Here is a 57,671-nt window from a genome sequence, read left to right on the forward strand (position 1 = left end):
AAGCCGGCGGGCGTTACTGCATCAACACACAGAATGTGAATTAATTACTCGATGATAATTTAGGATTCACACTTTCAAGTAGACCTGGATGGAGTTTTATTCACCTGAACTTTAAAAATGACTTCGGAGTACACAGTCATTATTCGCAGCCTCAATGTATATACAAGATGAGGCAATTGCTGTGCCAAGTACTAAAAATGATCGAAAACCAATTTCTGATAACCTAACTTTAAATTTCTGTTTCATTGTTAGTTGACCCAAAATGAGGCTTTTATTAAAATAAAATTTTTAGTTGAAATTTAGGATGTGGATTGATGATAGAATTAAGATATATAGATAGTAGAATGACTATTCTTTGCCCGACTGGCCTGCGACTTTTTCTGTAGATGCTCGATTTGATCCTGGTCAGTTGTCAGTTTGCGCGCCCATTTTACCGGCCGCGCTTGCGGCTTTGCCGCTGAATTTCGGACGGGCCTGATGAGTAGATTATCAAAAACATTTGCCTGGATCGGTCTTACATAGATGACTTTTTTCTCTTGCTCAAACCAATCTGTAACCGGCTTAAAAATCAGACGTTGACGATGTACGTACTCTATTTCGGGGTATGCATAACCAGCCAATTGAACGGTTCGGTCATTTATTACGTCGAACGATATACTGAATACGTTACTGCCTGTACATGACCCTGTATTTTCAGTATAGCAACTTACCCTAGGTATATACGTTGTTGTTAATTGGGAAGGGATCCGGTCGATGTTGTTGAAACTGTTGATGTCAAGTATAGGAACAACGCCGGCTGAATGATTTGGACAATGCCATAAGGTAGAAGCCTGAACAGATAACTTACAGAAAAAACCAAGCGCGACAAGTAAGGCTCTAGTTAAATTTTTTCGAGTGATTTTTTGTAAAGGTTTTCTGATCATAACGGTGTCAGCTTTATGATTTGTTACACTTCAAATTCAATAGCATTTCAGATTAGCTCTTCTTCTGCTTATAACGTATTTATGTGCTGATTCTGGAATCACTCCATTTGGACTTTCTACTGGCCTATCTCCGCTGAATAACCATCTATTCTCAACTAATGTATTGACATCAAATCTTTTAGACCTTTGTTACAAGTAAGCCCGTACCTTGTTTGTTCAGTTGTTAAGCCTAGCAGGTAAGAAAGCCTATTTAAGATTTAAACCGTTGAGTGATTGGAACTGAAAATGCCAACTGTGATTCAGGCCGGCATTATGATCGATATAGACGAAGCCTTGTCTTCCAGACCTAGATTAAAACGGAATTAAAAACAAATTAAAAAGTTCTTAGAAGAATTTGCAACATAATTCTGTATTAAATTTAAAACTAAACGATTGAAACCCTGATTACTTTAAGAGTATTTACTTATTCTACAACTACTTATAAAAAAAGCAAATCCTAGGCTCCGAGAGTGAGTATGATGTGGGCGGCTACTGGAATTAAAAACTTATTAGAAGCAAATTAAAAAATAATAAGAAAAAAACCGCAAAATAATTTTCAAGAGAGGACAAATTCAGGCGAAAAACAGCTGGATTATGCTTCTACTGATTAAAAACCAGTTCTTTAGAAACGAAAAAAAATCCGTAGCAAGTCAACCATTTACTAGAATTATGGCATTCATGTTTACATTTCAAAGCATTCGGTAACTAAGCTAACGCTCAATACAATCATTGGATTTACCAACTGTTTTCAAAATTAAGCAGTTGGTATTTTAGGTAATAATTCACTAGTCCAATTTATCAGGTATTTTTAAACGACCGAGCTGACAATCTTACATCCGTTGGCAATTTTAAGATAAGATCACCTCTACCTGGATGCTAAGCGACAAACCGCATTCAGCAACGACTACCTTGTTGGAAACAGTCTCAACCACAACTAAGCCTACTGGATGGTATGAAACCAGCATATATAAGAACGGTCCTGAAGAAATTCAGGACCGTTCTTATGGCTTTTTATAAATGATTATTGCGTTTTTATGATTCGGTAACGCCTGGCCGTCTTACCAACACCTAGTTGTAAGAGATAAACACCCGGAACGTATTCTTTTCCCATATGAATGGTTTGTTCGGGCTGCGCATCCTCCAGTCTCAAGCTTTCCCTGCCGTACATATCATAAATAACGATGGGCAAGCTTTCGTTTCCTTTACCTTGTACCTTTAACGTAAAATACTGATAGAAAGGATTGGGAGAATACGTCACCTTAATCTCCGCTGTTTCTGAATCTCGATCAGTCAGTATACGTGCTCCGGATGCCTGATCGATGACCGTGAAGCTGATCGTCAGCGGAGTGCCCGCCGTGCCCCCGGCTGCCGTAGCCGTGTATGGCGTGGCCGTCAGTGTGTAACTGCCCACCGCTGGTGCCCAGTTGTTGAAGTTGCCGTTGCTGTCGCCAAACAGGGCGTAGGGTGCCCCGTTGTCAACCTGGTTACGGCTCTGCTTGCCACTCAACACCATCCGCACCGAACCCACCGTACCAGGGTTAGTGTTGGCCCGGATGTTGATGCTGCGCGAAGCCAGCGTGGCCAGGTTGACCGTCTCCCCATCACTCATCACCTTAATCTCCTGATCACTGGTGGCGTTGATCAAACTGAAGCTGACCAGCGACTGAGCAGCCGCACTGACCGTCACGCTGAAGACCTTTTGATCCGACAGAGCGGGTGAGCCGTTGTCGGCTGCTTTGATGGTCAGGCTAAAGGTGCCGGTCGTTGTCGGCGTCCAGCTGAAGGCCCCCGTGCTGGCGTTGATGCTGGCACCCGATGGACCCGACACACTGTAAGTCAGCGTCTGAGCCGGCACGTCGCTATCCGTCGCTTGAGCCGTGAAGCTTAGCGTTTGACCCAGCGTGATGGTTTTGTCGCCAACGCTGGCCAGCACCGGGGCGCTGTTGGCCGGGCTGATGCTGATCACAAAACTGCTGCTGACACTGCCGCCTTTGCCATCATTGGCCGTCACCTTCACACTCAGACTGGCCGGTGTACTGCTGGTCGGTGTACCGCTGAAGGTGCGACTGCTGGCGTTGAAGCTCAGCCAGGCCGGCAGGGCCGCATTGTTCTCCAGGCTGGCCGTGTAGGTCAAGGCATCCCCATCGGCATCTGTGAAGCTGCCCGCGCTGAACTGGTAGCTGAAGGCCGTACCCACCTTGGCGCTTTGATTCACCAACGCCGTGGCTACCACCGGGGGCTGGTTGGTGGGGGCGGCCGTGTTGACCGTCACCGTGATGACTTCCTGCGCCGACAGAGCGGGCGAACCGCTGTCGGTCACCTTGATGGTCAAACTCACCGTACCCGTTGTGGTGGGCGTCCAGTTGAAGGCCCCCGTGCTGGCGTTGATGCTGGCCGATGCCGGGCCCGTCAGGCTGTAGGTCAGCGTTTGAGCCGGCACGTCGCTATCGGTGGCCTGAGCTGTGAAGCTCAGCGGCTGACCCAGCGTAACGATTTTATTGCCGATGGATGCCAGCACCGGGGCCGTGTTGGTGACAGGGGCCTGATCGATAACCGTGAAGCTGATCGTTAGCGGAGTACCCGCCGTCCCCCCGGCGGCTGTGGCCGTGTATGGCGTGGCCGTCAGCGTGTAACTGCCCACCGCTGGTGTCCAGCTGGTGTAATCGCTGCCAGAGTTGCCAAACAGGGCATAAGGTGCCCCGTTGTCAACCTGGGTGCGGTTAAGTGGTCCACTCAACACCATCCGCACCGAGCCCACCGTGGCCGGACTGGTGTTGGCCCGGATGCTGATGCTGCGCGAAGCCAGCGTAGCCAGGTTGACCGTCTCCCCATCACTCATCACCTTAATCTCCTGATCACTGGTGGCGTTGATCAAACTGAAGCTGACCAGCGACTGAGCAGCCGCACTGACCGTCACGCTGAAGACCTTTTGATCCGACAGTGCGGGTGAGCCGTTGTCGGTTGCTTTGATGCTCAGGCTGAAGGTGCCGGTGGTTGTCGGCGTCCAATTGAAGGCCCCCGTACTGGCGTTGATGCTGGCACCCGATGGACCCGACACACTGTAGGTCAGCGTCTGAGCCGGCACATCACTATCGGTGGCCTGAGCTGTGAAGCTTAGCGGCTGACCCAGCGTAACGATTTTATTGCCGATGGATGCCAGCACCGGGGCCGTGTTGGTGACAGGGGCCTGATCGATAACCGTGAAGCTGATCGTTAGCGGAGTACCCGCCGTGCCCCCGGCGGCCGTAGCCGTGTATGGCGTGGCCGTCAGTGTGTAACTGCCCACCGCTGGTGCCCAGTTGTTGAAGTTGCCGTTGCTGTCGCCAAACAGGGCGTAGGGTGCCCCGTTGTCAACCTGGTTACGGCTCTGCTTGCCACTCAACACCATCCGCACCGAACCCACCGTACCAGGGTTAGTGTTGGCCCGGATGTTGATGCTGCGCGAAGCCAGCGTGGCCAGGTTGACCGTCTCCCCATCACTCATCACCTTAATCTCCTGATCACTGGTGGCGTTGATCAAACTGAAGCTGACCAGCGACTGAGCAGCCGCACTGACCGTCACGCTGAAGACCTTTTGATCCGACAGTGCGGGTGAGCCGTTGTCGGCTGCTTTGATGGTCAGGCTAAAGGTGCCGGTCGTTGTCGGCGTCCAGCTGAAGGCCCCCGTGCTGGCGTTGATGCTGGCACCCGATGGACCCGACACACTGTAGGTCAGCGTCTGAGCCGGCACGTCACTATCGGTGGCCTGAGCTGTGAAGCTTAGCGGCTGACCCAGCGTAACGATTTTATTGCCGATGGATGCCAGCACCGGGGCCGTGTTGGTGACAGGGGCCTGATCGATAACCGTGAAGCTGATCGTCAGCGGAGTACCCGCCGTGCCCCCGGCGGCTGTGGCCGTGTATGGCGTGGCCGTCAGCGTGTAACTGCCCACCGCTGGCGTCCAGCCGGTGTAATCGCTGCCAGAGTTGCCAAACAGGGCATAAGGTGCCCCGTTGTCAACCTGGGTGCGGTTAAGTGGTCCACTCAACACCATCCGCACCGAGCCCACCGTGGCCGGACTGGTGTTGGCCCGGATGTTGATGCTGCGCGAAGCCAGCGTAGCCAGGTTGACCGTCTCCCCATCACTCATCACCTTAATCTCCTGATCACTGGTGGCGTTGATCAAACTGAAGCTGACCAGCGACTGAGCAGCCGCACTGACCGTCACGCTGAAGACCTTTTGATCCGACAGTGCGGGTGAGCCGTTGTCGGTTGCTTTGATGCTCAGGCTGAAGGTGCCGGTGGTTGTCGGCGTCCAATTGAAGGCCCCCGTACTGGCGTTGATGCTGGCACCCGATGGACCCGACACACTGTAGGTCAGCGTTTGAACAGGGAAGTCAGGGTCGGTGGCTTGGGCTGTCAGACTCAGTGTCTGGCCGGCCGTCAGCGTCTGGTTGCTGATCGCCGTTAAAACCGGTGCCTGATTGGCCGGAGCAGTAGCTGGTACAATCTCAATGGCATTGACTTTGGGGCTCTGCGAGCTGCCCGTACTGAAGGCAACATTTAACGTCCCATCCGTAACATTCACCCCTAACGTTTCCTGCATGGCCTTGAGCGTGCCCCCCGCTTTCTGAGCAATGTCATACTCAGTCAGTCGACGAACCCCTTCCACATCCACATGAAACTTACGGGTAGTTGACCCGCTGATCACCCCCGAGAAGGTTTCGGCGAAGTGCAGGATTAGGTTATAATAGCCGTTGCTGACGGGAACGGCATAGCTAAAGTCACCAAAGCGTTCGGTTTGGTATAGCGCGTCATCGACGGTATTATCGATGGGTACATTGCCGGCGTTGGCCGTGCTGCCTCCGCTAAAGTATGCATCAGCCGCGAATTGCCGGCTTCCGCTGGCCGCAAAGGAAGGTCCCCCGGCATTGATCCGTATGGCAGGCAAAATTACCGTGACTGTAAAAACTTTCTGATCCGACAAGGCCGGAGAACCGTTATCGGTCACCTTGACGGTGAAACTGCTGGTTCCCGTCCTAGTGGGCGTCCAGCTGATCACCCCCGTGTTGGCGTTGATGCTGGCACCACTCGGTCCGGTCAGGCTGTAGGTCAGCGTCTGAGCCGGCACATTGGCATCGGTAGCCTGCGCCGTCACATTCAGCGTCTCTCCTGTTGCTATCGTCTGGTTGCTAAGCGCCGTTAAGACCGGGGCCTGGTTGGGGACATTGATCGTTATTACAAAGTCATCGCTGCTCGTGCCGCCTTTGCCATCACGGGCCGTCACCTTAACGGTGATGCTGCCCGCGCTGCCCGAAGGCGGAGTGCCGCTAAATCGGCGGGTACTGGCAGTAAAGCTTAGCCAGCTTGGCAGATTTGCATTATTTGCCAGCGTAGCCGTATAGGTCATGGCATCCCCATTCGGATCGGCGAAGCTGTTTGCAGCAAACTGATACGCAAAGCTGGTGCCCACGGTTGCGGTCTGATCTAGCAGGGGATTGGCGACAACCGGGGGCTGGTTCGCGGGAGGAGTTGTCGGGGTAACCTCAATGGCATTGACCTTGGGGCTTTGCGACGAACCCTGACTAAAGGAAATGTTGAGCGTGCCATCCGTCACACTAATCCCGAATGTCTCCTGAACTGCCGTCCTTCCTCCACCAGCTTTTTGAAACACATCATACTCGGTGAGCTTCCGTATTCCTTCCATGTCTACGTTGAATTTTCGGCTCACTGTGCCGTTGATCACCCCGGAGTAGGTTTCGGCAAAGTGCAGAATGACGTTGTAGTAACCGCTGTTGAGGGGAATATTATAGCTAAAATTTCCGTACCGCTCGGCCTGGTATAATGCATCATCCTCGGTATTGTCGATAGGCACATTTCCAACGGTCGCCGTAAGACCTCCGTCAAAATAGGTATCGGTTACAAAAACCCGATTACCCGAAGCAAAGTAGGCAGACCCGGCTGCATTAATCCGCACCACCGAGTTGCCGGTCTGGGCGGCTGTGACGGTAACCGTGATGACTTCCTGAGCCGATAAAACCGGTGAGCCGTTGTCGGTTGCTTTGATGGTCAGGCTGAAGGTGCCGGTGGTAGCCGGTGTCCAGCTAAAATCTCCCGTAGTCGGATTCATCGTAGCCGATGCCGGTCCCGCAACGCTGTACGTAATGGTCTGAGCGGGCAGGTTGCTATCAGTGGCCCGAACCCGGAAATTCAGCGGCTGGCCTACGGTAGCGGTTTTGTTACCAATCGGGGCCAACATGGGCGGAACATTCTCGGTGGGGGTAATTACCGTAAGCCAAAAAATGTCACTGGCGCTCCCCCCCTGGCTGTCCGTGGCGGTCACTTTTATCGCTAGGTTAGGACAATTTTTCGGGGGTGTTCCGCTAAACACCCGGGTTGTGGTATTGAAACTTAACCAGGACGGCAAGGAAGAATTGTCCTCCAATCCGGCCGTCAGTGTGATGGGCTGCCCTTCCGGATCGGTGAAAGCCGTCGCACTGTAGGTATAACTGAATGCCTCATCAGCAACAGAAGACTGGTCGATAAAGGGCGTCGTGACAATTGGCGGTTCGTTGGCAGGAGCACTGGCGGGTACAATTTCAAAAGCCGAAATCGTGGGACTTTGTGAGGTACCCTTGATGAAACTAATGTTCAATACGCCATCCGTGACGGTAACTCCGATGGTTTCCTGAATGGCTTTCAGCACACCGCCTGCCCGCTGCGCAATATCGTAATTAGTCAATTTCCGGACGCCCTCAATATCCAGGTGAAAGTCGCGGGTAGTTGAACCGTCGACAACGAGCGGGAAGGTTTCGGCAAAGTGCAGAATGACTTTGTAGTAGCCATTCGTGACGGGCACGTTGTACGTAAATGTACCGTAATGATCGTTTTGGTACAAGGCATCATCCTCGGTGTTGGCAATGGCCGTTGCCGCCGACACCGACGAGTTCGTACCACCCGAGAAATAGGTATCTGCACTAAAAACCCGCCCACCGGATGCCGTGAAAGCCGGTCCACCCGAGTTAATTCGAATGGCACCATCTGCTACGTTGACGGTAATGATTTCTTCATCCGATAGCACCGGTGAACCGTTGTCGGACACTTTCACCGTCAGACTATACACCCCGCTTGCCGTCGGCGTCCAGGTAAACACCCCGGTAGCGGCCCCGATCTTGGCTCCCGACGGACCGGCTACACTGAACGTCAGCGTTTGTCCGGGCACGTCCGCATCGGTGGCCTGGGCCGTAAAAGTCATTGCCTGATTTACCGTTCCGGCCTTGTTTCCAATTGCAGCCAGCACCGGGGCAATGTTTGTCGGGGCGTCCAGAGTCACGCGCATAAAATCCCAGGTAGCCGTAAACGGCGTGGACCCACGCGCGGTTGAAATAATTCCCACCGCCAGAGCCGTTTGCCCTTTGATGGATTGCAGCAGCGGGCCACTCACCTGAATGGCCGGGCCTGCGTTAGTAATCTGCCCTCCGTCTTTGGAGTATTTCGGCTGAACTTTACCCGTTGCCGGATCAACCGACAAAAACAGATCAAGCGTTCCGGCCGGCATACCGCCGGGCAATGAATACGAGTTGCTCGTAGCAACACCGTTATTCTCATACACCACCTGCAGACTCGGTACCGTACCATTTGCCCCCAAAACAATTTTCAGGTAGTTTTCCTGATCACCCACCCCGATAAACAAGCCCTCCGATTGGTTAGCCTTGGGAATCTGGCTGTTGAAGAAAGCCCCCAGCAACCGGGTCTGGGCGGTATATGGTCCTGCGCTGGCGCTGGTATTGACCCCAAACTGGAAACCGTTCTCCTGCGTATTGAGTCCCTGAAACGCATCGCCGGGTGATGTTTCTTCGATCCCTAACGCCCCCACGGCCCCGCCAGCAATCAAATTCTCGTCGTCGAACAAATCCAGGTAATCTATTCCGGTTTGTTTGGGCAGCATCAGCCCCGTAAAACCCAGCCCAAACAAACCCGTTCCCGGATCGTTGTTAAACATCTCATAATGCACCGGCAGGCGCGTGGTCATCCCGTTATTTGGATCGAGAGCGAAATAATCTACATCGTCGTTCAAGCCATCGTTATCGTCATCGGGATCATTGAAATCGGACAGGAAATCACCGTCGGCGTCGCTGGGCCGGCTGGCCGAGGTACACGGGTTGGTGCCGTTATCGATTTCATCGGCATTGCTGTAGCCATCACCGTCATCATCAAAACTGGTGCTGTAAGCCGCTACGCAATTTTCCGGATCTTCGCGCGGTTCGAAAACATAGATCGAGTTCTGCAGGTAGCACACGACCCACACCGTGCCGGGAAAAATATCGTTGTCGCCCTGGGCCGTAATATCCAGCGGTTGTGCCGGGTCCGGCGCAAAATTGGAAGCAAAGGGGTTTTTCAGGTTCCTCCGCTTGGCGCCCCGGCTGTTGAGCACATCCGTCCCGTCGGCCGTCAGCTCAATATCCTGAATCGTACCATCGAAGGAAGCGGCCAGCAAGTGGCCTTTCAAGCCGTTGTTAAAATTGGAAGCCGTATATTCGGCGATCCCGTTTGTTGAACTGTTAAAGGTCAGCAGGGCGTTGTTGGTCTCACCCGGATTCTGAAAATCAGACTCGATTGGGTTCGCCATACTGACCGGCACGGGTGGCCAGTCGGCTGGCAGCGGGTCCAGACCAGATTTTGTGGTACGCCACACCCCCAATTGCCCATCGTGCGTGTAGAGTCCGGCTCCGGCGGGATTGGCCCGAATTGGGTTGGGGTGTCCGGCGTAATAACTTCCCGACACATAATTCCTAAGATCGCCTACGTAGTGAAAATGGTCGAGGTTATTCACCCGGGGGTCGTTCGGACCAGCGGTTGTCGAACCGGGCTCGCCGGAAACATAATTATTATTGACATTGGGGGTCCCTTCATTTTGCGGGTGTCCGCCCCAACCGGGATTGGCTCCGTTGTCTGTAACGTACATTTTCCGGGCTTTGGTGATCACCAGGTCATAGGCATTTCGGAAACCGGTAGCAAAGACCTGCACCGGGCCACCCGGTACAATTTTGGCCTGGTTCAACCCATCGTTTCCACCGAAAGGATCATTGGCATCCGGGTTACCCGGGCGGGTCGGATCGTCGAGCGTTGGAATGTCGTATTTGTATTTATTAGGCCCTGTTCCTTTCGTTGACATGGCTTCGATGGCCGCCAGGTCAATGGACAGCACAGCCGCCGACAAGGCGTATTCGGGCGTATAGGCAAACGTTGTTGAGGGCGAACCGGCGTTGGTATGGCCACCAATTGCCAGGTAGAGCATATTTCCGTCTTTGGCCATGCCCTCCACCGAGTGGTTCTCTTCCGAACGGGGCAATCCCCGAACCAAATCGATCTTGTCCCAGCCGGTGGAAGTTTTCGTCAGCTTTGAAATAATACCGGAATTGGTATCCAGATTCAAATCGCCGGCAGGCCCCCCCATGCGACTATCGCTCGAACTGACATAGATGATAGGCACGGAAGCCGACCCCGTGACCACCAGCCCGGTGACCTGCCGGACGGTAATGCTGGGGGCTAACGAACCGTCGTCGTTGTGGTTCGGAATTTCGTTGATTAGGTTGATAACCTCCTGATTGGCGATGGAATAATTGTTCGGGCCGTTTTTGACAATGGTAAAAACCTTGATCAGCCCATTCAACTGAGTAACGTAGAGCCTACCGTCCGGTCCAAACTGCAACGAGGTGGGATTTTGCAAGGAGGCTGAAATGTTTAAACGCCCCTGTTTGTCACCCTTTAACTGACTGGAGATAAAGTTGAAACCCGCTTTCTTCAACTCTTCCTCCGTCGGTTTCTTCGGTTGTTTTTTCTTGAGCGTGTAGGCTTGCGGCACTTGCTCGGGATTAAGACCGCCTGTTTGGCTTAATGCGCTTAATGCACTTAAAATAGAGAAGGTAAATAGTAAGGCACTGCGCATTACTGAATTGAATTCAGTAAACGTATTTTTCATGCGATTGTATAAGTTAGGTGGATAAGTGATGCAAAAAGAAAATTTTAAATGATTATACTTACATACGAAATTTTAATCTAAGGATAGTCCTTAGATTAAAACACTCCCTTACGAAATTTCTATGGCTGGATTTAAGCTATACACAAGGCAATGTTGCCTACTACTAAATATGTACAACTGACTTTACGCTTCCGAATCGCAAATAAATTAGATCACTGGAGAAGAGTTTCTAACTCTACTGTTAGAAACTCATTATTGAATCTAATGCTAGATAGGTCCACAAAATTAACAAAACCAAAAACTGTTTTTGCTCAGATAATACAGTTTTTTTTTAAACGGCCTTTGCAGAAGTTATAAACTATTTAAAACAAAATAATAACCGAACAAACACTCATCTTACCTTAGAGATAGTAATCTATACGCTAACTATTTACGTTTCAAATTATCAGACTAAACGTATATACGGGCTAATATAATTGCAGGCACAATCAAATAAAACAGTTATATTCTCTCAAAAAACCACACTACTATTGCGGTACTGAAATTCAAATTATGAAGTATCAAATTAGCTTAGCCTGATGAAAAAAGAAAGTCGTTATTTAGTAAAGATTAAGATATCCGCAAATTACAATCTTCGCTAAATTACTTTTAATCTATTTAAATAGTATACGCTATTTATTTACCAATTATGATCATATCGGTTCAGCTAATTGCTTTTAAATTTTTTAATTACTGATGAATGGGAATATCATATAAAAATATGATGGATTTTATCAGGTAAGATTATCGTATCATTTATATTATTTATATTATTCGTTATAATTTTTAAACCAAACCAACTATTGGAATAACTTAACCTGATAACGACAATAAACAACAACGCCTTGACCATACATACCGATAAAAAACCGGGTAATCCAGCGCCCATTTGACAAGATTAGATTCCAAACAAACAGCCGGAAAAAGAAGCGCCCCGATAAGCCATTAGCTTACCGGGGCGCAGATGCATGACCGAAACGGCGTTACTCGCTTCGCAAAGATTTAACCGGATTTAACAAGGCGGCTTTGATGCTCTGAAAACTGACGGTTAACAGCGCAATTCCCAGAGCCAGTATGCCCCCGACCGCAAAATACCACCATTGAATGGGAAACTGGTAAGCGAAATAACTCAGCATCTTCTCCCCAACCCACCAGGCGATGGGCGACCCAATCAGTAGCGCCAGCAAAACAAGCTTTAAAAAATCCGTGGATAGCAACGTAGCGATTGAAAAAACGCTAGCCCCCAGCACTTTGCGAATACCGATTTCTTTTGTTCGCCGTTTTGTCACCAGCGAAATAAGACCGAAAATACCCGCACAGGCCGTAATAATGGCAACCAGCGTGACAAAGCCGACCATACGCCAGATGTTGTCGATAGAACGGTACGCCTTGTCAACCTGGTCGCTCAGATAATAATAACTCAGCGGGCGACGGGCGGGTAATTTCTTAAATTCCGCTTCCAGATGCCGGATCAGCTCCGGTGCCTTGGCCTCGTCGGTCAACCGGACGGTCAGGTAACTCGCCAGCCTCTGCCGACCGCCGTACCAGTGCAGCAGTGGCTCGATGTGCTCTTTCAGACTCTGGTAATGATAGTTTTTGCTGACGCCGATTACGGTATAAACCCGGTCGTTGTTCTGCTGCCGAATCCGTTTGCCCACGGCGGTGGTCCAGCCCAGAGCTTTCATAGCGGCTTCGTTGATAATCACGGCATTGCTGACCGAGTCAGCAGGGGTTGCATCTGAGAACGCACGGCCCTCAATTATTGGAATACCGTACGTTTCGAAGTACCGAACCGCCCCCGCCACATGCCGGAACTTCACTTTTTGTCCTTCCTTTCCTTCGGGATAATACTCGTTGTAATTGCTCCAATACCGTTCGGGAGTAACATCGGATGTGGTAAATTCCTGAACCGCACTGCTCTGGTACAGCGCGTCCAGAATGCGCTGCCCCTGCGACAGAGCCAGTTGCTCGTCGCGGTAGGCCAGATCGGTATTAAAAACCAGTATGTTCTGTTTGGTGTAGCCCAGATTTGCTTTTTTCATGAACTGAATCTGCTGGCGCATCCCGATTGTTCCGATGATGAAGACAACGGCCAGCGTAAATTGCAGGACAATCAGTGCGTTCTGGCGGATTCGGCCCCGGTTTGGATCAGCGGAGATTTTGCCTTTTACGGCCTCTGTGGTTTTCAGGCTCAACAGATACAGCGCCGGATACGTCCCCGAAACCGTCGCTACTGCCAGGGCAATTCCCAGCACCACCGTAATTGTCGGGTAATCGCTGGCCCAGGAAATGTTGAGCTGCATGTGCCCGGAGCGGAGTTCATTAAATCCCGGAATCAGGTAAGAATAAGCAAACAGCGCGGACAGCCCCAGCGACAGAAGGACCACCAGCCCCGATTCAATCCAGAATTGCTTCAAAACAATCAGCCGCGTGGCCCCAACCACCTGCCGCATGGCGACCTCTTTGGTCCTCGGTAAGGCCGATGCCGTTGTCAGATTTATCAGATTAATGCTGATTATCAACAGCAGAAATGCCGCCATCGTGATGGCTCCGTAAATCAGGCCCGAAAACGTCGGGTTCTGGTCGTGAACGAAATTCCGGTACTCGTTGAGCAAAACCGCCCGATTCTGGCCTTCCGGCGTGAAATGCGCTTTGACCATCGCCGGAAACTTTGCTTCCAGTCTGCGCTTGTCGACCCCTTCCTTCAGCAGAACATAAACCTGGGCAAACGTATTGTACCAGTCCGCATTCTCCTTAAAATAAGGCAGTTCGAGCAGCGTAGCGGTAGGCAGAATGGCCTGAAACTGCTGCGAGGAATTCTCCGGTATTTTTGCCAGAACCCCGGTCACGGTATATTGCAAAGAGTCGTTTAGCGTCAGGCTTTTGCCAACGGGATTGATTGCTCCAAACAGATTCTGGGCGGTTTCTTCACTTAGCACAATCGAACGTTTGCCGCGCAGGGCGGTGCCGCGATCCCCAAATTTCAACGGAAAGCTAAACACCCGGAAAAAAGTCGTATCCACGTACACCGTTGCAGGCTGTAGGTCTTTCTGACCATACCGAATCCAGGGGTTACTCCAGGTCTGAATGTGCGTTCCGGCTTCTATTTCGGCATATTCTTTAACCAGTTGGTCCAGAATGGGGTAAACCGTCTGGTTGTAGGTTTGCCCGTTCGTCTGCGTCTGTACGTAATACAACCGGTCAATGTTCGCGTGAAAACCGTCCCATGTCAGGCACTTTTGCGCAAACAGAATCAGCACAACCACGCACGCCAGCCCGACAGACAGGCCCAGCACATTGATGGTGGTAAACAATCGGTTTTTCCAGAGATTACGGACGGCAATCTTTAAGTAGTTGTACAACATGGCGGTAAGGGTTATGTGCCGGTAAAGCAGCCTTTGGCCGGGGAGGCAAGGGTGAAGTAAATCCGGGAAGCTTCGCCCAATAATCATACCACGCGATTAAAACCGGCTTGATACATCTGCAAAGGCGATTTTTACGTTAAACAACTGTACGATTTCGGACACTTTTGTCCGAATGACCGGACCGCCCGGACCGTATTCTCTTATTAGAAACTTTACCATATTTAGGTGGTTCTGATACTTAGCACCCCAGGTGACGGTTTTTCCTGAGCGTAAGATTGGCTGCCAGCTTTGTCGACTACATATTATGGCAATTTATGCTGAACATCAGGGCGATTTATCTTCCCACTCCTTCGCCAAGCGGGCTGCGGATGATATGCCGTCGGGTGAGGAACTCAGCACCCTGATGGGATCTTTCACGCAGGCATACTGGGAAACCAATGCCGAAGGAATGATCGTGACTGATTCCCCCAGCTGGCGGGCTTACACCGGCCAGACCGTCGGGGAATGGCTGAATGAGGGCTGGCAGAAAGCTCTTCACCCCGACGATCGCGATTACGCCGGGCAACAATGGCAGGAAGCCGTTCAGCAACACACCCCCGTCAATGCCGAGTTCCGATTAGCCCACCCGGATGGCAACTGGCGCTGGACCAACCTGCGGGCTACACCCATTCTGAATCCGGATGGCTCGGTAAAAAAATGGCTGTGTCTGCTCATGGATGTTCCGCCCCGCAGACAAACGGAAGATAAACTGCGCAAACGCGAAGAGGAACTGGCGCGCGTGCAGCGAATTGGTGGAATCGCCGGTATCGACGTTACGGTAGGTGATGGTATCGAAGAATCGACAGGCGGGCGGTCGCCGGAATACCGTAACCTCCACGGTTTATTACCCGATACGGTTTATGAAACACATGCCGACTGGCTGCAACGGCTTCATCCGGACGACCGCGAACGGGCTGAGCGTGTCCTGAAAGACGCACTGGCCGGCACCGACGATAGGTACGAGAACGAATACCGCATCATCCGGCCCATCGACGGGCAGGAACGTTGGCTGAATGCCAAACTGGCCATTGAGCGCGACCCGGCCGGAAAACCCGTTCGTCTGATCGGGGCGCACATTGATATTACCGCCCTTAAACAGACCGAAGCCGCCCTGCGCAGTTCCGAGGAGCGATTTCGCCTGGCGGCCCAGGCTTCTCAATTGTATGCCTGGGAAGTTGATCTGGTCCGACGAACAGTCTGGTTTTCGGAAGCCGCCCCGTCCGTGTTGGGCTATACGGATTTTCCACCGGAATGGGGTGACCCGAGCACGGTCATCAACGCCATCCATCCCGATGACCAGGAGCGGGTGCGCGGAGCCATCCTGACCGCCATTGTGGGCAACGGCGAGTTGACGGTGACCTTTCGAAACCTGACAGCTTCCGGTGCCTACCTATGGGTGGAGTCACGGGCGCAGGTTCAGCGCAACGATACGGGTCAGCCGCTCCGGATGCACGGCGTGGTGATCAACGTCGACGCCCGCATCCGGGCCGAAGAAGCCCTAAGCCAGGCGCATAGCCTAACGCGTGAAATCCTGGAAAGCATTGACGATATTTTTTTCACCGTTGATCGAAATTTCGTTTTTAAATACCTGAATCACAAGGCCGAACTGACCTGGGGGCGGCAACGGGACGAACTGCTGGGCAAATCGATATGGGAGATCTTTCCGCAGGCAATTGGGAGCGAAGCCTACCGGATGCAGCTGAAAGTGATGAAGGATCGGCAGCCCGTCCATTTCGAAACTTTTTCGCCTATTATTAGCCGCTGGATTGCCGTCAGCGTCTTTCCCTCGGTCATGGGCGGACTATCGGTTTACTTTCACGACATCACCGAGGTCCGGCAGGCGCAGGATGCCTTGCGGGAAAGCGAGGAACGGTTTCGCACACTGGTCCAGAATCTGCCGGATTACGCCATTTTCAGTATTGATACCCAGGGCTGCATTACCGATTGGACCGAAGGCGCCCAACGCGTGAAAGGCTACACCGCCGAAGAAGCCATCGGGCAGCATATTTCCATCTTTTTTACCCCCGAAGACCAGACGGCTGGCAAAATAGAAGAGGAAATGACCCAGGCAGCCGAAACCGGCCGGGCCGAGCGCGAAGGCGTGTGCGTTCGAAAAGGCGGAAAACGGCTTTGGGTCAACGAAATCACGACGGCCATCCGCGCCCCGAACGGGCAGCTCGTGGGTTTTACGCAAATCAGCCGCGACATTACAACCCGCAAACAATCGGAGGAATCCCTGCGCGAGTCGCAGGAAAGTCTCCAGCTTATTCTGTCCAGCATCGCCGACCACGGCATCATCACCACCGACATCCGCAACATCATTACCGGCTGGAATCCGGGGGCTCAGCACCTGTTTGGTTATTCCGCCGAAGAAGCCATTGGGCAGCCGGGCGCGCTCATCTACACCCCCGAAGACCGGGCCAAGGGCGAGCCGCAAAAAGAAACCGATACCGCCCGCCGACACGGCCGGGCCGCCGATGAACGGTATCATATCCGGAAAGATGGCTCCCGGCTGTACATCTCGGGCGTGATGTCTCCGCTCTACAACAATGCAGGACAGCTGCTGGGTTACGTCAAAGTAACACGGGATCTGACCGAACGCCAGCAGATGATGGAAGCCCTGCGCGAAGCCGACCGCCGGAAAGACGAGTTTTTGGCCATGCTGGGCCATGAGCTGCGCAATCCGCTGGCTCCGGTACGCAACGGGCTGCAGATCCTGTCATTGACGGCCCGGGAAGACGAGGTCACTAGCCTGGTTTCAATGATGAACCGCCAGATCGATCATCTGGTGCGGCTCGTGGATGATCTGCTTGATGTAAGCCGCATTAGCCGGGGTAAGATCGAGCTGCATCGGGAGCGCCTGAACCTAACGGCGCTGGTGAGCCAGGCGGCCGAAACCATCCGCCCGCTTTACCAATCCCACGGTCGGCAGCTCCATGTCACCCTGCCCGCTTCCCCGATATATCTCCATGGCGACACCACCCGGCTGACGCAGGTTGTAAACAACTTGTTGACAAACGGCGTTCGCTATACTGAGCAGGACGGAGAGGTGTGGCTGACGCTCGAAAAGGCGGGAACAGACGCCGTCCTGCGCGTACGGGACAACGGCATCGGATTAACCTCCGATCAGGTAACGGTTATTTTTGATCTGTTTGTGCAGGTCGATCACTCTCTGGCCCGCGCACAGGGCGGCCTGGGTATGGGCCTGACCCTGGTTAAGCGATTGGTTGAGATGCACGGTGGCCGGGTGGAAGCCACCAGTGCTGGATTAGGTCAAGGCAGTGAGTTCATTGTCCAGCTGCCAATAGTAGAAAAATCAGAAACGTTAATGAATACGGAAAATAAGAATACTACCGCGAAAGCGCCGGGCTACCGGATTTTAGTTGTGGATGATAACCAGGATTCGGCCACCACGCTGACCATGCTGCTGAAACTGAAGGGCCACGAGGTGCAAACCCGTTATGGAGGTCGGGCAGGACTGGAAGCGGCCGGAAACGTGAAGCCGCAGGTGATTATCCTCGATATTGGTATGCCCGAAATGGATGGATACGAGACGTGTCGGCAGATTCGTCAGCACGACTGGGGAAAAGAGATGGTGATTGTCGCCCTGACGGGGTATGGTCAGGAAGATGACAAACGAAAAGCCCAGGAAGCCGGTTTCGACGGCCACCTGATTAAACCGGTTGATCTGACGTCACTGACCCAACTGCTGGATACTTTATTTTCGAATGAGCGAACGGCCTGATACCGCTCTGGTTGCCGGAAAATTTACGAGTCGGCACTGGCTGCCGGCTCCGACACGGGCAGGTAGATTTCAAACGTAGCACCCCGACCCGGTTGGCTGGTGGCCGTGATGGCGCCACCGTGATTGGCGACCACTCGGGCACAAATGGCCAGTCCGATTCCCGTACCGGCGTACTGGCTCTTGCCGTGTAGTCGCTGAAATACCTGGAAAATTCGCTCGGCGTATTTCTGCTCGAACCCGATCCCGTTGTCGGCAACCTGAATGCGATAATACTGCGCCGTTAGCCGGGTTGGCCTGACGCTAGCGGGCAACTGACCACTCGCCAGGGTTCGGCAGGTTACCTGAATCCGGGGCGCGGTGTCGGCCTGTCGAAACTTGATGGCGTTGCTGAACAGGTTCATAAAGAGCTGCCCGATCAGCGAGGCATCCCCCCGAATGATGGGCAACTGAGCCACTTCGATTTGCGCATTCGTTTCGCTGATGCCCACTTCCAGATCGAGCAGCACCGTTTGGATGACATCGTTGAGCGGAACCCAGGCATTTAATTCGCGTTGGGTTGAGATGCGTGAAAAAGCCAGCAGATCTTTGATGAGCACCGACAGCCGGTTGGCTGCCGACTGCATGCGCTGGAGGTAATCAACACCGCCCGCCAACTGAGGTCCGTATTGGGCCATCAGCACGTCCCCAAACGCCTGAATCTTGCGCAGCGGCTCCTGCAAATCGTGCGAAGCTACGTACGCAAACTGCTCTAGATTCGCATTGCTGCGTTGCAGGTCGGCCAGCGTGGCTTTGACCTGCAATTCGGCCCGTTTCCGCTCGGAAATATCCAGCGCGGTCAGCGTCAGGCCATCCTCGCGCCGGACGGCCGTAATGGCGAACCACCCCTGAATGCTGGACTCTTTGAGTTCCATCTCGGTATGGAAGGCAACGCCTGTTTTCACGACGTCAACGTAGCGATCAAATAACGCCATCGATTCTACGTAAGGCGCCACTTCGAGCATACGACGCCCGATCAGTTCCTCGGCTGATCGGTGGTACAACTCCTCCGCGGTCTTGTTCAGGTTGACCCACACAAAATCCACAATGCGCCCGGCTTCCCGAAGGGGTGAAAAGAACATAATCGCCATGGGGGCGCTGTCCATGATGCTTTGCAGGTTGTTTTTGGCTTCCAACAACGCCTGGGTGCGTTGTTCCACCTGAAAAGCCAATTCCTGCTGAAGCTGGCGTTGCTGGGTAACATCCTGCGACATGCCCACTAGGCGAATGGGCTTCCCCTGCTCATTAAAGTAGGTTCGGCCCTGGCTGTGCAGAATCCGCTCCTGCCCCGTATGCTGGTTAACAACCGTGTATTCGGCCCGGTACATTCCACCCGACTCAGGCGTCAGGGCGCGGGCGATAGCGGTCTGAATTCGCGCCTGGTCCTTTTCGTGAACCGGGTCAAAAGCCGAGTTCCGATTATTCTCATTATCAACGCCAAACCAGCCGTGCAGCCGGTCGGAGTACTGCGTCTGGCCGGTAGTTGGGTTGAAGCTCCAGGTACCCAGCTCAGCCAGCTCGATGGCGCTCCGAAGCGATTCCTGGGCTTCTTCGAGTTGCTGGCGGACCAGCACCTGCTGGGTGACATCCGTGGCCGTTACCATAATGCCGTAAATCCCACCCGCCGTGTTATACAGGGCTTTATACGTATAATTGTAGTAGCCGGTAAAAGGCTGACCGCAGCGGAGAGATGTCACTTTTTCTTCCGGCCGGTAAGAGGTTTCCCCCGTTTCGAGCACCTGCCGGAGCTGATCCAGCAACGAAGCCGACACCGATCCGGGCAAAAATTCGGCGTACGGTCGGCCAATTACGGACGCGTCACAGCCCAGAATTTCAAGCATTTTCTCGTTGATCGTTCGAATCTGGAAGTCCGTTCCGACCAGAACGACTTTGGCGACCGGCGAGTTAAAAAATACGTTTTGCGAGAACAATTCGCTTTCTTCCAGTTTTTCCTGCGCCACTATCGTCTGCGTGACGTCCTGCACAATACCACTGAAACGCGTCAGCCGCCCCTGCTCATCCCGGATGGTTTTCCCGCGAGCCTGAACCCACCGGAGTGTTCCCTCCTGATTCAGCGTCCGGAAAATGATATTGTGTTCCTTGTAGTTGAGTGGGTTGAGTGCCAGAGCGTTGGCCTTTTGTACCCGCTCCCGGTCGTCAATATGAACCTGCGACATCAGGATGGCCGCCGACACCTCCGCATCCGGTGCCAGCCCAAACAATTGCTTACAAATTCCCGACCATTCTGCCTGACTGGTGACCAGATTAAAATCCCAGGTGCCTACCCCGGCCGCTTGCAGGGCAAACCGGAGCCGTTCGTTCTCCACAATCATATCACGCTCCACAGAATTGGTCAGCTCGTTCATGGACAAATGGGAAAGGATATTAACAGCACGCGAACGTGGAAACCGTCTGGTAGGGTTTCGTAAGTAAAGATAGATGCGGGTTTTTATTGGCGCAAGGGCGTTTCAAAAAACGTCCAGCGGCCTTCTGCCCCCCGCTTCCCTGTACCGGGTCCGGCGGGGGTGTCAGCCGGATGTTTATAAATTCGTAATGATCAGGTAACAGTTAGGTAAAGTAGACACGCTCTCTTTGCAGCGACAAAATTTTATCGCCTATTGCATGAATAAGTATCTACTTTCTACCCTTCTGGGGTTGCTGCTGATTTGTCTTGGTTTTGACAAAGTAGCGGCTCAAACCACCCAGGCTTCCATCGCCGGGGTCATTACCGATAATCAGAAAGCTCCCCTACCCGGCGCCACCGTTCAGGTTCGGAACGAATCGACCGGTTTTACGACCGGAACCGTCACCAACGCGCAGGGCGAATACTCGTTTAAGGAATTGCCGCTGGGCGGACCTTACACCGTCCGGACGACTTTTATTGGCTACGGCGAACAGAAACGAACCGGCTACCTGCTCAACCAGGGCGACGCCGTCCGCCTGAGCCTGAGCATGCAGGAAGACGCCCAATCCCTGGAGGTGGTGCAGGTGGTAGCGTCGGGGTTAAAAAACAAGACGGAAGACCTGGGCGCGGCCACCGCCGTTTCGGCCCGCTCCATTGCCACACTGCCGGTCAACGGTCGGAACTTCACATCACTGATGGACCTCTCCCCCCTGAGCCGGGGCGGTAATATCTCCGGCCAGTTGGGTTCCTCGACTAACTACACCATCGACGGGATGAGCGCCAAAAACCCTACCTCGGCCGGAGCAACCACCAGCCGCAGCGGGGCCCCTTATTCGATTTCCATCGAAGCCGTTCGGGAGTTCAAGGTTGTTACCAACCAGTATGACGTAACCTTCGGACGCAGCGGAGGAGGTACGGTGAGCGCCGTCACCAAAGCCGGTACCAACAAATTGAGCGGGAGCGCCTTCAACTACACCCGGACGGGCTGGTTGTCGAGCCCCTACGACATCCGCGGCAACCGGCGCACGAACGACTTTTCCACCTACCAGTACGGCTTTTCGCTGGGCGGCCCCATTATCAAAGACAAACTACACTTCTTCGTGGTGTGGGATCACCAGCGCGACGCCCGCCCGCTGATCATTGCCGACGTGCAGTCGCAGGCGGACGAGAACCGGTTTAACGTTACCCGTACAACCCTGGACCGCTTCGTTAGCATCGCCCGCAGCAAGTACGGCGTTGCCAACACGCCCCAGTACGGTACGTTCGACAAAACCCGCGGATCGGATGCGGCTTTCGCCCGGATCGACTGGCAGATTAACTCCAACAACCTGCTGACGGTTCGGAACAACTTCACCAGCGACCGCAACAAGCTGGGCCTGGCCGACAACACGGCGATTAACATTTACGAGTCGTACGGAAACGACTACAACAGGGATAACAGCCTACTGGCAACGTTACGGACGACGGTAAACCCGCGGATAACGAACGAACTGAAACTGCAACACCTGTACACCTACCAGAAAAGTAGCCCGGGTGATCAGCTACCGGGGGCCAACATTCCCCGCGCCATCGTAGAGAACATTTCTTCCACGTTGAGTGACGGAGCCACCCGCGCAACCAGCATCCAGATGGGCGGTCACCGCTTTGCGCAGGAAGGCTTTACCAACAACGTACTGCAACTGGTGAATAACCTGTACTACAACACCGACAAGATTCAGTATACGTTTGGTCTGGACGTGATGTACACGCACGCCAAGTCATTGTACGGTAGCGAGGTAAACGGCCGCTTCCATTTTATCGGCGACGGCAGCATGTCGTCGCTGGAAAAATTCGAGCAGTTGCAGCCTTACCGGTATTACCGCGAGGTGCCGCTCGTGGCCGACCCGACGGTGCGGGGCAGCTACCTGAACGCCGGTCTGTATGGCCAGATGAGCACGCGACTGGCGCCGGGCCTGGACATGACCGCCGGTTTGCGGTTCGACTACGCCCACTACCCGTCAACCTCGCTCAACGAAGTGGTGTTCGAAGATCTGGGACTGCGCACCAACAACAAGCTGAAGTCTTTTGTGGCGCAGCCGCGTCTGCAACTCAACTGGGATGTGAACGAACGGCACACGGACTTTATCCGCTTCGGGGCCGGTATTTTTGCCTCTGACATCAACAACTACGTGATCATCAACAACCTCACGTTTGACGGAAAACACCTGGCCACAGTCGATGTCCGCAACCCAATTGTACCGACGCCGGATTTTGCGGCTTACCGCAACAACTACAACAGCATTCCGTCGCTGGACGCCTATCAGCTGCCGACCATCAACATGACGGGCAACGATGCGCGCGTGCCGGTGATGTACAAAATGAACCTGTCGTACAGCCGCTTCCTGACCGATCGGTTAAAAGTGGGTATTGCCGGATTCGCGACGCTGGGCCGTAACAACTACATGTACGTGGATCGTAACATGGTGGCCGAGCCGTTCTTCCGTCTGGCAAACGAAGACAACCGCGGAGTTTACGTACCACTCAGCACCATGCCCACCAACGGCGCGGGCGACTGGCTCCAGGGCCGGATCAGCAGACGGCTGGGCCGGGTTCTGGAACTAAACAGCGAAGGCAAAGTAAACCAGTTTGCGGTAGTCGCCGACGCCACCTACCAGTACTTCAAGGACGGCGAGCTTTCACTCAGCTATACCTGGAACGACACCCGCGACAACACATCATTTAACGGAAACGTGGCCAACACCGCCACCCTGTCGCTGCCCGTGAAAGATGATCCGCGCAACCTGAGCCGCATGACGTATTCAGACAACCACTTCCGCAGTAAAGTTGTCTTCTACGGTACGCTGCCCAGCTTCTACGGTATTACGGTTGGCGTTCGGTACTCCGGAATCGGCGGCACCCGGTATTCGTTACTGTCCGGCGTCAACAGCAACGCCGACTTTGTTTCGGGCACCAACGACCTGGCGTTCATCTTCGATCGCACCAACGAAAGCGTTCCGGCGGGCGTCAGAACGGGGTTACAGGCGGTTCTCGACAACCCGAATGCCAGCCAGAGCATCAAGGATTACATTCAGAAATACTCGGGCCGGATCGCCGAACGCAACGGTGGTATCAACGGCTTCTACGGCGTGTTCGACGTGCGGGCCAGCAAGAAGTTCCGGCTGTATAAAAACCACAACCTGGAAGTATCGGCGGATGTCTTCAACTTCGCCAACCTGCTGAAAAGAAGCTGGGGCGTCAACGAATCGCTGGGCAACCAGGCGCTGTACGCACTGGCGACGTCGGCCACAGTACCCGGTTTCGATCAGGCAGCGCAACGGTTTAACTACCGGGTCAACACCGCCGGGATTGTGGCACCGTCGGGCAACCCCTACCAGATTCAATTGGGGGCCCGGTATAATTTCTAAGCATTCAAAAACCAGTATCCTTCTCATACTCCGACAAATCCCGCCTTTCGGTGGGATTTTGTTTTTTCACTGATTCCGGTCGTCAACCTTATTTTTACTCCTTTAATTTCACAGTAACTTAACAACCGGGGGAGGAAGGATTACACAGGGGTAACATAGGAACTGTAGGTTTGCTTTTCAATGCGTCTGCCCGTCTTTATCCGTATGAAAAAACCGCTGTGCTCCGTCTGCCGAGCGGCATTTAGTCCGGCCAACGGCTCGCTGCTGGCCGGAATCGACCCGGCAGGCCGGTAGTTACCATCGTATTTCAGCTTTCTCTTTTCATTCATCCATACAACTTTTATACATTATGGGCTTTGTTCATTCCTTCCGTTTATGCCTGCTGGGCTCGCTGGTCATTGGCGCGGGTTCACTCCGGGCCCAGGTAGCGCAGGGATTTGTTTTTGAGGACCGCAACGGCAACGGGAAGAAAGACCGTCAGGAAGCGGGTCTGGCGCAAGTGGCGGTTTCGAACGGACGCGAAGTGGTGCTGACCGACGCCAAAGGCCGCTATGAACTCCCGGCGGGGAACGATCAGATTCTGTTCGTGATTAAACCCAGTGGTTACAAATTGCCGGTCAACTCCCAGAACCTGCCGCAGTTTTTTTACCGCCACAAACCGCAGGGATCGCCCCAGGCCAAATTTGCGGGTGTTTCGCCGACGGGGCCGCTGCCTAAGTCGGTTGATTTTGGCCTGACGAAACAGGAAGAACCGGATCAGTACCAGATTCTGGTCTTCGGCGACCCGCAGGTGTACAACACCGATCAGGTTGGCTACTTCGACCGCGGGGTGGTTTCCGAGTTGCAGGGCAAAACAGACAAGTTTCGGTTTGGCATCAGTCTGGGCGATCTGGTGGGTGACAATCCACCCCTCTTCAGCGCCTACAACGATGTCATCCGGAAACTGAACCTGCCCTGGTTTCAGGTGATGGGCAACCACGACATGAACCACGACGCCAAACAGGATAGTCTGTCGGACGAGAGTTTCGAGGCCATGTACGGCCCCAACAACTACGCCTTTACGCAGGGAAAAGTCCATTTCATTGTTCTGGACGACATCCTCTCCCCCGATCCGCGCGACGGGGCTGGCTACCAGGGCGGTCTGCGTGCGGATCAGCTGGCATTCATCGAAAATGATTTGAAGCACGTTCCGAAAGATCAGCTGGTGGTGTTGTGCCACCACATCCCCCTGTTTAGCGAGGGCGACGGCGAATCATTCCGCAAGGCCGACCGCCAACGGCTTTTCGACCTGCTGAAGGATTTTCCCTATACCCTATCGCTTTCGGCCCATACGCACATTCAGCAGCATTATTTCCACGGCAAGGCCGACGGTCTGGCCCGCGAAACACCCCACCACGAATACAACGTCGGTACAACCTCGGGCGACTGGTATTCCGGCGAGAACAACGCGCAGGGCGTTCCGGTTTCTACCATGCGCGACGGCACACCCAAGGGCTACCTGTTTCTGACGTTCAACGGCAATCAGTACGCCTTCGACTACCGCATTGCCGGGCAGCCCGAAACCTACAAGATTGGCTTGTATGCTCCGAAAGCCATTGAAAAAGGGCAGGTGGGTAAAAACGATCTGTACGCCAACTTCTTCCAGGGCAGCCACCGCGACTCGCTGGAATACCGGATTGGCGAAGGAAACTGGAAACCGATGCTGCGGGTGGAGGAAGCCGACCCCACCATGCTGGGCGTGCGGTACCGCTGGGATTCGGCCGAACAGCCGCTCGCGGGCAGCAAACCGTCGGCACCGGTTCAGTCCAAACACCTGTGGAGGGCGCGTCTGAGTGGTAATCTGCCCGTTGGCGAGCACAAGGTCGAAGTCCGAGCTAAGGACGCCTACGGCCGCACCTTCACCGGCTCGACGGCGTTCCGGATCACGGAGAAATCGGCGGCTTCGGCCAAATAACGGCGGGGCCGTCTAATTTATAAAACCCCTGCACGGTCTTTGAGTTGTATCTCTGTTGCACCTAATCAATCTCCTATATGAAAGCCAAAAAAAAGGCACTGATCACCGACATTACCAACTCCGTGGAAGCTAAAATCAGCGAAGCGGGCGAGGTGTCGAAAAAAGTAAAAAAAGTAATTGAGAAGTCGGCCGAGAAGCTGGCGACGAAATTAGTGAAGGTCTACCACAAAGAAGAAAAGAAAAAAGAAAAGGCGCAGAAGAAAACCACCGGAAAAGCGCCGAAAGTTAAGAAAGTCGCGGTAAAATTACCCGTGGCGCCCGCGCCCACAGCGATTCAAACCGAAACTGTCAGCGAATAAACGGCTTCTGGCCAGTAATACAGGAGCCCGAAAGTTTCTACTTTCGGGCTCTCATTAGTTAGAAACGGCACCATCGGCTCCACGGTTCGGCCAAACCGCTAATTGATCCGAATCAAGTCGATTTTAAAGACCAGAATGGAGTTGGCCGGAATGCCGGGTTGCGCCTGTGCACCGTACGCCAGCGTGGGCGGCAGGTAAAGAGTGATGCTCCCACCGGGGGCAATCAGCGGAATACCCTCCTGCCAGCCGAAGATCAGCTGGTTTAACCCGAAACTCACGTTGTTGCCACTGTCAAACTCCTCGCCGTTGGTCAACTGACCTTTGTAGTTGACGGTCACGTTGGAGCAAACGGTGGGTTTGGTACCCGAGCCGGGCGACTGAATCGTGTAGTAAAAACCACGCTCGTCGGCCGTGGCGGCAATCCGGTTTGAATCCAGGTATTGTTTCAGCGCGGCCACCTCCGCCTGCGGTGCTTTAAGGTTCACCGGCGTCGGGTCGCAGGGCGTTTGGTCGGTATTCTGCTGGCACCCCGCCAGCAGCAACGCTCCGATCAGAAAGGCAAATCCGTATTTTTTCATCAACGATCTGTGTAGGTTTGGTTGCCGAAAACTCTTCCGGCCAATTCGCCGGTGCGAACCTACACCAACCGGCTGTAAACCGCAACTTTACCCGACCGCGATTTTAACCAACCAACCCTAAATCAGGGATTGGCGGGCGTAAACGTCCAGCCCGCCAGCCAGTTTTCTTCCATCCGGTTGCGCTGCCCAAACAATTGCGGGGTCTGCGTGATACCGGGGTGGCCCGGCAGAATATCCGAAGTAATCTTCTGGGCCACCTTCTGCCGGACCTGATCCGCGACAGCGTGGTAGCTAGCCTCAAAATTGCTCTGGTTGACCAGCTCCAGCAAACTCTGGGTGAAAATCATGTGGTTGTACTTCGCCGTGATCCACGATACTTCGTCAAACCGGCACGACGACAGCAGCGTAGATTTGCAGGACGCCACCAGCGTCTTGTCCAGGTCCGGATCCAGATCGATGGTATGGTCCGACGTTACCCGAACGTTCGATACGTTGTTGCTCATCTCACCGGGCGACGTCAGGCAGAGGCCGCAGGGAATCAGCGTTTTCATAAAAGTGCTGATGGCTTCCAGCAGATCGGTTGCCAGCGGTAACGACGGGCATTTGACGGTAGTGTCCGCCACGTGCAACCCGCCCGAAAAACAAGAGTCGGTGATGACGGTAAAATTGACCGCATCCGGGTACAGATTTGCCGTCAGATCCGACAGATCGCGGTCGGTGATGACGCCCTCCGCTGCGGGAACGAGTGCTTCGTAGTACAGATCACAGTCGGGCTGGGAAAAATCGGCCCGCTGCCGGGTGCCGTGTCCGGCGTAGTAAAAACAAACCGAGTCACCGGCTTCCGAAATCGAGAGAACGTGCCGCAACGCCAGCAGGATGCGGCTCCGGGTAGCTTGGAGGTCCTCATAATAATAGATTTCCGTAAAGCCAAACACGTCTTTCAGAAGGTGGTACATACTCCGGGCGCTGTTTACGCAATTAAACAGGTTGTTGTTGCCCGAAGGATCGAATATCAGGTAGTTGTCAATACCAACTACCACTGCTCGTTTAGCCATTTCTTAGTCTTGCATTAAGGTTAACTGATGTGTTAGTCCGGTATCGAGGTCGTCCACCCGTCCAGAAAATTCTCTCCCGAGCGGCCAAGCTGGCCGAGCAGTTGGGGCGTCTGGGTATTGCCCGACAGTGTCTGCACCCGCGCCACCAGCCGTTCGATCAGGCTTTGGTACGTGATCCGGTACGGGCAACTGTCGACGGTATCCAGCAGAGCCTGAGTCAGGTAACCGTGGCTGGAATTTTCGCCCGCCGTTTCGTCATACCGGCAGGCAGCAACCAGCGTTGCTTTGGCCGAAGCAATCAGCGTCTTGTTCGGGTCAATGTCGAGATCGACCAGCTGCCCATTTTCAATCACGGGGTTGCTGACGTTGGGAAACAATTCGTTCGAACCGCTGGGCAAACAGACGCCAAACGGCCAATAGGTTTGCATGTGCTTGATGTTGGCGGCAATGTCGGGCCGGAACGGCACCGTGCGCGGTGTGCCGTGAACAATGGAATCCGCCGTATGCAAACCACCCGAATGGCATGAATCCATGATCAGGGTAAAATTGACGTTGTGGGGATTGAAACCGGCCGCCGTGGCGATGGCATCCAACTGAAAATCGTAAATCCAGTCGCCCTCATACGGGATAATCGACTCGTAAAAGCGGTTGTTGTTCGCATCCGTAGTGGCCGGTAGCAGCCCGCCGTGGCCCGCGTAGAAAAAGGCAATCACGTCGCCAGCCGCCGAGTTGGCATGCAGGTACGTCAAGGCGCTGAGAATGTTCCGGCGGGTGGCCTGGGCATCCTTCAGCAGAATCACGTTCTCACGTTCAAACCCAAACGCTTCGATAAACAGGTGGTATACACTGTCGGCGTCGCGCACGCACCCCTGTAGGGTAGGCCAGCTCAGGCCGTATAAATTCTGATCGTGCTGGCTCTGGATGGTGTAATTATTGATACCAACGACTAATGCTCGCTTTGTCATAGTTGTAATTGCTGTTTAGGCACCGACCACGCCGATGAGGGTTTCACTGGTTTCCACAAACTCTCCCATCTGGAGTGAATTGTCCTTGCCGACGAACGTGAACCGGTACCGGAAGGTGCGCTTTTTGGGGTCTTCGACGTTCAGCCGGAATTTCACCGGTTCGGTTTCGGTCGTCAGGCGCAACCGCTCCCGAACCTGCAATTCGTTGTCCGGATCGTCGTATTCAATGTCGATGAACACCATCCGAACGGTGTTGGGGTCAAACAGCGGCACGAAATCAACGGTAATGACGAAGAAGGGATTGGGAACGGCAATTTTGGTGGTTTCGCCGGTAACGGGGTCCATCGTTCGCACCGAACCGTCTTTGAGCCGGTATTCGCAGTGGTAGGTAAAGGCCCGGGCTTCGGGGTCGCTCAAACGCAGTTTCCAGGTCTGAACAGCACTGCGGTCCTGGGCAAACGAAAACGTCTCCTTCGGATTCCAGCCCGTCGGCGAGGTATAAGAAAGGTGCACATCAACGGACGAAACCACGGCCCAGTCCACCAGACTCGGCGATACGTCAATTTCCAGAAAACCCAGGTAATCAAACGGGTGGATAAGCAGCGTGCGGTCTTCCGTCATTTTCTCCGGCAACTCGTAACTTTGCTGCTCGCCCGTCCAGTCCGCATCCGGATCAAAATGAAACTGAATCTGCTGGCTGTATTCCAGAATGCCGGGCGTCATCTTCACAAGCCAGTCCAGCTTTTCCGGACTGGCTTCATCAATCACGAAGTCTTTGATTTTCCGCTCGGGCGTACCGGCAGTTCCGTACATGAGCTTAACGTGGGCCGACGCCAGCCCAATCCGCTTTTTGTCAAAGGGCGTTTCGATGGAAACCCGGAATTCCCGGAAGAACGGATCATCGCCATCCACTTCAAAAAAGTGGCCTTCCTTGGACAAATCCTGCGCCAGCAGTCCGAAAAAGCCCTGCGGAGCGTACGTCCGCTGAACGGCGTCCGACCGGTTAAACTGAAAGGTTAATTCCTTGTCTTCGATCTGCTTAATAAATTTCAGCTTAAACGACACCACCGCCGAGTCGACCTGGATATTGGCCGGACTGGGTGCCGTACTGGGCGTAAAATTCAACCCCGCCTGTTGAACCGGGACCGCCGGGCTCGATTGGGGCGGCATGGCCGTCGTGGCGGTGGGAGCCGCAGCCGGATTCGTGGTAACGGGCGGATTCGTCACGCGTACGGGTTGCTCCGGCGCGCCCGATCCCCGATCAACCGGCGTGGTAACGGGTGGCGTTGCCGGTGGGGTCGGTGTGCCCCCGCCCGGCGTTCCGCCACCTGGGGTACCGCCACCCGGGGTACCGCCACCGGGGGGCGTTCCACCACCTGGAGTGCCTCCGCCGGGGGTGCCTCCACCCGGATTTGTTCCGCCGGGAGTCCCTCCGCCCGGGGTCGTGCCGCTGGGCGGTTGGGGCGGTGTGGGGGTCTGGGGGGGGCGGAGTTTATCGGCCCGGGTGCGAACGGCGTCCAGGTTTTCGGCTTGGGCCAACCCGCCCGCCAGTTGGCCGGGGGTAAGAGTCGGTTTAAACCAGTCGTTCAGGAGCATATCCTTAAAGAAGTTCAGCGCCCAGTCTTCCTTGGTCTGCCGATCGGCGGCCGTTGAGAAATTGATGACGTTGATTTTGATGACGCCATCCTGTTTCAACTTCTCAAATCCCGCTTCGATTCCCGCCCGGATAAAGTAATACTGCGCTTCGAGGTTGGCGCTGAAGTGGTCGTAGACCCGCTTTAGATTCGCTTTGATTTCCACCTGGAGAGCCGGTCGCAAACCGCTGTATTTCAGCGAATACACGACGCCAATCGGCGTTCCCTTTTCTTTAAACACACTATCCAGAATGGTAGCGCCTTCCTGACTGAGTGTCAGGCTGAAAGCCGCCGAATTATCACCGTGCAGGGACGGCACCGAAGCGCCCAGGATGGTTTCAACAGCCCGAAACGTTCCCTGATCGGTGACCTGGGCGACGGTTCCGCCCCCACCCTGCAAATCCAGGGCAATGCACTCGACGGTTCCTTCGTCAAACGGAACCGCGGCCAACCGGGGGCTGTCCGGCGCAATGGACGACAGGCGGGACAGAATCTTGCGCTCCAGATCGGGCGTCAGCCGCAGGTTCACTTCAAACATGAAAAATCCCCGGCCAATGATGTTTTCGCCTTCCACATCGCCGTACTTGATGAACGTAAAGGCGGCCTGGTTGTCCTGCGGTCGGCGGGCCAGTTGTACGGGATTCGGCAGGTACCAGAATTGATTCGGGTCGGCATGATCGGCAAATACCGTGATGCCATCGACGGTTATGGTCTTATTTCCAATTTCCAGCATTTTCTAACGTTTTTTTCGGTGTGATCTAAACATTCCTAGGCCGTCGCAACCGTCAGCGTATCTTCATCCGATGTTTTCCAGTCGGTGACGCGTTGTAAGCCATTGGTATGCAGGTAAGTGATCTGGTACTGACAACCCGTGTTGTTCGGATCGGCGTAGTCATACTCGAAATACCGGGGGCGGTCCTGGTGGGAGACAAACCGGAAGCTGTCGGCAAAAATCAGTCCGGCCTGGGCATCTTCGTACTTCACCAGCACGGTCAATTCTTTGATGCCCCGGTCGGCAAACGGCACGGCTTCCGGCAGGATGGACAGAATTTTATGCCCCCGCATTTGGGGCGTAATGATGGCCCGCTCCGAGAGCGTCACCGACGAAGGCGTTTCCCGGACGGTCCCGTCTTTGGAAATGATCGTGGTTTTGTAGGTCATAAACCGGTGTTCGGGATTGACAAACTGCTTGACCTCGACCGTCTTGACGTCTTTGGCGTTCGGATTGAAATTGACCGACTGGTCCTCCCGGATGCTGTTGGCCTGGTCTTCGTAGGTTACATCCACAAACACATTTTCAACTTCGGTCCAGTTGAAGGCGGGTACTACCTGGAGTCTGCGTTTGATGGGGTACGGGTCGCGGATGATGATTTTCTCGGTATCGTTTTCCGCCCACGGCCGTTCGACGTCGCGGTGGTCGGCCGACCGGAAAATCAATTTGTATTGAAAACTCCGGCGGGCGGGGTCCAGCGCAAAGAGGTTCCAGATATCCGACGTTTTCTGCTGGTTCAGCAAAAACGTTTCGTTGATGTTGATCTGGTGGGCGGCATCGGTATACCGGACCTGCACCTCGACGTGCGGGTAGACGGTCCACGGAAAATCCAGCGCGATGATCGAAACCGGCACCAAGCTGTAAAGTTCGTGCGGTCGGATTTCGTAATTCTCGGTATCAATCACCACCTCCGGCGACGACAGACTCACGGGCCGTTCGGACGCGTCGACGTTTTTGAAAGACACTTTGTAACTGGCTTTTACGGCTTTGATCTCGGCGCCGTTGGCCAGTTCGCTGTTCCATTTTAACGTCTTCTGGGGGTTGGCCGCGTCGAGAATGGCGTTCTGCGCTTCCCCCTCGTACTCCAGCCGGACGTTGACGGACTCGACGTTATCCGTAGTAAAGTTGGCGCGGGCGATGGCGTTCACCCGCCGTTCGCGGAACCAGGGATCGTCCAGATCGACCGCCACCACAAACCGGCTCATGTCTACGCCACCGTCCCGGAGCAGTTGAAACAACCCCTGCAAGTGCCCCTGCGGGTAAATGCTGCGCACGACGGTGGTTCGTTCCGTCATGTTGACATCCAGCCGCTTTCGGTCAATCCGGGTAATGTCGGCCTTCTTCATCGTGAAAGCCGGTTGGAGTCCGCCCCGCGCGTGCATCAGGGCAATTCGCTCCGCAAAACCGGCGGCTTTGTCCCACCCGTCTTCTTCCTCCTCCCCCGTGATCGGTTGCACAGACGGTTCGAAGAAGTTTTCCAGCACCATATCTTTCACCTCGTTGATGGCGCGGTCCAGTCGTCCCAGCAATTCGGCGGCATCGTCGCCCGGCGGAATGAAGCTGTCAATCTCCAGTTTGATGGCCTGCGACTCAATCAGTTCATCGACGACCTTGTCGATCTCGGAGGAGAAAATCAGAAAATTGGTTCCGAACGAATCCTGCAAATGGTGCTGCACCCGATCCCAGTCCGCCGACACCCGCACCGAATAGGCCGGGCGCAGGGCCAGATAGTCCAGCGAATACACCACCCCAATGGGCGACATCTCGCCCTGCATCGCTTTCTCCAGTACCGTTACACCGTTCTGATCGAGGGCTACCGAAAAAGCCGCCTGGTTGTCGCCGTACAGCGACGGCTTGGCGTAGTGGCTGATTTTCTCGACAAACCGGGGACCCGTTTCCGAATCTTCGGGCGGGGTATCGCCCGTTTCCCGATCCAGCAGCGTTAACTTAACGGTGCCGTCGATGAGCGGCACCGGCACCACGCGCGGTTCGGCAGTCAGGTTGTTTTTTGTGCGTAACTTTCGGGCAATGGTTTTCAACAATTCCGGGTCGATCCCCAGGTTGACGTCGAAATTCAGAAAGCCGCCGTTTCCGGCGTCGCCTTTGTACTTAATCAATTGAAGTTGAGGAATTTTTACGCCTAACGCCGGGTCCTCGATGGTGGTAAAATGAGGCATCAACGGCATGTAATAAAACTGCAACGGGTCGGCATGGTCACTAAAAATGGATATGCCTTCAATGACTTCGAAGGGAGCTTCTAGGTAAAGCATGAGAGTAAGGGAGTCTGGATACGAGAGTTGAGTGAGGAGCAGACGGGCAGCCGGGTTCATCCGGTTGCCCGACTCCAGGGTGGTTAAGCCGGACTGGTCAACAGCAGGTTCATGCTGTCGGTAGTAATGGGCCCGACCAGTTTCTGCGTATCATCGTTCATAATGTACGTGGCCGCCCATTCGTAATTGATCACGGTTTTGTCCTTCAGTTTGAGGTTCCAGAGCTGGTCTTTCGGACGGGCGTTGGAGAACACGAACGCTTTGCGCTCCAGGATGTTGTTGATCGGATCGGCGTATTTCATTTGTAGGCTGACCAGTTTCACCTGGCTGAAATTCAGGGCTTCGGCGGTGATGAAGATGCTCAGCCGGTCCTGAATATCCTCCCCGATCAGCGGGGTGCTGGACGTGGTTTCGGTTTCCGGAATGGGCTCAATTGTTCCGTCTTTGTAAACGATGCTGCCGCTGTAGACAACCTTACCGATGTTTTCGTCGATAACCGGAAAGGACCAGTCGAAGAACGGCTGCGTTTTGCTCAGGGCCAGAGAAGTCTCCTGGGTATACTGGTTTTTCTCGTCGACGTACTTGAGGTCCACAAAAATGTTGGCGATTTCGGTTTCCAGATCACCAGCCGCCCGGACGCCGATGCGTTTGGTATTGCTGAACGGATCGTTGATGTAAAGCCGTTTGGTGTTGCTTTCCTTCAGGTCCATCTGAAACTCCTTGCCATCTTTCATGAAGTACTTGCACTGGTAGCGGAAGGGCTGCGACCGTTTGGCGTAGATCACGTTCAGGAACTGGAAAGTCCGCTCCGTGGGCGTCATCATGTACTGCTGCTCGATCAGATCGACATTATTCTGCTGATCCTGGTATTTCAGCACAACCTGTACCTGTTTCACCTGATCGAAGTTCAGATCGCCGGGTGCCACATCCACCAGCAAAATACCGGTGTCGTCTACGTTCACCTGCAGGATGCCTTCCGAAATGTCCATTACTTTTTCCTCCGACTGGAACGCCCGGGCCGCACCTTTGAAGTTCACCTGGTAGCTGTAGCTGTAGGTATTCTGGCCCTCCACCCGAAAACTGCCGAAGCGGGCCACCTGATCGGCTTTCGTAAACCGGAATTCGCCGTTAATCTCGCTGCCAATGACATCCATCGGTAAACCGTTGTATTTCAACCGGACTTCAACGCTGTTGATCGGCAACGTGTCAAAGGGAGCGTTCACCTGCACCGAGACGTTGACCTGCTGGAAGAACGGATCGTTCAGATCAATGGTCTGGGAGTAATCTTCCCATTTGATTGGATTGCCGTCTTTGTCCACCATGTTGGTGATGTTTAGCACCGGTCCCTGCGGAGCAATGGGCTTCTCCACAATCATGTCTTCGGTATACTTAAACGAAAACGTTGAAACCTGATGCCGCATCACCTCCCGCCGGACGTTTTCGATGTCTTCTTCCTTGTACCATTTCCGGGCTTCTTCCGGATTCTCAACCGGCAGGGCCTGGATCATCAGACGTTCTACCGCGCTGGTCAGGGCCTGCTGCGCCCAGCTTCTTACTTCGTCGAGCGTTTTGGGATCGACTTTGGAGCTGCCCTTGATGATTTTAACATCCTGCGACTCCGATCGGCGCATAATTTCGGTCAGGGTTTCCTTGTAGTCGTCTTCGCTGCAAAGCCGTTCTTCCACGTTAATGTCCTGAACGAAGCTATAGAAGGCGCTGGAGTTGAACGTCGCGATGGCCTGCAACGGCGGGAGTTTGGCCTCAAACGTCAGCTCGTACACCACCACAACGCTCCCCCCTTTTCCCTGCAGAGCCGACTCGAAAAAGGTAGCACCCTCGGGCGTCAGTTCCAGGCTGTACGCGGCCACGTTGTTGCCGTACAGCGACGGTTTTCCGGCATCAAACACCTTCTCGACAAACAGATTATTCTCGTTGGTGATGTTGATGCGCGACGTTCCGGCGGTGTAATTAATCGGCGCAATCTTCACGGGCGGGGCCGGGTTAATGCCTCGCTGGGCGGCTTCCTGGTTGACGCGTTCCTGGAGTTTTACCTTGATGGCTTCAACCTTGGCGGGGGGTGTGGTAAAGCTGACACTAAAGGCCACGTATCCACCCCCTTTCCGGCCATCCGGACGGTCGATGGGTAACTTATACTTTATGAATTTAAAAAGCGGGTTACCGTTGTCATCGACCTGGATGCTGGGCTGTTGAGGAGGCAGCAGGTAAAAGGTGCTAAAATCGACATCATCGCGGTGCACTACGATTCCTTCTACCGTGTCGTAAGGTTCAAACTTGATCATTGCGTTTTAAATTTTAAGTGAAAAAGATTTGATGAAAAGGGATTATGAAACTGAAAAATAAAATGCACATTGAACTGACTATCTGCCCACTACAGGCGTAAAAACCGTTCCTTCAGGGCCGTTGGAGCAGCGGCTCCCCTACCCGGAACCTGCCTAGGATTCCGGCTCATTTTACTTAAATTCCGATCTGATTTGGGTGAGTTTCTGGTAACCAAAGAATGGCTACCTAATGGTTTTAAAGCACGCGTGAAAGGAGATTAACGGGGTCTAGCCGCCAATCCGAATGTGGGAATCGCCGTCGTTTCCGGAGAACCAGGTACTTACGTCGGTTGTGAAAATAGCGGAATTTGATACCGTTTCTGATTTCTCAGCAACAACATTTATCCGGGTTTCGTCCGCCTGAAAAACCGTTCCTTTGGCGTACCGGAAAACTTGCTCAGCCGCTGCGTCCAGGGCTTCCTCTTCGGCGGCTCGCCAAAGTTCGCCGGATGCTTTCTTGCTGCCGGTTTTTTCCCTTTCCAGCTTCCCCGACGCAATGGCGGCCACCACCCACTCCCGGCAACGCGGTAATGATGACAACTCCGACAGGCTGGCTCCGACGGTCGGAATTGCCCCCCGGATCGTCACCTTTACCGATTCCAAGGCCTCCTGAACGGTTTGATAATCAACCCGCAACATGCCCTTCTGCTGGTGCAGAGCCGCCACAACGGCATTCTGGTCATCCTGGGCAACTGAGGCATTGAATATGGCTGAAAAGGGCGGGTACCCCGATGAACCGGAACTCGCCAGGACTTTTTCTTCCGAGCCGGTTTGCACCACCACCTCCACCTTTTCGACTTCCACCGGCGCAAAGTTTAACCGAATCGAAGTGGTCGCTTCGTTGTGCTCATTGGCAATGTGGCTCCGCAGTTCCTCCAGCGTCACCGGATCGGCTTCCCAAACCGTTCCGAGTTGCAAAAAGCCGGTACCGCCCAGCACCATCAGCGACAAAGTCGGTTTTCCGTCGGCCCCGGTCTGCGGTTTGGGCTGCTCCGGAAGGTAGTAATAGGCGTTTTCCTCGTCGGGATTTTTAAAGTAGCGCAAGCCATCAAAAAGCTGATTACCGTCGGACATATCTTCTGAATCTTTTTGGGGTGGATCAACACGAACAGTTCCTACAAATGGTGACTGAATTTCCGACCACGGCAGCAGTTCCTTCCCGTCTGCGTTCAGAACCCGGTAACAAAATCCCGGGTGGAACAGGCTTTCGGCGAACCAGGTCCAGGTTTTTTGGGGTCGGTCCGCCGTCAGCGTCAGCACACTGGGGTTTGCGCCATCCAGCGGTTCGTTTTCCGGCAGGCAGTGCACCACAATCAGCGAATCTTCCTCCGTTAACGGCCCGACAAATTCAACGCTGTGCGGGCCGTAACCAGCAAACGAAAACCGATCCAGGCGCAGGCGGCCGGTGGGGTAAAACTCCGTCCGCACACGCGCATCCGAATCAATGGATACGGCTTCTACCACGCATTTTGCCAACGTGCTGCCCCCGGCGGGTACTACCAGCGTTGTTTGCGGCTGGCTGGCGGATAAATTGAACGCGACTGATTTGGGTTCACCCGCGACCTCCCATTGGTACAAACCGTGTAAGGTCGCTTCATTCAGCAAGTCCGTGGCGGCTTCAATGGCTAGCAGATTGACCGGCAAATCGTGAATCCGCACGTGCTGCTCCGACGACTGCCGGGGTTCGCCGGTTAGCTCCTGCGAGCCAGTGGCGGTTCGAAACACCACGAAAGGAGCATACGCATACTGCTGCGGTTCGGCGGGCGAAAACTGCAATTCGGCCACTTCACTGCTTTTTCCGGGCGTAAAAATGACGGTTTTGTTGATGGCCTGCACCCGGTGGGGCGGATTCGGTGGGGCCTGAAACCGTACCCCAATCTGAAGCACACTTTCGGGTAGCTCGGGCAGTTCGTGCGTCACCAAAACCCGCAGAAAACCCGTTTGCAGGGGCGGAATCACACGCTCGGAATAGATCGTGTTCAACCCGGCCGTCTGCACCAGTTTGCGGGCTTCGGCCAGCGCATCAAACTGAAACGTCAGAATCCGGGACGTTTCCAGCGGTTCCGAGAGCTGCCAGCGAAACGTTCCCTCCTCGCCGGATTCCGGCAGGTACCAATACGGTTGCGGATCATCGTCGGGCGACGGGGTAAACGTTCCAAACCGGGCCAGAATCCAGTCAGACAGCGTAATGCCAAATTCCTTTTCCGTATACGGTTCATCCGCCTGGATCGACAGGAACGGAAACGCCGAACGGTCCTGGGCGAAAAAATCAGCCAGCCGCCTAACGGGCATTTTTCGCTCTGCGTTCAGCAGCGTTTCCAGCGCCCGGATCAGATCGGCGGGGTCGAACTCCACGGTTACCGGTAGCCGGGGTGCGACCCCTTTCACTTCCAGTTCCGCGAAGGCATCCAGCACCAAAAGCTCTTGTTGCAGAGCCTGCTTGATGGCCGAAAGGGCCTCCAGCGACAGCAGCCGCGTGTACCGCAACCGCGACAACAGCATTCCGCCCATCGGCACCGGAGCCAGCAGATCGTCCGCAGCGCTGTCGAGACGATCCGACAGCGACCGGAACCGGAAAAAGCCCTGATTGAACATTGGTTGTACCATCGCCCGCTCCGGCCACGCGGCCCGAACCGTTTCCAGAAATGCGGTTTCGACCGAACCGACTTCCAATCGAAGATCAATCATCCCATGTGGTTTGGGCAGGGCAAAGGGAGTGATGCCCCGGATTAATTCCAGGTAAAAAGCCGGTTTTCCGTTGCCCTGGGGGGCAACTTGCAGCGTCAGCGGAATCACGGAGACATCGCCAATGCCCTGATACGGAGCGTAGGCAATACCGTTTCCCCCGGCAACAACCTGGCTAAAATCGGGAAGACCTTTTTTCATTGGATTACGGATTGGACACCAACCGTGCTACTGATCGAATCGTTAGATGACGGTTAAAACTGGCAGTTTATCCGTCGTGAGATTAATAAAGTCGCTGGAATCCAGCACCCATTGGCCTACTGCGTCCCCCGAAGGCCGGTAAACCGTAAGCTGGTACCAGTACTGCCCGAACGTGGGCAAATCCCTGATGTAATCCTGAAGCGGCAGAGGCAGATTGAGCGTCTTGCCCACCGTCTGCAGGAGCTGATTTTCTTCGGGCTGTTGAGGGCGCGGAAAAGTAGTCGTCAGCAAAACCGGCCCGGTCTCCGAGCTTCTGAATTTAATGCCAATGTCCGAGATCGTGGGGTCGTCGCTGAAAGCGTGCACCTTGATGGTAATGGCTTTCTCGAAGCTGGCGTGAACGCTTTTGCTCACGATGGAATCGTAGAGGGCCGCGCTATCGGGCAAGATTGTCAGGTCCTCCCAGTCGAGAACCACTTCCGGCGCGGTCCAGTCCGGAATCGGCGCATCCGGAATGACGTTGAAGACTAGCGTTTCACCCGCAGCGATCTGACGGGGAAACGTCAATCCTTCGCCCGCAGCGTGGGCCGGAAGAAATACCTTGCCTGCCTGAATTTCAACGCCTAGCCCCAGCATTAGTACGGGGCTTTCGATGGCGTTTTTCACCGACACGGCAATGCTTCCTGCAGCCGCATCAATGGTTTGCGAAATGTCAAAAACCTCGCCCGCAATATCGCTCAGACGAATGGAAACCGGAATTGGCGGAATGAGCAAACCGCCCAGTTTCAGATTCACCTGCCCCCGGAGCGTAATATCCCGCTCGTCGGGACTCAGCAACAGGTTGAAAACATTCCGAAAATCGTCGATGGACAGCGCGGGCAGGGCATCCTCGATGTAATTCCCCGGATCAATGATGGCATCCGGCCGATCGGCAGAAACGTTCAGCCCCGGTAGCGTCAGTTTGTAGGTAGCTTCGTCGGCGCTGTTGAGCAATTCGAAAACCAGCCCGTCAACGGCACCACCCTCCACTTTGTCAAGCAGTTTTCTGGCCGCATCCTGGATGCGTTCTACGTCAACATGCCCGGCCAGACGGTACTGAATTTTGGCTTTTAAATCCGAGAGATTCCGTCCTTCAAAATTCACCCAGAGCCAGGGCACCCGAACGGGACCTTCAACCTGGGCCAGCTTAAACGAATCGGGCAGATACAGAAAATGGTCCGGCCTAACTTCGTCCTGAAAATAGGCATATTCATTACCCTTCCAGGTAACGGTATATTTTATAAAACCGCTTCGACCGGGGCCATGCCCACCGGCTTTCCGGTAGATATAACTGTGCAGCGTTTCGGGAAATACAAAATCAATTCGAGACGAAAAAACTTCCTTCTCCAGCACGTATAACCGTTCACCGGAAGTAATCTGATCTGCTCTTAACAAAACCTCGTTAGAAACAAATTGCTGTTGTTTACGCCGATCATTCAAAACAATATAAATCGACGTTGGCATATCCGGCCCTTGCGGAAAAGATGCCCAAAGACGATCCAGATCACTGGCCTTGCCGAAGGCACAGAACCCATAAATATATTGTTGCTGATTATCAAAAATCTCGATCCAGGTGCGCGAAGAATTGGTGTTACGCCCACACGGCGGCAAATCCGGCGAAGCCTGAAACAGCGCGTCCGGATACAACTCGCGGTTTCGCACCGAAAGTGACACTTCCGCATAGCCAGTGCCATTTGCATCGTAGTTTTCAAGACCTTTCAGCACCAAATACGGCTTATGCAGGGCGGGGTCGAGCTGGTTAATATCCACCGGCTTGTTTGCCGGATAGGCTAAACTGACTAAGCTATTGACGACCAGTTTCGTTTCGTACGAACTGGTCGTGAGGGCTTGAAACAACTGATTAAACTCCGCGAAGGAAGTTACTTTCAGCACCGCCTTCAACTCATTCATTTGCTGCGTTACCTCACTAAAACCCAGCAACTTGGTAATAGCATCGACCTTAAACTCAATCGCAACCGTGGGCTGGGTTTCTACTTGCCGGGCATTGCCGACCGCATTCTCAATTGCCGGAGCGGGAAACTTATCCAGAAATACAATTAACTGCCCACCATCCGCGTCGATGAATTGTTCCAGCGAAACCCGGAATTGCTGCTGAAGATCAACGCGTCGGGTGGCAAGTCTATGGCGCGGAATGTAATAACGAATGGCCTCATCGTTGGGCGCTTCCAGCAACATTTCATCCGTCACGGGCTGCTCCATCGAAACTGGTACGGTGAGGGAGCTTCGGGGCACTCGCGGTTTTCTGGGTCTGGGAACCGGTCTAAAGACGGGTGGGTCCTGCGCAATTACCACCTTGGGTTCTTTGCTAATTAATCGACCAACGGATAAGCCATTGGCGGCCACAAAAAGATCTCGTTTTGCCGCAATGGATTGCGAGGAAAATGTTTTAACCCTTGCCATACGTAGCGCTTCTAAAATGAGGTATGCCTGGTGAACGGGATAAAACTAGAAAAATAGAATACAGACTTACCTGTCTATTTATTTAAAGGTATATGGGCTTTTTTTAACGGTCATATTCGCGCAAAAAGACGATTATAAGTGAGGTATTAGTCATATGAAAACCTCATTTTTCAAACCAATTTATTATAAATAGTGAAATCCGTTTTTGTAAAATTTACTGAGCAAATAACTATCAGCATTTCAACTCGTGCGTTTTCTCGTGGACCGTAGGCTTACTGCGGAGGTCTTTCAGGAACAGTTCCAAACGCAGGCCGTTCGTTAGTAGACGAATCAATGTCCAACCAAAAAGCACAAAACGATGCGAACACTTTGGAGTGCAGTGGGGCTGGTAGCGGCCTGTATGATGACAACGCCTTTGATGGCTCAGCAGGGTCAGCAGGGCCGGGAGACGCGGTCGGGTTCGGCCATGGTGGGCAAACTCAACAAGGCAGACTTTGACAATCAGAATAAGCAGGGTGCCGCAGCGGTGGCAGCCATCGCCCCTTCTAAAAATGCCCTCTCTCAGGCCGATAACAACCTGATGATGGAGGTAGCCAAAGGCGGCATGATGCAGCTTGAACTGAGCCGGATCGCCATGCAGAAAGCCACCAGCGACCAGGTTCGGCAATTGGCCCAGGCTGAGGTAGACGAACAAACGGGATTATCCAACAAACTCAAAGAGATTGCATCGGCCAAGGGCGTGACCCTGCCGACAAGCGTAGACCCCCAGACCCAGGAGATGCTGACCAAAATGCAAAGCCTTACCGGGGAGGAATTTGATCAGTACTACGTAACGGAGAGTGGCGTTAATGGCCACCAGAAACTTGATCAGGTGATGTCTAAAGTGGAGTCAACGGCAACGGATGCCAGCTTGAAAGGTGTAGCCTCGGCAGCCCATCCGCTGGTACGCACGCACCTGCAGGTTGCGCAGGACGTACAGGGCAACATCAAAGGCGGAAGCGCCAAGTAACCGGATCAACGCTTTAAAAGTTGACGCAATATAGACACCGATTTAGAAACAGCCCGGCTTCTGATCGGGCTGTTTCTATTTTAGGTCTAAAAACAAAAACGCCCGGCTCAGAGAAGCCGGGCGTTTCCTTACGCAACCATGTACCTTAGTCCAATTCCGGCACAACCTTATCGAGGTTGTAGAAGATAATGTCTTCCTTGCCGTCTTCGGTTTCGTTCAGCATCATGCCAACGATGGCATTTTTCTGAATCCGTCCCGCCAGAATCTCCTTCGAGAGGGCGTTCAGGATGCGCCGTTGCATGACGCGTTTGAGCGGACGGGCGCCAAACTGCGGGTCGTATCCTTCTTCCGCCAGCTTGTTCAGTACTTCCTGGTCGGCTTCAATCGTGATGCCCTGTTCGGACAGCCGGTCCTGAATGTGTTTGAACTGCAGGTGAACAATCTTGCGAATCTCGCGCTGGGTCAGCGGCTGGAACATAACCAGTTCGTCGATCCGGTTCAGAAACTCCGGACGCAGCGTCTGTTTCAGCAATTCGAAGACTTCCTCCTTGGTATCATCGATGATCTGATCGCGGTTCCAGTCTTCCATTGCCGCAAACCGCTCCCGGATGACGTGGCTACCGATGTTCGAGGTCATGATGATGATCGTATTTTTAAAGTTGGCAACCCGGCCCTTGCTGTCGGTCAGACGGCCATCGTCGAGCACCTGCAGCAGGATGTTAAACACGTCGGGGTGCGCTTTCTCAATCTCGTCCAGCAGAACGACGCTGTAGGGTTTCCGGCGAACGGCTTCGGTCAGCTGACCGCCCTCGTCGTAGCCAATGTAGCCCGGAGGGGCGCCAATCAACCGGCTGACGGCGTGACGTTCCTGGAATTCCGACATGTCGATCCGAATCATCGAATTCTCGTCGTTGAACAGGTAATCGGCTAGGGCTTTCGCCAGCTCGGTTTTACCCACCCCGGTTGTACCCAGGAAAATAAACGAACCAATGGGCCGTTTGGGGTCCTGCATTCCGGCGCGGCTCCGGCGAACCGCATCCGCCACCACCTGAATGGCTTCTTCCTGACCGGCCACCCGTTTGGCGAGTTCGTCTTCCAGATGGAGCAGTTTTTCACGCTCCGATTCCATCATCCGGCTCACCGGAATACCGGTCCATTTGGCAACGACTTCGGCAATGTCGTCCGCCGTCACCTCCTCCTGCAACAGTGTTTGCGCGTCGCCTTCTTTCTTCACCAGCTCGTCCACGCGTTTCTGCATTTCGGGCAAACGGCCGTAGCGAATCTCGGCGACCTTGCCATAATCACCGGCCCGTTCGGCCTGCTCGGCTTCCGACTTCAGCTGATCGAGTTGTTCTTTCAACGTCCGGACTTCGTTTACCGACTGTTTTTCCACCTCCCAACGGGCTTTCAGGCTATTCCGTTGCTCGTTCAGGTCGGCAATCTGTTTGTTCAGAGCGCTTTCCTTTTCCCGGTCGGCTTCCCGGCGAATGGCTTCGCGTTCAATCTCCAACTGCATAATCCGGCGGTTCAGTTCGTCGAGTTCTTCGGGAACCGAGTCAATTTCAAGCCGCATTTTGGCGGCCGCTTCGTCCATCAGGTCAATGGCTTTGTCGGGCAGAAACCGGTCGGAGATGTAGCGGTTGGAAAGCTCAACGGCGGCAATCACAGCATCGTCTTTGATCCGGACCCCGTGGTGCAGTTCGTATTTTTCCTTGATACCGCGCAGAATCGAAATGGCGTCCTGCACATCCGGCTCGTCCACCATAACGGTCTGAAACCGGCGTTCGAGCGCTTTATCTTTCTCGATGTATTTCTGGTATTCCTTCAGCGTCGTGGCCCCGATGGCGTGCAGTTCACCGCGCGCCAGAGCCGGTTTCAGGAGGTTGGCCGCGTCCATAGCACCTTCTCCGCCCCCGGCACCCGCTCCAATCAGCGTGTGAATCTCGTCGATGAACAGAATGAGTTCACCTTCCGAGTCGGTTACTTCCTTGATGACCGCTTTCAGCCGTTCTTCAAATTCGCCTTTGTATTTGGCACCGGCCACCAGCAAACCCATGTCGAGTGAAACGATGGTTTTCGATTTCAGGTTTTCGGGCACGTCACCCTGTACAATCCGCTGAGCCAACCCTTCCACGATGGCCGTCTTTCCAACGCCCGGTTCACCCAGCAGAATGGGGTTGTTTTTCGTACGGCGGCTCAGGATTTGCAGCACCCGGCGAATTTCTTCATCCCGACCGATGACGGGGTCAATCTTACCCTTCTCGGCCAGTTCATTCAGGTTTTTGCTATACCGTTCCAGCGAACGGTATTTGGCTTCTGCATTTTGATCTTTCACTGGATTATTTTTTCCGCGTAATTCTTTAATGGCTTCTTTCAGGCTTTTTTCGGTAAAACCGACATCTTTCAATAGACTGGCAACCGCGTCTTTTCCGGTAATCAGTCCTAACAGGATGAGTTCAATGCTGACATACTCATCCCCAAATTCTTTGAGATAACCCGTGGCACGTTGCAAGGCCGCGTTCAGGTCGTTTCCCAGGTAGATATTGGAAGCAGCCTCCGCCCCTACGGAAACCTTCGGGTAACCGTTAACAATGGCGTCCAATGCCAGGGTTAAGCGGCTGGCATTCACGCCGGTTTTCTTCGACAGAAAACCCATCGTGTTGGGGTCTTCGTCCAGGATGGCTTTCAGCACGTGGCCCGTCTCGACCGTCTGCTGCTGATTACCCTGCGCAATCTGGGCTGCCTGTTGGATGACCTCCTGCGCTTTGATGGTGTATGAATTCAGGTTCATGGTTGTGGGTTACATTGTACCGGCGGTTTGCCAGCGTTCGTATTGTTTGACAATTACTTTATCAACAAACAACAGGCCAGTGGTGTTTTCACGCCAAAATGACCGATTTCAGCTCAAAAAACGCCAATTTATTGCCATTTTGACATTGGATCAAAAGTAATTCGTCCACTATGAAATAACCGGCACAATGCCGTATTTTACCATACTGAACCCGAATTGTCAATTTTATGAAGATGCGAAGCGGCTTTCTCATGTGTTCAACGGCTTTCCTGCTACTGGCTTGCGGGGGAAGCGACAACGGCGAGCCGGACCCACAGGCGGAGACCTGTCTGGTTAGTGAAGTACCGGATGCCTATTTTGACTCGGGATCGGTAACGGTCAGTTACGACGCTAATAACCGGGTCACGGCCATTCGGCAGTTTTCCTTTAATGTCTTTACGTTCACTTACGACGGTAACGGCCGGATTACAAAGTTTCTGGTTGGGTTGTCGCAGCTGGAAAGTCTGGGCGGGGAAGAACATACCGTCACCCACGAGGCCAGTGGCCGGATTGCCACCATCACAGCTACTGACAATGGTCAGGTCGTCACGGCAACGCCCACCTACGACAGCAAGGGCCGGATTAGCCAGATTGCGGTGGCTGATCCGCGCGGACTGCGCACCTACACCAAACGCATGGAATACGATGAAGCCGGAAATGTGACGAAGGTCTTTTACAAGGAAGGAAGCAAAGCCGAAGAATTACGGGCGGAATACAAATACGATAACAAGAAATCGCCTTTCAGCGGTCAGTCGGCTTTTCACCTAATACCGCTTATTTCATCCCTGACGGATAAAAGCCATTACCTGAGTGCCAATAATCCGATTCAGTACAAAGATTACGGGTATGGCTATACTGCTACGTATCAATATATCAATGATTTGCCAACGGAGATGTCGCTGCTGCTTCAGCAAACCGGCAACCCTGCAGCCGTAAACAAACAGAAGGTTTATAAATACAACTGTCAGTAAAAAACCGGGGCCTAAAGTTCAGCTTCAGGCCCCGGCGTTTAGATTGATGTGTAAGAATACGACTCTGAATCAGGATTCTGACTTTCGAGTTCCTCCCACCAGAGTTCATCTTCCGCATCCGGATCCACTTCCTCGACCTGGCGTTTCAGGGGCTTGAACGTCCCACCCGGCACCCACCGGACCGCCATACCGCCAACCGCCAGCGAACAAACTGCCGCCGTCAGCGCCACGGCGTTGTTTCTGCCGTATTGTTTTGTGGCAATGCCGGCAAAACCGGCCACAAACGGCAACAGGTAATAGGGGTCGTTCAGCCGACGGGCCACGGCGTACGCAACCGCGGTTGTGGCCCCCAACACCCCAACAAACACCGGCGTATCCCGACGCGGCTCCGGTTTCCAGACCTCCAGATTCAGCAGCAAGTTGGGCGTACCGACCACCGAAGCCGTCGTGAGCCAACCGGCGTACAGGCTAAACGGAATGCGAAGGTATTGTTCCGGACTGCCAACCGGCGTTTTCCCGATTTCCAGCTGCTGGTGGAGCGCCAGGGCGACCGGCAGGCTGGCTTTCGTGACCAGATCAGACCCAATCATACTTGTCTGGCGCGGATCGGAGAAAAGTCGGCCAAAAACGGCGTTCAGCACATAACTGGTTGCCAGCCAGGGAAGCGCGTTGCGGTAACGCGGGTTGTTTTGCTGGGAAGGAAGCGCCTGATGGACGGTGTACGCCGTTGTACCGGCATAAATCGTTGACCAAACGGTGGCAAACGTCCAGCCATCCGGAACAATCGGGTTTGCGTCAAATACCCGCCGGTATTCAGGCAACACGTTATCACTTTCCTCCTCTTCCTCTTTCTTTCTCTTCCCTAAATTCGCCGTTACCGTATAGACGATACTGCCCACCACCAGGGCCGCCGTTCCGATGCGCCAAAACAAGGAGTTTCTCATGCTGATCTGATTAAGTTTGTGGATCGCTGACCAAACAGCTTCATTAATTTAACGACAATTTGCCCAGCAACGACTCGCCCGTCGATTCCGCTTTGCGCCGAACCCGGGCGGCTTTGCCTTTCCAGCTATTATCCATCGTTCCGAAGGCCCACAGCAGCGTCGTGGCGGCTACCACACCCACCGCAATGGCCGTAACGAGCATCGAATGATCCTGCTCGCCCGAATCATTAGGACGCTCCAACTGCTTGCGCATCGAACTGGTTACCAGTTCATCGGGTAGCATATGTCCCATGGCTACCTGCGCTTTGTTCATCAGTCCGGGCACAATTTTTTCTTTTCCTTTCATCAAGGCGTTGTAACCGTCTTTGGCGACCTTCGCGGCATCTTCCAACTGCGCCATCTGGTGAACGCGCGTTCCTTCGGCTCCGGCTTTGGCAAAAAAGTCGGTGTTGGTCGGTCCGGGCATCAAGGCCGTCAGGGTTACGTTTGTATCTTTCAGTTCGTTCTGCAATGCCTCCGTGAACGACAGAATAAAGGATTTGGTAGCGCCGTAAACGGCCATGAGCGGGTGAGGCACCACCGACGCGACGGATGCCAGCATCAGCACCTTGCCTTCGTTGCGCTGCACCATATCTTTCAGGTATAATTTCGTGAGGTGAACCAGCGCCGTTGCGTTGATCTGAATGATGCTCAACTCCTTGTGCAAATCGGTTTCCTTCGCAAACATCCCGTATTCGCCCATACCGGCGTTGTTGACCAGCACGTCGACGCGAATTCCGTTCCGCTGCGTTTCATCGTAAATTTCTTCCGGGGCTTTCGGATCAGCCAGGTCTTTGGCAATGGGAGTTACTGTGATCCCGAACTGCTGTTCGTATTCTCCGGCGATTTCCTTCAGGCCGTCGCTGCTGCGGGCGACCAATACCAGGTTGTACCCGTCTTTCGCAAACAAGTTTGCCAGTTCACGACCAATACCGCTTGTAGCGCCGGTAACCAGGGCCGTTTTTGCCGTTTGTGCTTCCATACCGTAACGTTGATTAATCAATTGAACAATCGGACGGCCAACATCCCGACGGCTTGCCTGTCCATGGTCTGCTAACAACCAAAAACGGCAGATGTTGGAAAAATCTTTGCGTGTGGACGGTGGAAACCGACAAAAGCAGTTCGGGCCGGAACGTGAGCAAACATCCTGTTCCTCAACGTTTCGGCACGAACCGGACTCTTTCTATAATTCGTGTCTTACTTTGTAATTACTTTAACATCAATCTGCTTTAACGGCGTTTTTCCAACGGCCGTTGTATCACCCGGCCGAACACCGGAACCCAAACCAATGGCATCGACCCGCAGGTAGTTGATACCGGCCCGAACCAAGCCGTTCTTAATAGCCTGCACCCGTTTAACAGACAGCACTTTATTGGTCATCGGCGGCACCGCGTCGCTGGCGTACCCCACCAGCCGGATCTGCATGGTCGGGTTAGTCTTCAGCAACGTGGCCAGTTCCGTTACGGTGGCCAGTCCGGCGGGTTTTAGCTGATCGGTACCCGGTTGGAAATCCAGCGCCGGTATTCTGAAACTCCGACCGGCCGGGGCCTGCAGGTTCGTCACATAAGCCGCCAGAGCGGTTGTGGAGGTTTTAACGGCCGAGGTAAGAAGTGCCGCCGAATCGAGCCGGGCCGGAGCCGCCGGTTTCGCGCTTGTGGCCGGGCTGGTAGCCGTTGAATCCACAAATTCAGTAGACATAGCCTCTTCGTCGGCCGATGAATACGACTGCGTATTGTTCCAGATGTAGTAACCGGCTCCGGCCAGCGCCACCATCACCAGTACCCCCACACCCCACTTCACCAGCGAACCGTTGCCTTCTTCTTCCGCTTCGGTTGCATACCGTGGGCGCTCCTGAACGGGGGCCCGCTCGACATACGCCGTACGCTTGGCGGGCTGCACCCCCACCGTCAGCAGTTGTTGAATATTCAGCCCTTCCGCGATCCGGTCGAGCAGTTTCTCGGGAGTTGTGTCAATCAGGTAATCCCGTTGATCGGCCAGAACGGCCGCCAGTGCATCGGCATCCAGTTTATTATCAACTACCAGCCGGTTAAGCGTTCCCAACACCAGGGGCGTTACCAGACCCAACAGCGTAATGGCCGCCGAGTTTTTAATGTTGGCGTATCCGGAAATGGCGAGTCCAATGGCGCTTTTCATGGCAGGCAGCAAATGGCTGATGCTGTTACTGCCCGATTCAACCAGCCGGTTGGTTTGCTCGGTATCGCGAAGCAAATCGGGAAACGAATTGACCAACGTACCGTCAAATTTCCCTTTCTGAATCGAATTATATAATTGATTAACCCCGATCTCCGTGGTTGTCCGTTTCATCAGACCGGCAACGACTATATGCACCAACCCCTCCAGAGCAACCCGGGTTTTCTCCGGATTTTCGTCCACGTAGTAAGCCGCACGGGAAACAACTGTATCGGTTAGGTTTTCTTTTAATTCAATTAATAAATTCATAAAGACGATATTGCATGAGGACTATCTACTAACCACATCCGCAAACGCAACGCTGAGGAGTACAATACAAGTGATAAAGTTAGACAAAAAAAAGAAGTACGGACCGGCAAGTTAAAATCCGGGCTAACTTTTAGACAAAAAAAGGATTGGAAGAAAGGAATGGCAAAAAAGAAGCGAAAAAAATTAAAAGGAACCGAGTTATTCGCTCAACCCGGTTCTTTTTCGCCAGTAATTTCCCTTCTTCCCTTTTGTTACGCTCCCTGAAACTGCCGGAGGAACCGGACATCATTTTCGGTATACAACCGCAGGTCATTGACGCCGTAGCGCAACTGCGTAATGCGTTCAACGCCCATCCCGAAAGCATAACCCGTGTATGTTTCCGGGTCAATGCCGCAGTTTAACAACACATTCGGATCAACCATGCCGGAACCGCCAATTTCGACCCAGCCGCTGTATTTGCAGATGTTGCAGCCTTTGCCGTGGCAGATTTGGCAGGAAATATCAATTTCGGCGCTTGGTTCGGTGAACGGAAAGTACGACGGCCGGAAGCGAATCTTCACGTCCTTGGCAAACATTTCCTTCACGAAGTGATAAAGCGTATCCTTCAGGTCTTTAAAACCGACGTTTTTATCAATGTACAACCCTTCCACCTGGTGAAACATGCAGTGAGCCCGGGCCGAAATGGCTTCGTTGCGGTATACCCGGCCCGGCATAATGGACCGGATCGGCCGGAAAGTGGTGTTATTCCTCTGATGCTCCATCAGGCGAATCTGCACGTTTGAGGTGTGCGTCCGCAGCAGCAAATCCGCCGGTGCCCCTTCGCTCTTCTTCTCAACGAAAAACGTGTCCTGCATGTCGCGGGCGGGGTGATTATCCGGAAAGTTCAACGCCCCGAAATTATACCAGTCGGTTTCAATTTCCGGCCCATCGGCAACCCCGAAACCAATCCGTCCGAAGATGTCGATAATCTGTTGCCGAACGATGTTAAGGGGGTGTTGGGCACCGTATAAATTAGGAATAACGGGCAGCGTCAGATCAACGGGCGATTGAACCTCTTCCGTCTGGCTGTTTTCCAGCGCCGTACTGGATTCTTTAAACCGCAGTTGGGCAAAATCCTTCAGGGAATTCAACTCCTGCCCCACGGCCCGGCGATCTTCCTGCGGTACCTGCTTTAATTGCTCAAACAGATCCGTAATCACTCCCTTGCGCCCTATATACCGTAGTCGGAACTGCTCCAACTGATCTTTAGATTGAATTTCACAGAGTTCAATCTCCTGATAAATTTCTCTGACTTTATCCAGCATACGTATTTTCTTCAATCCAGCTCACCGCAAAGATAACCAAATTCCCTGCTCCGGTAAACAAACATTTTGACCCGCTGATTAGCTCGACGGTACGGTTGTTGGGCACGGTATTGACGACAGGTTATGCGGTATCCAGCCTGAAAAAACCGCCCCTCAACACTTAACCTGTTAACAATCAACAGTATCCATTGTTACACTATCTTACTCGATCTATTATGGAATCCATCCTGAAGGAAAACATTTTTGACCAAGTGTCCACAAAATTCCCCAAAAGTGTGGAAAAAAAGTCCACCTCCCCAATTTCCCCGAAACTTCTCATTCCTTTCTACGACCGCAAAAGAACTATTTCATTGGAAGAAATTGTCCGGCTGGAGGGCTCAGGTAATTACACCAATTTCTTTCTGAAAGACGGTACGCGTATGTTGGTATCCCGTACATTGAAAGAATACGAAGACCTGTTGGATGGTGAGGCCTTCGTACGGGTTCACAAATCATGCATTGTAAATCTATGCTATGTCCGCCGGTTCTACGTAAAGAAGGAAGGTGAACTGGAATTGAACGACGGTCAGCAAGTAAAAATTTCACGTCGCCGGGCGCAGAACTTTGTGGATCGTATCCGCAACTTCCTCCCCAGCGCCGTACATTAATGCACCAGTAGTTATTTGAACCGTAATAGATCCCGTATCGCAACGTGAAGTTTACGGGTATCACCACCACGTAGAAATACGTAATCGGTCGAGGAGATATACGGGAAGTACACCAATCAGTAACATCTTAAAGGCTTGACTTTCAGACGCTTAACCCCCTGGCTAAGCCGCTCAAAGTCAAGCCTTCCTTATTATCGAACGGTGAATTAAAGTAGTTTTGTCATGTCAGTAACAACAAGTAACACACACACAAAACTCTAATCGCCATTCGCTATGGAAACGTTAGCTTATCCTTCCTCTTCGACATTACAACCGTTGTTTCCCCGGATGTATCAGCGTAATGCAAACCGCATCGCGCTTCCATACCTCAACCGCAACATTATGATCTCGGTCGATGATATAGTCAGTCTGCACGGAGAAGGCAACTATACGTTTATCACGACGCGCGATAAAAAACGTTACCTGGTTTCAAAAACGCTAAAGGCATTCGAAACCATGCTCGACCAGTCGATGTTTCTCCGGATTCACAAATCGACGATCATCAACCTGGCTTACGTGCAGTTTAGTGTTTTCGCAACGGAGCGGATTGTACGCATGACCGACGGCCAGGAAGTTACGATCTCCCGGCGCCGGATGAAGGAAATCAGCCAGCGGCTGAACTACTTCATGCAGTCGCTTTTCAATTAATTGATGATTACAATTTTACTTATACGGTTTATTTTGGGTTAGTTGAGCAGAACAGCCGTTGTCGGCTCCCTTTAGGGACGGGACAACGGCATGTTTTTTTGTAAAGTACAACGCAGCCCACGGTTTCAACCGTGGGCTGTTGAATTTCATTAAAATGCAAAACCAGCCGTCAATTGCCAGAGTGAAGCTTTGGTTGAAAACCGGGCGTCACTGCTGGGCGTTTTAATGCCGATCTGCGACAAATCCGACAGGTTGCCTTCGTACCGCAAGTCAAGCTCAAAACCGCCCAGGTTCAGACCCGCTCCGGCCTGATACCCAAACACCGCCTGTTTAAACGTTTCTTCAATGGGCTGGCTGGTGTACTGGTTGAAAGAATCCTTCAGTCCTTTGTTTTCCGAGATCGTCAGCGACATCAGCGGTCCGGCGTTCAGGCGAAGCGGTCCCAGCTTGAAGCCCACCAGCACCGGCACATCAAAGGTGGTAAATTTCACATTCACGGATTGGGTTGCCAGGCCGGTTTGAATCAGGTCGAACTTGCCACCTTTCGACGACACTAGTACTTCGGGTTGCAGAAAGAGCTTCCGGCCAAACCGGAAAAAGGCGCCCCCGACGATGCCCGTGGTCCGGCTGTCGTTGTTCCGGAAAAAATCATAGACAATCTGCCCGCCCGACATAACCGGGATGCCGCCCGCCGTCAGCCGGGGCGTCTGCATTTCGAGGGTTTTGAGTTGCGAAAAGTTGGCCCCTACTTTCAGACCAACGGTGAGAAATTTGCCCTGGGCATAGGTCAGCCCCGGCAGCAAGAGCAGCAGTACTAAAACTCGCTTCATTCGTATTGTTGTTAGAAAATGAAAAATGAAGCGCAAGGTAGCAGAAAGATAATAACCGCCCGCCAGGAAGTGTGCAAACGGTAATGGCCGACCGTATTCCGCAAAAAAGCCGCCTGGCTTGCTTCCAAACCGGGCGGCTCCTTTACTTACTTTATCGCTAGAACAAGCGCAGCGCCAGCGTCACCTGCCAGGATTTCAGCTTTTGGCTGAAGCGATCGGAGTCGCTCTCCGTACCCAGGTCCACCGCCGAAATGTTAGACAGACTGCCCTCCCGCCGGACATCAATGCCCAGCCGGCCCAGATCCAGCCCAACTCCCAATTGATATCCGTACGTAGCTTTGGCCAGTGCGTTGTTCAGACTGCCGGAAGTATAATCCTGGAGCGCATCGCGCAGAGACTGGTCATCACTGATCCGAAACGAAACAATTGGACCGGCCAGCACCCGGATGGGGCCGCCCTTCAGACCCAGCAAAATCGGCACGTCGAAATTGGTGGTGTTGATCTTGACGGTTTCGGAAGTGGGTTGGCCGTCAATGTCGCGCACAATCTCGAACGAGCCGCCTTTTGAAGAAACCAGCAATTCGGGTTGCAGATAGATATTTTTTCCGAACCGGGTGTAGATACCGTAGGCCCAGCCCGTCCGGCTATCAAAACTTTCTTTGAGGTTATCGCGAATGGTTCGGCCGCTAACGCTTACCTGAGGAGAACCATTTGCATTCAAACGGGTTTTCACAAATTCACCCATCGTAAACTGCGACAGGTTCACGCCACCTTTCACACCGATACTGAATTGCGCAAACGTTAATGCGGGCAGGCATAGAACCAGACCGAGCAACAGGAGTTTTTTCATGTTGGAAGAGAAGTTAGAATGAATGATAAACGAGATCGACGGCAATAGTGCTATGAAAGACCAGCTTTTTTTAGTATATTGTTAGTTTATGAGCACCTCGCTTTCTTTGCAGAAGCGTATGTTGGATAGGACACTCCACGGACAACTTACCCCTATTCTTTACCGCACGCTGCTTAGAAGCGCGATTGTAACCGAAGGTTTAATGGCAAAAACAAAAACAACATTTTTCTGTCAGAATTGCGGTAACCAGGCGCCCAAATGGCTGGGTCGCTGCCCAGCTTGTGGTGAGTGGAATACCTTTGTGGAAGAAGTGGTTACGAAAGAGGAACCCGTTGCCGGCAACTGGCGCCCCACCGCCACCACCAAAACGGCGGCCAAACCAAAAGCCATTCACGCTATAAATTATGAGGAACAGGAACGAACCCTGACGCCCGACAGCGAGCTGAACCGGGTATTGGGGGGCGGTATCGTGCCGGGGTCACTGGTGCTGATCGGCGGAGAGCCCGGCATCGGCAAATCCACCCTGCTGCTTCAGATTGCGCTTGGTTTGAAAGACATGCGCGTTCTGTACGTTTCGGGCGAGGAAAGTGAACAGCAGATCAAGATGCGGGCGGAGCGGTTGCCCACGCCGATTAGCGACTGCTACATCATGACCGAAACCTCGACCCAGAATATTTTCCGCACCGTCGAGCATTTTGAGCCAGAAATCCTGATTATCGATTCGATCCAGACCATGCATTCCTCGCTGGTGGAATCGGGGGCGGGCAGTGTTTCGCAGGTCCGCGAGTGCACGACGGAATTTATGAAATACGCCAAAGAAAACGGTACGCCGGTTTTCATCGTTGGCCACATTACCAAAGATGGTTCGTTGGCCGGTCCGAAAGTACTGGAGCACATGGTCGATACGGTATTGACGTTTGAAGGTGACCGGCATACTACCTACCGGATTCTGCGCACCACCAAAAACCGCTTCGGCAGCACCTCGGAACTGGGCATTTACGAGATGCAGGGGACGGGTTTGCGGCAAGTGACCAACCCGTCGGAAATCCTAATTTCCCAGCGCGACGAGGCCCTGAGCGGTATCGCCATTGGCTCCATGGTGGAAGGAAACCGTCCCCTGATGATCGAAATTCAGGCGCTGGTGAGTGTGGCTAACTACGGAACTCCGCAGCGCAGCAGCACCGGCTTTGATGCCAAGCGGTTGCAGATGCTGCTGGCTGTTCTCGAAAAACGGGGCGGCTTCCGGCTAGGCCAGCAGGACGTTTTTTTGAACGTGGCCGGTGGGTTGAAGGTCGAAGACCCGGCTATTGATCTGGCGGTTTGCGCGGCTATTGTATCGAGTTACGAAGACATTTCCATTCCGTCGAGCTCGGCGTTTGCCGCCGAGGTTGGTTTAGGGGGCGAGGTCCGCGCCGTGCACCGGGTTGAGGCCCGCATCTCGGAAGCCGAGAAGCTGGGATTCAAAGAAATCTTTATTTCTAAATACAACATCAAAGGACTGGATACGAGTAACTTCAAAATCAAAATCCGGCCCGTCAGCAAACTGGATGAGGTGTTTCAGGGTGTTTTGATGTAAGGTCTATGTGTCGAAGAAATCATATAAAATCATTGAATTAGCGCAACGCCAGGCTGGATTTCTTTTACATTTACAGCGTCAAATAAATCCTTACTAAATGAAACGCATTAATCCTCTTTTGCTGATCATCGCCCTGCTGGCTTGCGGTGCCTTTAGCGCGAATGCCCAGCGCAATCCGGAAGACAAGGCTGGCTGGCGACTCGGCGCGCAATCCTATTCCTTCCGGCTATTTACCTTTGCCGAAGCCCTCCGCAAGATTGACAGTTGCGGCCTGAAATACGTCGAAGCGTTTCCCGGCCAAACCATCGGCGGTGGCATTGAAGGCAAAATGGATTATAAAATGGACGCAGCCACCCGTCAGGCCGTTAAGAAGATGGTGAAAGAAAAGGGATTGGCTTTCTCGGCTTTTGGCGTGGTGAACGCTCCCAATGAAGCCGACTGGAAGGCGCTGTTTGAATTTGCCAAAGACATGGGCATTTCAAACATCAATACCGAGCCCAAAGTAGAGCAGATTCCATACATCGCCCGGCTGGCCGACGAGTATAAAATCAATGTTGCCCTGCACAACCACCCCAAGCCGTCGCACTACTGGCACCCCGACTCGGTGCTGGCCGTAATCGGAACGAGCAAGTACATTGGTGCCTGCGCCGACATTGGTCACTGGGTGCGCTCGGGTATGGACCCCGTCGATTGCCTGAAAAAGCTCCAGGGACACATCCTGGGTATGCACTTCAAGGATGTCAAGAAAGATACGCCGGACGGCAAATACCACGACGTGATCTGGGGAACCGGCGATTGTAAAGTTGATGCGGTCATTGCCGAACTCAAACGTCAGAAATTCAAGGGTCCAATTTCGGTGGAATACGAACACCATTGGGAAAACAACGGCCCCGAAATTGCCGAAAGCGTCAAGTACTTCCGAAGCGCCTACAACAAAGTGCAGTAAACACGAAAAAGCCCCGGTCCTGCGATCGGGGCTTTTTCTTTCTGGTGTGGAATAGATCGGATTATCAGCGCAAAGAAACGGCACGCTCGGCCTGAACCGGTTTTTTGGTTTGCAGGTTGACTTCTTTACTAACTTTGGAAGAACCGTCGCTGACGACGATGGTATACACCCCATCCTGCAATTGATTCAGGTCAAAACGGGTACGGGTGGACGTTTCATTTTTAGTCAGTCGGTGCGTGGCCAGAACCGTACCCTGACCATCCAGCAGCGCAACATCGAGGGTTGTGCCTTTTTCTTTCGCCACCATTACGTTTATTTTGGCGGTTTCAACGGAAGGATACAGGCCAACCTGGTACGAAGTGGCCGTTTTTTCGTTGTCGTTGTTTGCGAAAGTTGCGGTGGAAGTACTGAGGGCCAGCGCTACAAGTACAGAGGAAATGAACGTTTTCATGGTGTGTGATTGTGAGTGTTCAGATTTGTTGTTGTTTGTCTTCTTTGACGATTCAAAGATAACGGCCTGAAACAACACCATCCGAAACATAGTACGTTAACGGTTTTTGTGGATGGCTGAACGGTTTGAATTCTGGATGAATAATTAAACGGCAACCGCCAAGCCAATTTCTTAACCAACACATTTACAACCGATTGCACTTAAATATTCTATTTTTATTTTGCGCCCCTGACAAATGAACACGCAACGCCGGCCGCTGAACAGCCCAAGAAAAGACATACAAAACCTGCTATTTCAGTATAAAATTTGGAAATGATTTTTTCAGAACTAGTTTACCGCATTCCACCCGTTTTTGACTCTTTCCAGGGAGTGGTGGCCGCCGAAAGCACCCGGCACGGTGGTGTCAGCCCCGCTCCGTTTGCCTCCCTGAATGTCGGCATCAACACAACCGATACACCCGAGAACGTAGCCGAAAATCGCCGACGTTTGTTCTCCAGTCTCCAAATAGATCCTGACCAGGTAGCTGCCTCGTATCAGGTGCATGGCGATCGGATTTTGACGGTTACGCAGCCGGGACGGTTTGAAGGGTACGACGCCCTGATGACCAACCTGCCCAATCATTTCCTGACGGTTACCGTAGCGGATTGTACGCCCATCCTGATTTATGACGCTGGGCAGCGGGCGGTGGCGGCCGTTCATGCAGGTTGGCGCGGAACCGTTGCCCGACTGGTTGAAAAAACTGTCAAGGCCATGCACGAACGATTTGGGACGCAGCCGGAAGAGTGTTTTGCTTACGTCGGCACCTGTATCGATCAGGCGTCTTTTGAAGTCGGGCCGGAGGTGGCCGAGCAGTTTGGTGAAACCTTTAAACGGTTTGACCCGGAGCGGCAGAAATTTCTG

30 protein-coding genes (1 of these 30 only partly in view) are annotated in these 57,671 nt (G+C 53.4%); 11 read left to right on the plus strand and 19 right to left on the minus strand.

The window, feature by feature from the left end; genetic code table 11:
• Nucleotides 1–1,983: 1,983 nt before the first annotated feature.
• Together OQ371_RS00150 and OQ371_RS00155 are read right to left on the minus strand one after the other, a co-directional pair.
• On the minus strand, nt 1,984–10,806 hold the full coding sequence (locus tag OQ371_RS00150; RefSeq protein WP_265991520.1) for a putative Ig domain-containing protein: 8,823 nt from the start codon (nt 10,804–10,806) through the stop codon (nt 1,984–1,986).
• Between the two features lie 1,139 nt (nt 10,807–11,945).
• A complete protein-coding gene (locus tag OQ371_RS00155) occupies nt 11,946–14,327 on the minus strand; it encodes an ABC transporter permease (protein WP_265991521.1) in 2,382 nt (793 codons plus the stop codon).
• A 304-nt stretch (nt 14,328–14,631) separates the two neighbouring features.
• Here OQ371_RS00155 and OQ371_RS00160 point away from each other — a divergent pair, with 304 nt between their 5' ends.
• Nucleotides 14,632–18,111 (plus strand): PAS domain-containing hybrid sensor histidine kinase/response regulator, encoded by a 3,480-nt coding sequence (locus OQ371_RS00160; protein WP_265991522.1) that lies wholly within the window; start codon nt 14,632–14,634, stop codon nt 18,109–18,111.
• A 23-nt stretch (nt 18,112–18,134) separates the two neighbouring features.
• Here OQ371_RS00160 and OQ371_RS00165 read toward each other — a convergent pair whose 3' ends face one another.
• The gene (locus OQ371_RS00165) at nt 18,135–20,513 is read right to left on the minus strand and encodes a PAS domain-containing sensor histidine kinase (RefSeq protein ID WP_265991524.1); all 2,379 of its coding nucleotides are present in this window, start codon (nt 20,511–20,513) and stop codon (nt 18,135–18,137) included.
• 256 nt (nt 20,514–20,769) lie between these two features.
• On the opposite strand from OQ371_RS00165, the gene OQ371_RS00170 reads away from it, so the two are divergent.
• The 3 genes from OQ371_RS00170 to OQ371_RS00180 all read left to right on the plus strand — a co-directional run bounded on the left by OQ371_RS00170 (nt 20,770) and on the right by OQ371_RS00180 (nt 26,268).
• Nucleotides 20,770–23,955: a TonB-dependent receptor gene (locus OQ371_RS00170; protein WP_265991525.1), complete on the plus strand. Its 3,186-nt coding sequence runs from the start codon at nt 20,770–20,772 to the stop codon at nt 23,953–23,955.
• A gap of 349 nt (nt 23,956–24,304) precedes the next feature.
• Entirely contained in the window at nt 24,305–25,909 is a 1,605-nt protein-coding gene (locus tag OQ371_RS00175; RefSeq protein ID WP_265991526.1) for a calcineurin-like phosphoesterase C-terminal domain-containing protein, read from the plus strand.
• 77 nt (nt 25,910–25,986) lie between these two features.
• Entirely contained in the window at nt 25,987–26,268 is a 282-nt protein-coding gene (locus OQ371_RS00180) for a hypothetical protein (protein WP_265991528.1), read from the plus strand.
• A 98-nt stretch (nt 26,269–26,366) separates the two neighbouring features.
• Here the strand turns inward: OQ371_RS00180 and OQ371_RS00185 are convergent, their stop codons facing one another.
• The 8 genes from OQ371_RS00185 to OQ371_RS00220 form a co-directional block, all read right to left on the minus strand.
• On the minus strand, nt 26,367–26,846 hold the full coding sequence (locus OQ371_RS00185; RefSeq protein ID WP_265991530.1) for an FKBP-type peptidyl-prolyl cis-trans isomerase: 480 nt from the start codon (nt 26,844–26,846) through the stop codon (nt 26,367–26,369).
• 122 nt (nt 26,847–26,968) lie between these two features.
• Complete coding sequence (locus OQ371_RS00190; RefSeq protein ID WP_265991531.1) at nt 26,969–27,901, minus strand: caspase family protein; 933 nt, start codon at nt 27,899–27,901, stop codon at nt 26,969–26,971.
• A 32-nt stretch (nt 27,902–27,933) separates the two neighbouring features.
• On the minus strand, nt 27,934–28,866 hold the full coding sequence (locus OQ371_RS00195) for a caspase family protein (RefSeq protein WP_265991533.1): 933 nt from the start codon (nt 28,864–28,866) through the stop codon (nt 27,934–27,936).
• A 15-nt stretch (nt 28,867–28,881) separates the two neighbouring features.
• A complete protein-coding gene (locus tag OQ371_RS00200) occupies nt 28,882–31,233 on the minus strand; it encodes a hypothetical protein (protein WP_265991535.1) in 2,352 nt (783 codons plus the stop codon).
• 35 nt (nt 31,234–31,268) lie between these two features.
• Nucleotides 31,269–33,542 carry a hypothetical protein gene (locus tag OQ371_RS00205; protein WP_265991537.1) on the minus strand — a complete coding sequence of 758 codons (2,274 nt, stop codon included), beginning with the start codon at nt 33,540–33,542 and terminating at the stop codon, nt 31,269–31,271.
• Between the two features lie 83 nt (nt 33,543–33,625).
• Nucleotides 33,626–35,842 carry a hypothetical protein gene (locus tag OQ371_RS00210; protein ID WP_265991539.1) on the minus strand — a complete coding sequence of 739 codons (2,217 nt, stop codon included), beginning with the start codon at nt 35,840–35,842 and terminating at the stop codon, nt 33,626–33,628.
• A 267-nt stretch (nt 35,843–36,109) separates the two neighbouring features.
• Nucleotides 36,110–38,767 (minus strand): hypothetical protein, encoded by a 2,658-nt coding sequence (locus tag OQ371_RS00215; protein ID WP_265991541.1) that lies wholly within the window; start codon nt 38,765–38,767, stop codon nt 36,110–36,112.
• A gap of 42 nt (nt 38,768–38,809) precedes the next feature.
• Nucleotides 38,810–41,059, minus strand: a complete 2,250-nt coding sequence (locus OQ371_RS00220; protein ID WP_265991543.1) for a hypothetical protein — start codon at nt 41,057–41,059, stop codon at nt 38,810–38,812.
• A 526-nt stretch (nt 41,060–41,585) separates the two neighbouring features.
• On the opposite strand from OQ371_RS00220, the gene OQ371_RS00225 reads away from it, so the two are divergent.
• Nucleotides 41,586–42,236, plus strand: coding sequence for a DUF4142 domain-containing protein (locus OQ371_RS00225; protein WP_265991544.1), 651 nt, complete (start codon nt 41,586–41,588; stop codon nt 42,234–42,236).
• Nucleotides 42,237–42,381: 145 nt separating this feature from the next.
• On the opposite strand, the gene clpB is transcribed toward OQ371_RS00225, so the two are convergent.
• Entirely contained in the window at nt 42,382–45,027 is a 2,646-nt protein-coding gene (gene clpB, locus OQ371_RS00230) for an ATP-dependent chaperone ClpB (RefSeq protein WP_265991545.1), read from the minus strand.
• A gap of 227 nt (nt 45,028–45,254) precedes the next feature.
• Between clpB and OQ371_RS00235 the strand changes: the two genes are divergently transcribed.
• Nucleotides 45,255–46,037: a hypothetical protein gene (locus OQ371_RS00235; RefSeq protein WP_265991547.1), complete on the plus strand. Its 783-nt coding sequence runs from the start codon at nt 45,255–45,257 to the stop codon at nt 46,035–46,037.
• Nucleotides 46,038–46,075: 38 nt separating this feature from the next.
• Here the strand turns inward: OQ371_RS00235 and OQ371_RS00240 are convergent, their stop codons facing one another.
• From OQ371_RS00240 to pheS, 4 genes are all read right to left on the minus strand, one after another.
• The gene (locus tag OQ371_RS00240) at nt 46,076–46,981 is read right to left on the minus strand and encodes a TspO-related membrane protein (RefSeq protein ID WP_265991549.1); all 906 of its coding nucleotides are present in this window, start codon (nt 46,979–46,981) and stop codon (nt 46,076–46,078) included.
• 43 nt (nt 46,982–47,024) lie between these two features.
• Complete coding sequence (locus tag OQ371_RS00245; protein ID WP_265991551.1) at nt 47,025–48,002, minus strand: SDR family NAD(P)-dependent oxidoreductase; 978 nt, start codon at nt 48,000–48,002, stop codon at nt 47,025–47,027.
• 215 nt (nt 48,003–48,217) lie between these two features.
• Entirely contained in the window at nt 48,218–49,480 is a 1,263-nt protein-coding gene (locus tag OQ371_RS00250; RefSeq protein WP_265991552.1) for a DUF937 domain-containing protein, read from the minus strand.
• 251 nt (nt 49,481–49,731) lie between these two features.
• Nucleotides 49,732–50,784: a phenylalanine--tRNA ligase subunit alpha gene (pheS, locus tag OQ371_RS00255; protein ID WP_265991553.1), complete on the minus strand. Its 1,053-nt coding sequence runs from the start codon at nt 50,782–50,784 to the stop codon at nt 49,732–49,734.
• Between the two features lie 215 nt (nt 50,785–50,999).
• Here pheS and OQ371_RS00260 point away from each other — a divergent pair, with 215 nt between their 5' ends.
• Nucleotides 51,000–51,431 (plus strand): LytR/AlgR family response regulator transcription factor, encoded by a 432-nt coding sequence (locus OQ371_RS00260; RefSeq protein ID WP_265991555.1) that lies wholly within the window; start codon nt 51,000–51,002, stop codon nt 51,429–51,431.
• Nucleotides 51,432–51,704: 273 nt separating this feature from the next.
• Nucleotides 51,705–52,118 carry a LytR/AlgR family response regulator transcription factor gene (locus OQ371_RS00265; protein ID WP_265991557.1) on the plus strand — a complete coding sequence of 138 codons (414 nt, stop codon included), beginning with the start codon at nt 51,705–51,707 and terminating at the stop codon, nt 52,116–52,118.
• A 149-nt stretch (nt 52,119–52,267) separates the two neighbouring features.
• Here OQ371_RS00265 and OQ371_RS00270 read toward each other — a convergent pair whose 3' ends face one another.
• Both OQ371_RS00270 and OQ371_RS00275 read right to left on the minus strand, forming a co-directional pair.
• Entirely contained in the window at nt 52,268–52,948 is a 681-nt protein-coding gene (locus OQ371_RS00270; protein ID WP_265991559.1) for a porin family protein, read from the minus strand.
• 157 nt (nt 52,949–53,105) lie between these two features.
• Nucleotides 53,106–53,798: a porin family protein gene (locus OQ371_RS00275; RefSeq protein ID WP_265991561.1), complete on the minus strand. Its 693-nt coding sequence runs from the start codon at nt 53,796–53,798 to the stop codon at nt 53,106–53,108.
• Nucleotides 53,799–54,000: 202 nt separating this feature from the next.
• Here OQ371_RS00275 and radA point away from each other — a divergent pair, with 202 nt between their 5' ends.
• Complete coding sequence (radA, locus tag OQ371_RS00280) at nt 54,001–55,374, plus strand: DNA repair protein RadA (RefSeq protein WP_265991563.1); 1,374 nt, start codon at nt 54,001–54,003, stop codon at nt 55,372–55,374.
• 97 nt (nt 55,375–55,471) lie between these two features.
• Nucleotides 55,472–56,320 (plus strand): sugar phosphate isomerase/epimerase family protein, encoded by an 849-nt coding sequence (locus tag OQ371_RS00285; protein WP_265991565.1) that lies wholly within the window; start codon nt 55,472–55,474, stop codon nt 56,318–56,320.
• Nucleotides 56,321–56,384: 64 nt separating this feature from the next.
• Here OQ371_RS00285 and OQ371_RS00290 read toward each other — a convergent pair whose 3' ends face one another.
• Nucleotides 56,385–56,771: a T9SS type A sorting domain-containing protein gene (locus tag OQ371_RS00290; RefSeq protein ID WP_265991567.1), complete on the minus strand. Its 387-nt coding sequence runs from the start codon at nt 56,769–56,771 to the stop codon at nt 56,385–56,387.
• Between the two features lie 312 nt (nt 56,772–57,083).
• Here OQ371_RS00290 and pgeF point away from each other — a divergent pair, with 312 nt between their 5' ends.
• Nucleotides 57,084–57,671, plus strand: the 5' portion of a protein-coding gene (gene pgeF, locus OQ371_RS00295; protein ID WP_265991569.1) for a peptidoglycan editing factor PgeF. The gene runs 180 nt beyond the window's last position; only the first 588 of its 768 coding nucleotides appear in the window; its start codon is at nt 57,084–57,086; its stop codon lies off the right edge, out of view.

Origin of the sequence: Larkinella insperata (genome assembly GCF_026248825.1) — a bacterium.
Lineage (GTDB): Bacteria > Bacteroidota > Bacteroidia > Cytophagales > Spirosomataceae > Larkinella > Larkinella insperata.

What these genes read in the sequence shown, in the direction of transcription:
- OQ371_RS00285 (WP_265991565.1), top strand. Translation starts at nt 55,472, where the DNA reads ATGAAACGCATTAATCCTCTTTTGCTGATCATCGCCCTGCTGGCTTGC.
- OQ371_RS00235 (WP_265991547.1), top strand. Translation starts at nt 45,255, where the DNA reads ATGAAGATGCGAAGCGGCTTTCTCATGTGTTCAACGGCTTTCCTGCTA.
- OQ371_RS00215 (WP_265991541.1), bottom strand. Translation starts at nt 38,767, where the DNA reads ATGAAAAAAGGTCTTCCCGATTTTAGCCAGGTTGTTGCCGGGGGAAAC.
- pheS (WP_265991553.1), bottom strand. Translation starts at nt 50,784, where the DNA reads ATGCTGGATAAAGTCAGAGAAATTTATCAGGAGATTGAACTCTGTGAA.
- OQ371_RS00275 (WP_265991561.1), bottom strand. Translation starts at nt 53,798, where the DNA reads ATGAAAAAACTCCTGTTGCTCGGTCTGGTTCTATGCCTGCCCGCATTA.
- OQ371_RS00260 (WP_265991555.1), top strand. Translation starts at nt 51,000, where the DNA reads ATGGAATCCATCCTGAAGGAAAACATTTTTGACCAAGTGTCCACAAAA.
- OQ371_RS00245 (WP_265991551.1), bottom strand. Translation starts at nt 48,002, where the DNA reads ATGGAAGCACAAACGGCAAAAACGGCCCTGGTTACCGGCGCTACAAGC.
- OQ371_RS00180 (WP_265991528.1), top strand. Translation starts at nt 25,987, where the DNA reads ATGAAAGCCAAAAAAAAGGCACTGATCACCGACATTACCAACTCCGTG.
- OQ371_RS00160 (WP_265991522.1), top strand. Translation starts at nt 14,632, where the DNA reads ATGGCAATTTATGCTGAACATCAGGGCGATTTATCTTCCCACTCCTTC.
- OQ371_RS00195 (WP_265991533.1), bottom strand. Translation starts at nt 28,866, where the DNA reads ATGACAAAGCGAGCATTAGTCGTTGGTATCAATAATTACACCATCCAG.
- OQ371_RS00265 (WP_265991557.1), top strand. Translation starts at nt 51,705, where the DNA reads ATGGAAACGTTAGCTTATCCTTCCTCTTCGACATTACAACCGTTGTTT.
- OQ371_RS00205 (WP_265991537.1), bottom strand. Translation starts at nt 33,542, where the DNA reads ATGCTTTACCTAGAAGCTCCCTTCGAAGTCATTGAAGGCATATCCATT.
- OQ371_RS00270 (WP_265991559.1), bottom strand. Translation starts at nt 52,948, where the DNA reads ATGAAGCGAGTTTTAGTACTGCTGCTCTTGCTGCCGGGGCTGACCTAT.
- OQ371_RS00175 (WP_265991526.1), top strand. Translation starts at nt 24,305, where the DNA reads ATGGGCTTTGTTCATTCCTTCCGTTTATGCCTGCTGGGCTCGCTGGTC.
- OQ371_RS00190 (WP_265991531.1), bottom strand. Translation starts at nt 27,901, where the DNA reads ATGGCTAAACGAGCAGTGGTAGTTGGTATTGACAACTACCTGATATTC.
- OQ371_RS00250 (WP_265991552.1), bottom strand. Translation starts at nt 49,480, where the DNA reads ATGAATTTATTAATTGAATTAAAAGAAAACCTAACCGATACAGTTGTT.
- OQ371_RS00200 (WP_265991535.1), bottom strand. Translation starts at nt 31,233, where the DNA reads ATGCTGGAAATTGGAAATAAGACCATAACCGTCGATGGCATCACGGTA.
- OQ371_RS00170 (WP_265991525.1), top strand. Translation starts at nt 20,770, where the DNA reads ATGAATAAGTATCTACTTTCTACCCTTCTGGGGTTGCTGCTGATTTGT.
- OQ371_RS00165 (WP_265991524.1), bottom strand. Translation starts at nt 20,513, where the DNA reads ATGAACGAGCTGACCAATTCTGTGGAGCGTGATATGATTGTGGAGAAC.
- clpB (WP_265991545.1), bottom strand. Translation starts at nt 45,027, where the DNA reads ATGAACCTGAATTCATACACCATCAAAGCGCAGGAGGTCATCCAACAG.
- OQ371_RS00210 (WP_265991539.1), bottom strand. Translation starts at nt 35,842, where the DNA reads ATGATCAAGTTTGAACCTTACGACACGGTAGAAGGAATCGTAGTGCAC.
- radA (WP_265991563.1), top strand. Translation starts at nt 54,001, where the DNA reads ATGGCAAAAACAAAAACAACATTTTTCTGTCAGAATTGCGGTAACCAG.
- OQ371_RS00225 (WP_265991544.1), top strand. Translation starts at nt 41,586, where the DNA reads ATGCGAACACTTTGGAGTGCAGTGGGGCTGGTAGCGGCCTGTATGATG.
- OQ371_RS00155 (WP_265991521.1), bottom strand. Translation starts at nt 14,327, where the DNA reads ATGTTGTACAACTACTTAAAGATTGCCGTCCGTAATCTCTGGAAAAAC.
- OQ371_RS00290 (WP_265991567.1), bottom strand. Translation starts at nt 56,771, where the DNA reads ATGAAAACGTTCATTTCCTCTGTACTTGTAGCGCTGGCCCTCAGTACT.
- OQ371_RS00185 (WP_265991530.1), bottom strand. Translation starts at nt 26,846, where the DNA reads ATGAAAAAATACGGATTTGCCTTTCTGATCGGAGCGTTGCTGCTGGCG.
- OQ371_RS00240 (WP_265991549.1), bottom strand. Translation starts at nt 46,981, where the DNA reads ATGAGAAACTCCTTGTTTTGGCGCATCGGAACGGCGGCCCTGGTGGTG.